Origin of the sequence: Rhizobium hidalgonense, assembly GCF_005862185.2 — a bacterium.
Lineage (GTDB): Bacteria > Pseudomonadota > Alphaproteobacteria > Rhizobiales > Rhizobiaceae > Rhizobium > Rhizobium hidalgonense.
In genome coordinates this window covers 2,584,495-2,639,002 of sequence record NZ_CP054027.1, presented here as the reverse complement: position 1 = coordinate 2,639,002, position 54,508 = coordinate 2,584,495, and the positions used below count along the sequence as shown (strand labels likewise).

Sequence of the window (54,508 nt, the reverse complement as noted above, 5' to 3'; positions counted from 1 at the left end):
CTTGGTGCACGGCTGCCATTTCGTCTAGAAGGATGAAATCAGGGCGTTAGGCCCGCAGATCAAGGCGATACGGCGAGTTTATTTCTTAACCGGCCTTGACGAGAGGGGTGGAAACCAGTAGTACCCCGGCCATCAGATCCCATGTGAGGCTTGGCTGTTCGGGGCGACGCGCCCTGAAGTTCACCTCAAACAAGGTTCTAAACGCACGTTGAAGTCATGATGCTGCACGCACGACGCATTTTTTATGCGTCCTCTGCTCCTTGTGGTCCATCTGCGGAAGCGGATCGGGCCATATTTTGCGCATTGACGGAAAGCATGCGTCACTGCCGGAGACGGCGCGAGTTCAAGCCCGCAAGGGTACTGAGATAAAACGTAAGGGATGGTTGAATGCCTACCGTAAACCAGCTGATCCGCAAGCCTCGCCAGGCGAACGTAAAGCGTAACAAGGTTCCCGCACTCCAGGAGAACCCGCAGAAGCGCGGCGTTTGCACGCGCGTCTATACGACGACGCCGAAGAAGCCGAACTCGGCTCTGCGTAAGGTCGCAAAGATCCGCCTGACCAACGGCTTCGAAGTCATTGGTTACATCCCCGGCGAAGGTCACAACCTTCAGGAACACTCTGTCGTCATGATCCGTGGCGGCCGCGTCAAGGACCTTCCGGGTGTCCGTTATCACATCATCCGCGGCGTTCTCGATACCCAGGGTGTCAAGAACCGCAAGCAGCGCCGCTCCAAGTACGGTGCGAAGCGTCCGAAGTAATTCGGTTTTGAATAATCCGGCGCTGCGCGAGGTCCTCCGCGTGATGAAGCGCCTTAACGGTTGAAGAGACGAAAAGTATGTCCAGACGTCATAAAGCAGAAAAGCGCGAGATCAATCCGGATCCGAAGTTCGGCGACCTCGTCGTCACCAAGTTCATGAATGCCATCATGCTCGACGGCAAGAAGTCCGTTGCTGAAAACATCGTCTATGGCGCCTTCGACGTCGTCCAGGGCAAGTCCAAGCAGGAGCCGCTCACGGTATTCCATTCTGCGCTCGACAACATTGCCCCGCACGTTGAAGTTCGCTCGCGCCGCGTCGGTGGTGCGACCTATCAGGTCCCGGTTGATGTTCGTCCGGAGCGCCGCCAGGCTCTCGCCATTCGCTGGCTGATTGCTGCTGCCCGTAAGCGTAATGAAACCACCATGATCGATCGCCTGTCCGGCGAACTGCTCGATGCGTCCAACAACCGCGGCTCCGCCGTCAAGAAGCGCGAAGACACGCACAAGATGGCTGACGCCAACCGTGCGTTCTCGCACTATCGCTGGTAATTCCGAACGGTATCGAAAGGCAGTCCACAATGGCTCGCGAATATAAGATCGAAGACTACCGTAATTTCGGTATCATGGCGCATATCGACGCCGGCAAGACCACGACCACCGAGCGTATTCTTTATTACACCGGCAAGTCGCACAAGATCGGCGAAGTCCACGACGGCGCAGCCACCATGGACTGGATGGAGCAGGAGCAGGAGCGTGGCATCACGATCACCTCCGCTGCCACCACGACCTTCTGGAAGGGCCGTGACGGCAAGATGCGCCGCTTCAACATCATCGACACCCCCGGCCACGTCGACTTCACCATCGAAGTCGAGCGTTCGCTGCGCGTTCTCGACGGCGCCATCGCGCTGCTCGATGCCAACGCCGGTGTTGAGCCGCAGACGGAGACCGTCTGGCGTCAGGCCGAGAAGTACAATGTCCCGCGGATGATCTTCTGCAACAAGATGGACAAGACCGGCGCTGACTTCTACCGCTCCGTCGAGATGATCAAGACCCGTCTCGGCGCAACGGCTGTCGTCATGCAGCTGCCGATCGGTGCGGAAACCGAATTCAAGGGCGTCATCGACCTGATCGAGATGAACGCTCTCATCTGGCGCGACGAGTCGCTCGGCGCCCAGTGGGATGTCGTCGAGATCCCCGAGGACATGAAGGCCAAGGCTGAAGAATACCGCGAAAAGCTGATCGAAACGGTTGTCGACATCGACGAAGCCGCGATGGAAGCCTATCTCGAAGGCATTCTGCCCGACAACGATCAGATCCGTGCGCTGGTTCGCCGCGGCACGATCGACGTCAAGTTCCATCCGATGTTCTGTGGCACCGCCTTCAAGAACAAGGGCGTACAGCCGCTGCTCGACGCCGTTGTCGACTACCTGCCGTCGCCGATGGACATCCCGGCGATCAAGGGCATCGACTTCAAGACGGAAGCTGACATCGAGCGTCATGCCGACGACAGCGAGCCGCTTTCCATGCTCGCCTTCAAGATCATGAACGACCCCTTCGTCGGTTCGCTGACCTTCGCCCGCATCTACTCCGGCAAGCTCGAAAAGGGCGCGTCGGTCATGAACACGGTCAAGGACAAGCGCGAGCGCGTCGGCCGCATGCTGCAGATGCACTCCAACTCGCGTGAAGACATCGAAGAAGCCTTCGCAGGCGACATCGTCGCTCTCGCTGGCCTCAAGGAAACCACGACCGGCGACACGCTCTGCGATCCGCTGAAGCCGGTTATCCTCGAGCGTATGGAATTCCCCGAGCCGGTCATCCAGATCGCCATCGAGCCGAAGACCAAGGGCGACCAGGAAAAGATGGGCCTCGCGCTCAACCGCCTGGCTGCTGAGGATCCGTCCTTCCGCGTCAAGACCGACCAGGAATCCGGCCAGACCATCATCGCCGGCATGGGCGAACTGCATCTCGACATCATCGTCGACCGCATGCGTCGTGAATTCAAGGTCGAAGCAACCGTCGGTGCGCCGCAGGTTGCCTACCGCGAAACCATCACGCGCCAGCACGAAGAAGACTACACGCACAAGAAGCAGTCTGGCGGTACCGGCCAGTTCGCGCGTGTCAAGATCGTCTTCGAACCGAACCCGGAAGGCGACGAATTCAAGTTCGAATCGAAGATCGTCGGTGGTTCCGTTCCGAAGGAATACATCCCCGGCGTCCAGAAGGGCATCGAAAGCGTCCTGTCTTCGGGTCCGCTTGCTGGCTTCCCGATGCTCGGCGTCAAGGCGACCCTCATCGACGGCGCCTTCCACGACGTCGACTCCTCGGTTCTCGCCTTCGAAATCGCATCGCGTGCCTGCTTCCGTGAAGCAGCCAAGAAGGCCGGCGCTCAGCTGCTCGAGCCGATGATGAAGGTCGAAGTCGTTACCCCGGAAGATTATGTCGGCGACGTCATCGGCGACCTGAACTCCCGTCGCGGTCAGATCCAGGGCCAGGAAAGCCGTGGTATCGCTGTCGTCATCAACGCGAACGTGCCGCTCGCGAACATGTTCAAGTACGTCGACAACCTGCGCTCCATGTCTCAGGGCCGCGCCCAGTACACGATGACCTTCGATCACTATTCGCCGGTCCCGTCGAACGTCGCAACAGAAATCCAGGCAAAGTATTCCGGTCAGAAGTGACCGGAATACCAATTGACCGATAACAAGAATTAGATCCCCTCGGGGACTAGCAAAATGGAGAGCCGAAAATGGCAAAGAGTAAGTTTGAGCGCAACAAGCCGCACGTCAACATCGGCACGATCGGCCACGTTGACCACGGCAAGACGTCTCTGACGGCAGCGATCACGAAGTACTTCGGTGAGTTCAAGGCGTACGACCAGATCGACGCTGCTCCGGAAGAAAAGGCCCGTGGCATCACCATTTCGACGGCCCACGTCGAATATGAGACGCCGGCCCGCCACTACGCGCACGTCGACTGCCCCGGCCACGCCGACTACGTCAAGAACATGATCACCGGTGCTGCCCAGATGGACGGCGCGATCCTGGTGTGCTCGGCCGCTGACGGCCCGATGCCGCAGACGCGCGAACACATCCTGCTGGCCCGCCAGGTCGGCGTTCCGGCGATCGTGGTGTTCCTGAACAAGGTCGACCAGGTTGACGACGCCGAGCTTCTCGAACTGGTCGAGCTCGAAGTTCGCGAACTGCTGTCGTCCTACGACTTCCCGGGCGACGATATCCCGGTCGTCAAGGGTTCGGCACTGGCCGCTCTCGAAGACAGCGACAAGAAGATCGGCGAAGACGCGATCCGCGAGCTGATGGCTGCGGTCGACGCCTACATCCCGACGCCTGAGCGCCCGATCGACCAGCCGTTCCTGATGCCGATCGAAGACGTGTTCTCGATCTCGGGCCGTGGTACGGTTGTGACCGGCCGCGTCGAGCGTGGCATTGTCAAGGTTGGCGAAGAAGTCGAGATCGTCGGCATCCGCGCGACCTCGAAGACGACGGTGACCGGCGTTGAAATGTTCCGCAAGCTGCTCGATCAGGGCCAGGCCGGCGACAACATCGGCGCACTGGTTCGCGGTGTGAACCGTGACGGCGTCGAGCGTGGCCAGATCCTGTGCAAGCCGGGCTCTGTCAAGCCGCACAAGAAGTTCATGGCCGAAGCCTACATCCTGACGAAGGAAGAGGGTGGCCGTCATACGCCGTTCTTCACCAACTACCGTCCGCAGTTCTACTTCCGCACGACGGACGTCACGGGCATCGTGACGCTGCCGGAAGGCACGGAAATGGTTATGCCGGGCGACAACGTCACCGTTGCTGTCGAGCTGATCGTTCCGATCGCGATGGAAGAAAAGCTGCGCTTCGCCATCCGCGAAGGCGGCCGCACCGTCGGCGCCGGTATCGTTGCTTCGATCGTCGAGTAATTAGCGGCTGGGCCACCAGGCCCAAGGAAAGGATGGGGACGCCGATCTCGGTGTCCCTCTCGATCTTTGAAACCGGTGGCCCGCTAACGTAACTGAAGGTAAGTCGTGTCCCTGAATGGTGACACGCGGATAACAGACACAAGGATAAAGTCGAATGAACGGCCAGAATATCCGCATCCGCCTGAAGGCGTTCGATCACCGGATTCTCGATGCCTCCACGCGCGAGATCGTATCGACGGCTAAGCGCACCGGTGCAAGCGTCCGGGGCCCCGTTCCGCTTCCGACCCGCATCGAGAAGTTTACGGTCAATCGGTCCCCGCACATCGACAAGAAGAGCCGTGAACAGTTCGAGATGCGCACGCACAAGCGCCTTCTCGATATCGTTGACCCGACCCCGCAGACGGTAGACGCGCTGATGAAGCTCGATCTCGCCGCCGGTGTCGATGTTGAGATCAAGCTCTGAGACCTCGGGTCTTCGGGCTGAGTGAGAAGGATTGAACCGATGCGTTCAGGTGTGATTGCACAGAAGGTGGGAATGACCCGCGTCTATAACGACGCCGGTGAGCATGTCCCGGTAACGGTACTGCGCATGGAGGCCGTCCAGGTCGTTGCCACGCGTACTGTCGAAAAGAATGGCTATACCGCAGTTCAGCTCGGTGCCGGCCAGGCGAAGGTGAAGAACACGTCGAAGGCGATGCGCGGCAACTTTGCTGTCGCCAACGTCGAGCCGAAGGCGAAGCTTCAGGAATTCCGCGTCTCGGAAGATAATCTTCTGGAGATCGGTACTGAGCTTAAGGCCGGTCACTTTGCGGCCGGTCAGCTCGTCGACGTGACGGGCACGACGATCGGTAAGGGTTTTGCCGGCGCCATGAAGCGCCATGGTTTCGGCGGTCTGCGCGCCACGCACGGTGTGTCGGTGTCGCACCGCTCGCACGGTTCGACCGGCTCGCGCCAGGATCCGGGCAAGGTATTCAAGAACAAGAAGATGGCTGGTCACATGGGCCAGACGCGCGTTACGACTCAGAACCTGGAAGTGGTTTCGACCGATGAAGATCGCGGTCTGATCCTGATCAAGGGTGCAGTGCCCGGTTCCAAGGGTGCCTGGATCATCGTGCGCGATGCCGTCAAGTCGGCAGCGAAGTAAGGAGCCGGACCAATGGAATTCAACGTCAAGACCCTCGAGGGAAAAGACGCAGGGAAGGTTTCTCTTTCTGATGCGATTTTCGGCCTCGAGCCCCGCGAAGACATTCTCGCCCGCGTCATCCGCTGGCAGCTTGCCAAGAAGCAGCAGGGCACCCACAAGGCAAAGGGCCGCGCTGAAGTTTCGCGCACCGGCGCCAAGATGTACAAGCAGAAGGGTACGGGCCGCGCCCGCCACCATTCAGCTCGCGCTCCGCAGTTCCGCGGCGGCGGCAAGGCTCACGGCCCGGTCGTCCGCAGCCACGAGCATGACCTTCCGAAGAAGGTTCGTGCACTCGGCCTGCGCCACGCTCTTTCGGCCAAGATCAAGGCCGATGACGTCATCGTCATCGACAACCTGGTTGCAACTGAAGCCAAGACCAAGGCTCTTGCGTCTGTATTCGAGACGCTCGGCCTGACCAACGCCCTCTTCATCGGTGGCGCAGAACTTGACGGCAACTTCAAGCTCGCAGCCCAGAACATCCCGAACATCGATGTTCTGCCGATCCAGGGCATCAACGTTTACGACATCGTGCGCCGCGGCAAGCTCGTGCTTTCCAAGGCTGCGGTTGAAGCGCTAGAGGAGCGATTCAAGTGACCGATCTTCGCCACTACGATGTGATCGTCTCTCCGGCGATCACCGAAAAGTCCACGCTGGTCTCCGAAAACAACCAGGTTGTTTTCAATGTCGCCAAGCAGGCGACGAAGCCGGAAATCAAGGCTGCTGTCGAGGCGCTGTTCGGCGTCAAGGTTACGGCCGTCAACACTCTGCTGCGCAAGGGCAAGACCAAGCGGTTCCGCGGTTTCGTCGGCAAGCAGAAGGACGTGAAGAAGGCTGTTGTGACCCTGGCTGAAGGCCAGACGATCGACGTCTCCACCGGTCTCTGAGGTATAAGAAAATGGCATTGAAAACATTCAATCCGATCACCCCGAGCCAGCGCCAGCTGGTCATCGTCGACCGTTCGGCCCTCTACAAGGGCAAGCCGGTCAAGGCGCTGACGGAAGGCCTGACCAAGAGCGGCGGTCGTAACAACCTCGGTCGCATCACCGCCCGTTTCATCGGCGGCGGTCACAAGCGCACCTATCGTCTGATCGACTTCAAGCGTCGCAAGTTCGACGTCGAAGGCACGGTCGAGCGTATCGAATACGATCCGAACCGCACGGCTTTCATCGCGCTGGTAACCTATGCCGACGGCGAGAAGGCTTATATCCTCGCTCCTCAGCGCCTCGCTGCCGGTGACAAGGTCATCGCTTCCGAGAAGGCTGTCGACGTCAAGCCCGGCAACACCATGCCGCTGCAGTTCATCCCGGTCGGCTCCATCATCCACAACGTGGAAATGAAGCCGGGCAAGGGCGGTCAGATCGCTCGCTCCGCCGGTGGCTACGCACAGCTCGTCGGCCGTGACCAGGGCATGGCGATCCTTCGCCTGAACTCTGGTGAACAGCGTCTCGTTCATGGCTCCTGCCTTGCTTCGATCGGCGCCGTCTCCAACCCGGACCACGCCAATATCAACGACGGCAAGGCCGGTCGTACCGTTTGGCGCGGCAAGCGTCCGCATAACCGCGGTGTCGTCATGAACCCGGTCGACCATCCGCACGGCGGTGGTGAAGGCCGCACTTCCGGTGGTCGCCATCCGGTGACACCGTGGGGCAAGCCGACCAAGGGCAAGCGCACCCGGTCGAACAAGTCGACCGACAAGATGATCATGCGCTCGCGTCATCAGCGTAAGAAGTAAGAGAGGAAGTCTCCAATGGCTCGTTCAGTATGGAAAGGTCCGTTCGTTGACGGCTATCTTCTCAAGAAGGCTGAGAAGGTTCGTGAAGGCGGACGTGCAGAAGTGATCAAGATCTGGAGCCGTCGCTCCACGATCCTGCCGCAGTTCGTCGGTCTTACCTTCGGCGTCTACAACGGCAGCAAGCATATCCCGGTCAGCGTCAATGAAGACATGGTCGGCCACAAATTCGGTGAATTCTCTCCGACCCGCACCTACTACGGTCACGGCGCGGACAAGAAGGCGAAGAGGAAGTAACAATGGGCAAGGCAAAAGCCGAACGCCGGCTGAAGGACAACGAGGCGCAAGCAGTCGCCCGCACGCTCCGCGTCAGCCCCCAGAAGCTCAATCTGGTTGCTGCGGCTATCCGCGGCAAGAAGGTCGAGCGCGCACTCGCTGAGCTGGAGTTCTCCCGCAAGCGCATCGCAGGAGCCGTCAAGAAGACGCTCGAATCCGCGATCGCCAACGCCGAGAACAACCACGATCTCGACGTCGACGCTCTCGTCGTCGCCGAGGCCTATGTCGGCAAGTCGATCGTCATGAAGCGTTTCCACGCTCGTGGCCGCGGTCGCGCGTCGCGCATCGAGAAGCCTTTCGCGCACCTGACGATCGTCGTTCGTGAAGTGCAGGCAGTAGAGGAGGCCGCATAATGGGTCAGAAAATCAATCCAATCGGTTTCCGTCTTGGCATCAACCGTACCTGGGATAGCCGCTGGTTCGCGGACAATGCCGAGTACGGCCAGCTGCTGCACGAAGACCTGAAGATGCGCAAGTTCGTCATGAGCGAACTGAAGCAGGCCGGGATATCCAAGGTGGTCATCGAGCGTCCGCACAAGAAGTGCCGCGTCACGATCCACTCGGCACGCCCGGGCCTGATCATTGGCCGCAAGGGCGCAGACATCGACAAGCTCCGCAAGAAGCTGTCGGACATGACCAATTCGGAAACGCACCTCAACATCGTTGAAGTGCGCAAGCCCGAAGTCGACGCAACGCTGGTCGCTCAGTCGATCGCCCAGCAGCTCGAGCGCCGCGTGGCTTTCCGCCGCGCCATGAAGCGCGCTGTTCAGTCCGCGATGCGTCTTGGCGCCGAAGGCATCAAGATCACCTGCGCTGGTCGTCTCGGCGGCGCTGAAATCGCCCGTACGGAATGGTACCGCGAAGGTCGTGTGCCGCTGCACACGCTGCGCGCCGACATCGACTACGGCACGGCCGAAGCAGAAACCGCATTCGGTATCTGCGGCATCAAGGTCTGGATCTTCAAGGGCGAAATCCTTGAGCACGATCCGATGGCTTCCGAACGTCGCGCGCTGGAAGGCGACGCACAGGGTCCGGCAAGCCGCGAACGCGACCGTGGCGATCGTCGCCGCGAACGCGACAACGCGTAATTAGCGCTGGCGAAAGATAAGCTCGGAGAAGTAAGAAAATGTTGCAGCCAAAGCGTACTAAGTACCGCAAGCAATTCAAGGGCCGCATCAAGGGTGTCGCCAAGGGTGGTTCTGACCTGGCATTCGGCGAATTCGGCCTGAAGGCTCAGGAACCCAACCGCGTCAATGCACGCGAGATCGAAGCGGCTCGCCGTGCGATCACGCGTTACATGAAGCGCGCCGGCCGTGTGTGGATCCGCGTGTTCCCGGACGTTCCGGTAACCGCTAAGCCGACCGAAGTCCGCATGGGTAAGGGTAAGGGCTCCGTTGAATACTGGGCATGCAAGGTCAAGCCCGGCCGTATGATGTTCGAGATCGACGGTGTCAGCGAAGAAATCGCCCGTGAGGCGCTTCGTCTCGGCTCTGCCAAACTCTCGGTCAAGACGCGCTTCGTTCAGCGCATTGCAGAGTAAGGGATTGAGCTCATGAAAGCCTCAGATGTTCGCGGTTTCACCGCCGACCAACTCAAGGACGAGCTTGCCAAGCTGAAGAAGGAGCAGTTCAACCTGCGCTTCCAGAAGGCGACCGGCCAGCTCGAAAAGTCCTCGCGCATCAACGAAGTCCGCAAGGACATCGCCCGCGTGAAAACCATTGCCCGCCAGAAGGCGGCAGAAGTTAAGGCCTAAAGGAAGAAAAATATGCCGAAGCGCATCCTGCAGGGCGTCGTCGTTGGCGACAAGAACGAGAAGACGGTAGTGGTTCGCGTCGAGCGTCGTTTCGCTCACCCGCTGCTCCAGAAGACCGTTCGTCGTTCCAAGAAGTACAAGGCCCACGACGAGAACAACCAGTACAAGATTGGCGATACCGTATCCATCGAGGAATGCGCGCCGATCTCCAAGGACAAGCGCTGGACGGTCATTTCCGCCCAGGGTCAGTAAACAGAATTTTGTGCGAGGCCTTGCGTCTCGCCGAAATATCTGTATGAAGCAGCGTCAGAACGCTCGAATGCCGGGCGTTCTTTTGCTTTGAGCGCACGGAAGGTCCTTCGGGAAACCACCCTGGCACGATCGATCCCGCGCTATTCAGCATTGCCGTGTCTGTGCTGCCGTCATGGCAGCTCGGCCGGCGAAAATTTTCATAAGCCGGAGTAGGGGGCTAGCCCAACCATTCCGGTAAACCAAGAAGGCGACCTGATATGATTCAGATGCAAACAAACCTCGACGTCGCGGATAATTCCGGCGCACGTCGTGTCATGTGCATCAAGGTGCTGGGCGGCTCGAAGCGCAAGTATGCCTCGATCGGCGACGTCATCGTCGTTTCGATCAAGGAAGCGATCCCGCGCGGCCGTGTGAAGAAGGGTGACGTGATGAAGGCGGTTGTCGTTCGCACCGCCAAGGACATCCGTCGTCCGGATGGCTCTGTGATCCGCTTCGACACCAACGCAGCAGTCCTCATCGACAACAAAAAAGAGCCGATCGGCACCCGTATCTTCGGACCGGTTCCGCGCGAACTTCGCGCCAAGAACCACATGAAGATCATCTCGCTGGCTCCCGAAGTACTGTAAGGAGCAAAGCGATGCAGAAGATTCGTAAGGGCGACAAGGTCGTCATGCTCGCTGGCAAGGACAAGGGCCGTACCGGCGAAGTTGTCCAGGTCATGCCGAAGGAAGATCGTGCCGTTGTTCGTGGCGTCAACGTCGTCAAGCGCCATCAGCGCCAGACGCAGACCCAGGAAGCCGGCATCATCAACAAGGAAGCCCCGGTTCACCTGTCCAACGTTGCAATCATCGACAAGGACGGCAAGCCGACCCGCGTCGGTTTCAAGGTTGTTGACGGCAAGAAGGTCCGTGTGGCCAAGCGTTCTGGAGAAGTGATCGATGGCTGAGGCAAAATACGAGCCGCGGCTCAAGAAGGAATATGTCGAGCGCATCCGCAAGGCGATGCAGGAGCAGTTCTCCTACGCCAACGAGATGATGATCCCGAAGCTCGACAAGATCGTGATCAACATGGGTGTCGGCGAAGCAACCGCTGACTCGAAGAAGCCGACGGTAGCTGCCGCCGACCTCGCAGCGATCGCCGGCCAGAAGCCGGTCATCACCCGCGCCCGCAACTCCATCGCAGGCTTCAAGGTCCGCGAACAGATGCCGATCGGCGCGAAGGTCACCCTGCGCGGCGCCCGCATGTATGAGTTCCTGGACCGTCTCGTGAACATCGCGCTGCCGCGCGTTCGCGACTTTCGCGGCCTGAACCCGAAAAGCTTTGACGGCCGTGGCAACTTCGCCATGGGCATCAAGGAGCACATTGTGTTCCCTGAGATCAACTACGACAAGGTTGATCAGATGTGGGGCATGGACATTATCGTTTGCACGACGGCGACGACCGACGACGAAGCGCGGGCTCTTTTGAAAGAGTTCAGCTTCCCGTTCCGTCAATAACCGTAACGACGAGCGTAGAAAAGGAACCTGACATGGCGAAGACAAGCGCAGTTGAAAAGAACAAGCGCCGCCGTACTACGGTCGCCAACCAGGCCGCTAAGCGGGCTGCGTTGAAGGCGATCATCATGAACCAGGCTCTTCCGATCGAAGAGCGGTTCAAGGCCTCGATCAAGCTGGCATCCCTGCCGCGTGATGGATCGAAGACCCGTATTCGCAACCGTTGCGAAGTCTCGGGGCGTCCGCGCGCATATTACCGCAAACTGCGCATGTCGCGTATTGCGCTGCGTGAACTGGGCAATCTCGGCAAGGTGCCGGGTATCGTCAAGTCGAGCTGGTAAGGAGCAGGTTACATGACAATGACTGATCCGTTGGGCGATATGCTCACCCGTATCCGTAACGGCGCTTCCCGCCGCAAGTCGTCGGTCTCGACGCCTGCGTCCAAGCTCCGTGCACGTGTTCTCGATGTTCTGCAGTCCGAAGGCTACATCCGTGGCTATTCCGTTGTCGATTTCGGCAATGGCAAGTCGGAGCTCAGCATCGAGCTGAAATATTATGAAGGCGCATCGGTGATCCGTGAGATCGGCCGTGTGTCCAAGCCGGGCCGCCGGGTTTATGTCTCGGTCAAGTCCATTCCGCAGGTCGCGAACGGCCTCGGCATCACCATCCTTTCGACTCCGAAGGGTGTGATGGCCGATCACCAGGCTCGCGAACAGAACGTTGGCGGCGAGGTTCTTTGCTCGGTCTTCTAAGATCGGGCAGAGATCTCCATAGCGAACAGACAGGATTGAAACATGTCTCGTATCGGTAAAAAGCCCGTTCAGGTGCCTGCTGGGATCACGGCTACGGTCGATGGCCAGAAGGTCACTGCAAAGGGCCCGAAGGGCGAGCTGTTTTTCGTTGCTAACGACGAAATCAGCCTCAAGCTCGAAAACAACGCGGTCGTCGTGACGCCCGTAAACCAGACCAAGGATGCACGTTCGAAGTGGGGCATGTCCCGCACGATGATCGAAGGCATCTTCAAGGGCGTCAAGGACGGCTTTGAGCGCAAGCTCGAAATCAACGGCGTCGGTTACCGCGCCTCGCTGCAGGGCAAGAACCTGCAGCTGGCCCTCGGTTTCAGCCATGACGTGATCTATGAACCGCCGGTCGGCATCACGATCGTCGTTCCGAAGCCGACTGAAATTGTTGTCTCCGGCATCAATAAGCAGCAGGTCGGTCAGGTCGCCGCCGAAATCCGCGAATATCGCGGTCCTGAGCCCTACAAGGGCAAGGGCGTCAAGTACGCTGACGAGCGGATCGTCCGCAAAGAAGGCAAGAAGAAGTAAGGATCACGCGAAATGGCTAGCAGGAAAGAAGCACTTGCACGTCGTGCCAACCGCGTGCGCCGTCATCTCAAGTCGGTGGCCAACGGCCGTCCGCGCCTGTCGGTTCATCGCTCCTCGAAGAACATCTACGCTCAGGTTATCGACGATGTTGCCGGCAAGACGCTTGCCGCTGCATCGACCCTCGATAAGGATCTGCGCGGTTCTCTGAAGACCGGTGCTGACACCGCAGCAGCTGCCCTCGTCGGCAAGCTCGTTGCAGAGCGCGCTTCGAAGGCGGGCGTCACCGAGGTCGTATTCGACCGTGGCGCCTTCATCTATCACGGCCGCATCAAGGCTCTCGCCGATGCGGCCCGCGAAGGCGGTCTCACCTTCTGATCAGTTTCCGGCCGGACGCTTTCAGCGCCGGCCGGATTTTCGCCGGACCGCAGGCACTCTCCGGAAGGGGAGGCTGATGCGGTCCACATTCGTTTGCCGATTGCACCCGGAAAAGAAAAAGGAAGAGGACAATGGCACAGGAAAGAAGGCCGCAGCGGGAAGACCGCCAGAGCCGTGAAGAGCGCGATAGCGAATTCGTCGACAAGCTGGTCGCGATCAACCGCGTCGCCAAGGTCGTCAAGGGCGGCCGTCGTTTTGGTTTCGCCGCACTCGTCGTCGTTGGCGACCAGAAGGGCCGCGTTGGCTTCGGCCATGGCAAGGCACGCGAGGTGCCGGAAGCCATCCGCAAGGCAACCGAAGCCGCCAAGCGCGAACTGATCTTCGTACCGCTGCGTGACGGCCGTACGCTGCATCACGACGTTCATGGCCGCCACGGCGCCGGCAAGGTTCTGCTGCGCTCGGCCAAGGTCGGTACCGGCATCATCGCCGGCGGTCCGATGCGCGCCGTGTTCGAAACGCTCGGCATGCACGACGTCGTCGCCAAGTCGACTGGCTCGTCGAACCCCTACAACATGGTTCGCGCCACTTTCGACGCTCTGAAGCACCAGGTTCACCCGAAGGACATCGCAGCTCAGCGCGGCATCAAGTATGCAACGCTGCAGGCTCGTCGTAGCGCCTCCGGCAACGCCTCTGAAGAATAAGAGGAGTTTGACAGATGGCCAAGGCTACCAAGAAGGCTGAAGCGAAGACTGTCACGATCGAACAGGTCGGCAGCCCGATTCGCCGTCCGGACGTTCAGCAGCGCACGCTGATCGGTCTCGGACTGAACAAGATGCATCGTCGCCGCACGCTGGAGGATACTCCTTCCGTTCGTGGCATGATCCGTGCTGTCCAGCATCTCGTTCGCGTCGTCGACGAGAAGTGAGACGGAGGAAACGCTCATGAAACTCAATGAAATTAAAGACAACGAAGGCTCGACTCACAGCCGCAAGCGCCTCGGCCGCGGTATCGGCTCGGGCTCGGGCAAGACCGGTGGTCGCGGTGTGAAGGGTCAGAAGTCCCGTTCGGGCGTCGCCATCAACGGCTTCGAAGGCGGCCAGATGCCGATCTATCGTCGCCTGCCGAAGCGCGGCTTCAACAACATTTTCGCTTCCGATTTTGTTGTTGTATCGCTGGCTCGCATTCAGGCGGCGATCGACGCCGGCAAGCTCGATGCCAAGGCGACCGTCGACGCAGCTGCTCTCAAGGCAGCCGGCGTGATTCGTCGCGCCAAGGACGGCGTTCGCGTTCTCGGCGACGGCGAGCTCAAGGCAAAGATCACCATCGTCGTTGCAGGCGCTTCCAAGCCTGCCGTCGAGAAGATCGAAAAGGCCGGCGGCGCCGTGACGCTGCTTTCGGCTCCGGCTGCAGCCGAATAATAATCTGATGATATATCGCCCGGGGTGCTTCACACCGGGCGATTTTGCTCCCATATGTGGGCCTCACAAAAACTTGGCTGGCGCGCCCGCGTCATGCCGGTAAGACTAAAACAAGGGTGAGGCATGGGGTTGCGCTGCAATCCGTACTGAACCCGGTTTTGAATAATTTTCATACTGATTCCGGGCCGGCCTATCCCTAGAGACGCCGGAATTGGTAGCGCGGAGAATCGCATGGCTTCTGCAGCGGAACAATTGGCATCCAACCTCAATTTTTCGACCTTTGCCAAAGCCGAGGATTTGAAGAAGCGCCTGTGGTTCACACTGGCAGCTCTCCTCGTCTACAGGCTCGGCACCCATATTCCGCTTCCGGGCCTCAATCCCGAAGCCTATGCCCAGGCTTTCCGCGGCCAGTCAGGCGGCATTCTCGGCCTTTTCAACATGTTTTCGGGCGGCGCCGTGCAGCGCATGGCGATCTTCGCGCTCGGCATCATGCCCTATATCTCTGCTTCGATCATCGTGCAGCTGATGACATCGGTCGTGCCGGCGCTCGAAAACCTTAAGAAGGAGGGCGAGCAGGGCCGCAAGATCATCAACCAGTATACCCGCTATGGCACGGTCATCCTCGGTGCGCTCCAGGCCTACGGCATTGCCGCCGGTCTTGAGAGCGGCCAGGGCCTCGTCGTCGATCCGGGCTGGTTCTTCCGGGTTTCCACCGTTCTGACGCTGCTTGGCGGCACGATGTTCCTGATGTGGCTCGGCGAGCAGATCACCTCGCGCGGCATCGGCAACGGCATCTCGCTGATCATCTTCGCCGGCATCGCCGCCGGTCTTCCGACAGCTCTTGCCGGCACGCTCGAGCTCGGCCGCACCGGCGCGCTGTCGACCTTCCTCATCCTGCTTGTCATCATCGTCGCGATCGGCGTCATCGGCGTCATCGTCTTCGTCGAGCGGGCGCAGCGCCGGCTGTTGATCCAGTATCCGAAGCGCCAGGTCGGCAATCGCATGTTCCAGGGCGATACCTCGCACCTGCCGCTGAAGCTCAACACTTCGGGCGTCATTCCGGCGATCTTCGCCTCGTCGCTGCTGCTGCTGCCGGCAACGCTTGCGGGCTTTGCCAACAACACGGCAATGCCCTCCTGGGCGACGTCGATCGTTGCGGCGCTCGGCCATGGCCAGCCGCTCTACATGGTGCTCTATGCGGCGCTGATCGCCTTCTTCGCCTTCTTTTATACGGCCATCGTCTTCAATCCGAAGGACACGGCCGACAATCTGAAGAAGCATGGCGGCTTCATTCCCGGCATCCGCCCTGGCGAGCGCACCGCCGAATATATCGACTATGTGCTGACCCGAATCACGGTGATCGGCGCGATCTATCTCGTCTTCGTCTGCATCCTTCCGGAGATCTTGGTGTCGCAAACCGGCATTCCATTATCCCTTGGTGGGACTTCGCTTTTGATCGTGGTTAGCGTAACTCTTGATACGGTTGCACAGATCCAGGGTCACCTGATCGCGCAGCAATACGAAGGCCTGATCAAGAAATCGAAGTTGCGTGGAGGAAAGAGGGGGCGATGAGACTTATCCTTTTAGGGCCGCCGGGCGCGGGTAAGGGAACCCAGGCCCAGCGGATCGTGGAAAAGCACGGCATTCCGCAGCTTTCCACGGGGGACATGCTGCGCGCAGCGGTCAATGCCGGCACGGATGTCGGCAAGCGCGCCAAGGCGGTGATGGATGCCGGCAAACTTGTCTCGGATGAGATCGTCATCGCCATCGTCTCCGAGCGAATCGATCAGCCCGATTGCGCCAACGGCTTCATTCTCGACGGTTTCCCGAGGACGCTCGTCCAGGCGGATGCCACCGAAGCGATGCTGAGGGCAAAGGGTCTCAGCCTCTCCGTCGTCGTCGAATTCCGTGTCGACGATGAGGAACTGGTCCGTCGTGTTGCAGGTCGCTACTCCTGCGCACAGTGCGGCAGCGTCTATCACGATACCGATAAGGTCCCGGCTGCCGAAGGCGTGTGCGACAAGTGCGGTTCCACGCACTTCAAGCGCCGTCCTGACGACAACCCGGAGACCATGACGGCTCGGCTGCAGGTCTACTACAAGGAAACTTCACCGCTGATCGGCTATTACCATGCCAAGGGCAAACTCAGGTCCGTAGACGGCATGGCGGAGATCGATCAGGTGACGGCCGAGGTGGAAAGCATTCTTTCCAAGCTTTAAGGCTTTGAAAATAAACTTGGCGGAACGGTTGCTTTTCAGCACTGATTCCGCTAAACACCGCGCCAACTCGCGACATTCCATGCGATCGGCGCGGATTTCCCAGGGAAGTCCGGGTGCGGTCGTTTTGACATGTTGCGGACGTAAATCTGAACGAGCGGTTCCAAAGACCGCATAACGAAGCCCACTTGCCGGATGGCAACTGGAATGCAAGGAGAACAGGCGTGGCACGTATCGCTGGCGTCAACATCCCGACTGCGAAGCGCGTTGTTATCGCGCTGACCTACATTCACGGGATCGGTCCGAAATTCGCACAGGAAATCGTCGAGAAGGTCGGTATCCCGGCTGAACGTCGTGTGCACCAGCTGACGGACGCTGAAGTCCTTCAGATCCGCGAAGCCATCGACCGCGACTATCAGGTCGAAGGTGATCTTCGTCGCGATACCGCGATGAACATCAAGCGTCTGATGGATCTCGGCTGCTACCGTGGCCTGCGTCATCGCCGCGGCCTTCCGGTCCGCGGTCAGCGCACGCACACCAATGCCCGCACCCGCAAGGGTCCGGCAAAGGCAATCGCCGGCAAGAAGAAGTAATTTCCGGGAAACCGGGGTGGGGAGGCTGGCGGTTAGCGCCGGCCTCTTTTGAGTTTGGAGCGGGACCATATAGGCGCCGTTCCGGTGTAGCCGCTGGCATTACGGCGGTGAAGAGATCAACGAAAGGAATACCATGGCTAAGGAAGCCGTCCGCGTTCGCCGTCGCGAGCGCAAGAATATCTCGTCGGGTGTCGCTCACGTCAACTCGACCTTCAACAACACGATGATCACCATCACCGACGCGCAGGGCAATGCGATCGCTTGGTCGTCGGCTGGCGCCAAGGGCTTCAAGGGCTCGCGCAAGTCGACCCCGTTCGCGGCCCAGATTGCTGCCGAAGACTGCGCCAAGAAGGCTCAGGAACACGGCATGAAGTCGCTGGAAGTCGAAGTCTGCGGTCCGGGTTCGGGTCGTGAATCGGCTCTGCGCGCGCTCCAGGCTGCAGGTTTCATGATCACGTCCATCCGCGACGTGACCCCGATCCCGCACAATGGCTGCCGTCCGCGCAAGAAGCGCCGCGTCTGATCATCGCTCTCGTCACTGGTGAGCGCCTCGGCGCTCCCGGTGGTTTTCAAGCTCGGTTGCCACGATTGGATGGTGGCAACGAACGGAAGGCAAACTCATGATTCAGAAGAACTGGCAGGAACTGATCAAGCCGAACAAGGTGGAGTTCTCTTCAAGCTCGCGCACCAGGGCGACGCTTGTTGCCGAACCGCTGGAGCGCGGCTTCGGCCTGACCCTCGGCAATGCGCTTCGCCGCGTTCTGCTCTCCTCGCTGCGCGGCGCTGCCGTCACGGCGGTGCAGATCGATGGCGTGCTGCATGAATTCTCCTCGATTCCGGGCGTCCGCGAAGACGTCACGGATATCGTGCTCAACATCAAGGAAATCGCCATCAAGATGGATGGCGACGACGCAAAGCGCATGGTTGTGCGTAAGCAGGGCCCGGGTGTTGTGACGGCTGGCGACATCCAGACGGTCGGCGATATCGAAATCCTCAACCCCGAGCATGTCATCTGCACGCTCGACGAGGGCGCCGAAATCCGCATGGAATTCACCGTCAACAACGGCAAGGGCTACGTTCCGGCCGAGCGCAATCGTGCGGAAGATGCTCCGATCGGTCTCATCCCGGTCGACAGCCTTTATTCGCCGGTCAAGAAGGTGTCCTACAAGGTCGAAAATACCCGCGAAGGACAGGTTCTCGACTACGACAAGCTGAACATGACCATCGAAACCGATGGCTCGATCACCGGCGAAGACGCCGTCGCTTTTGCGGCGCGCATCCTCCAGGATCAGCTTGGCGTCTTCGTCAACTTCGACGAGCCGCAGAAGGAAACCGAAGAGGAAGCAGTCACCGAACTCGCTTTCAACCCGGCTCTCCTGAAGAAGGTGGACGAACTCGAACTGTCGGTCCGTTCGGCAAACTGCCTGAAGAACGACAACATCGTCTACATCGGCGACCTCATTCAGAAGACCGAAGCAGAAATGCTCCGCACACCGAATTTTGGTCGCAAGTCGCTGAACGAAATCAAGGAAGTTCTCGCTTCCATGGGCCTGCACCTCGGCATGGAAGTGCCGGCATGGCCGCCCGAGAACATCGAAGATCTCGCCAAGCGTTACGAAGACCAGTACTGAGAAAACAAAAGGCAGGCTCTTTCGGCTGCCTTTCCCCGTCAAACAGCAGGCCGATCGCCTGCATGTGCCAGGAAACGGCAGGCCCAGTTAACGTAAGGGCACCTGCATTAAAGGAGAATAGCAATGCGCCATGGTAAAGCCGGCCGCAAGCTGAATAGAACTGCAAGCCACCGCAAGGCGATGTTCGCCAACATGGCGGCTTCGCTGATTACCCACGAGCAGATCGTCACGACCCTGCCGAAGGCCAAGGAAATCCGTCCGATCGTCGAGAAGCTCGTCACGCTCGGCAAGCGCGGCGACCTGCATGCTCGCCGTCAGGCGATCTCGCAGATCCGCGATGCTGCCGTCGTTTCGAAGCTGTTCGACACGATCGCAACGCGTTACGCCACCCGCAACGGCGGCTACCTGCGCATCATGAAGGCCGGCTTCCGCCAGGGCGACAATGCCGCCATGGCCGTTGTCGAATTCGTTGATCGCGACACCTTCGCCAAGGGCGCAGCCGACAAGGCCCGCGTCGCTGCCGAAGAGCAGGCCGTCGCCGCTTAAGGTTTCCGCTCCGTCGGATAGAAACAGCCGGGCTCACAAAGCCCGGCTGTTTTCGTTTGTGCGGCGGTCACGGATGAAAGCGACGCCAGCCTGAGATGGCAGGCAGCACCTCTCGAAAATTCGATATCTCCACCTCAACCGTCCGATGATACAGGTCAGGTTCAAGTGCGCGAAATCATCCAAACTCGCTCTCAAGCGCAGTTCCTTCGCCTTGCAGCTCTGCTTGTGGTGATCGTGCTTGGGCTGGCACTCAGACGGTTCGGCTATGCGGTCGATCTGCCCTTCGTCGTCGTCAAATATGGTGGATCGGCACTCTGGGGGGCGATGGTCTATCTGCTGGTGGCGCTGATCGTTGCACGGTCCCGGCCGGCAGTCCTTGCCATCGTCGCGCTGTTCATCGCGATCTCAGTGGAATTGTTCCGGCTCTATCACACGCCATGGCTCGACGCGTTTCGGCTGACCACGGCAGGCGCGCTGCTGCTTGGCCGGATATTCTCACTGTGAATATCTGGGCCTATGCAATCGGCATCGCCGCGGCCTGGGCCTTCGATCCCGCCCGTCACCCGGCCATTTCTCCTCGCCGATAAGGCGGCCGTCTCACGAAGCTGACGCCATCGCGCGATTGCGCGTCCGCCCCTGACCCTTTTTCCGGCTGCGTGCGATCGGGCGCCAGGAGCGGTAGAGAATGAGCGCGATGATCAGCCCGACATAGATATATTGCTCGAGATCGAGGATCTTGGTCGAGAGCGCAAAGTGCAGCGCCCCGCAGGCGGCGATGAGGTAGACGAGGCGATGCAGCCAGATCCAGCTCTTGCCAAGCCTGCGGATCGAAAGATTGTTGGACGTCACCGCCAGCGGAATAAGCATCGCAAGTCCGGCCATGCCGAACATGATGAAGGGCCGCTTCAGCACGTCGTTGATGACGGCATGAATATCCATCGCCTGGTCGAGCACCATGTAGACGGTGAAATGCATCAGCGCGTAATAGAAGGTCAGCAGGCCGAGCGCCCGGCGGTAGCGCAGGTAATTCCAGCCGAGGAGCTCGCGGGCAGGGGAAACGGCAAGTGTTGCGATCAGGAAGCGGATCGTCCAGATGCCGAGGAAAAGCTCGAAGGTCTTGACCGGATCGGCGCCGAGCTGATCGGTCGCGCCGAGATAGAAGGTCCAGGCAGCAGGCACGAGGCCAACGACATAAAGCAGCCAGACGGAGGCGGGCTGCCAGCGCTTCGGGATGGCGAACGACAATTCCGCCATCAGAAATTCGCCTTCAGATCCATGCCGGCATAGAGGCTCGCCACCTCGTCGGCATAGCCGTTGAAGGGCAGGGTGGGGTGGCGGCTTGCGCCAAAGAAGCCGCTTTCGCCGATGCGCCGCTCGCTCGCCTGGCTCCAGCGCGGATGGTCGACGGTAGGGTTGACGTTGGCGTAGAAGCCGTATTCCTGCGGGTTGGTCACCTGCCAGGTATTCTTCGGCTGCTGGTCGGTGAGGGTGATCCTGACGATCGACTTGATGCCCTTGAAGCCGTATTTCCACGGCACCACCAGACGGATCGGCGCACCATTCTGGTTCGGCAGCGTTTCGCCGTAGAGCCCGACGGCAAGCAGCGTCAGCGGATGGCGCGCCTCGTCCAGCCGCAGGCCCTCGACATAGGGCCAGTCGAGCGATTGGAAGAAGCCCTTCTGCCCCGGCATCTCGTCGGGCCGCACCACGGTTTCGAAGGCGACATATTTGGCGCTGCCGAGCGGCTCCACCTTGTCGAGCAGCGCTGCCAGCGGAAAGCCGTCCCAGGGAATGACCATCGACCAGGCCTCGACGCAGCGCATGCGGTAAGTGCGCTCCTCGATCGGGAATTCCTTGATCAGCGCCTCGAGGTCGAAGGTGCCGGGTTTGTTGACCATGCCGTCGACCTTGATCGTCCAGGGCAGGGGCTTGAAATCGCCGGAATTGGCTGCGGGATCGCCCTTGTCGAGGCCGAACTCATAGAAGTTGTTGTAGGTCGTGACGTCCTTGATCGGCGTCGGCTTCTCGTCGACCTTGTACTTGCTCTCGACGGCGGAAAGCGCAGCCGCACTCGCCTGGCCGGCGCTGTAGAGCGCCATGGCGCCAAGTGCTGCCGCGCCCAGGAATTCACGACGGCGCAGGTAGATCTGGCGCGGCGTGATCTCCGACGGCGCGATCTTGGGGGGGCGATAGCTGGGCATCTCGAAAACCTCCAGGGCGGATTTCCTGAATATAGTCTCTAAACGAACCGCCCGCATATTCGGATTAGTGTCTATGCCTTGAATAACACCGCCGGGAAGCCAATTTTTTGTGTTCGGCTGTGATGGAATAGGCTGTAACCAAACCGCTCGCCGAACCGTAAATCAGCAATGGCGCTCAAGGCATCTCCAGGCAGCGTACCGGATTTGGCCTTGCCGGTAGTGACAGCCCCCGTCGATTGGATTAGGACAATTCCAAAAGCACCGTTGCCCGGCCGCAGGCTCAATGCCGCCCCGTTTCGCCTGATGATTTCCGACATGTCGAGGAAGATACCGATGCCAGCCTACCGTTCCAGAACCACGACCCACGGCCGCAACATGGCAGGCGCGCGCGGCCTTTGGCGCGCCACGGGCATGAAGGATTCGGATTTCGGCAAGCCGATCATCGCGGTGGTGAATTCCTTCACCCAGTTCGTACCCGGCCACGTCCACCTGAAGGACCTCGGCCAGCTCGTAGCCCGCGAGATCGAGGCGGCCGGCGGTGTCGCCAAGGAATTCAACACGATCGCCGTCGATGACGGCATCGCCATGGGCCATGACGGCATGCTCTATTCGCTGCCCTCGCGCGAACTCATCGCCGACAGCGTCGAATACATGGTCAATGCCCATTGCGCCGACGCCATGGTCTGCATCTCCAACTGCGACAAGATCACCCCCGGCATGCTGATGGCGTCGCTGCGCCTCAACATCCCGACGGTCTTCGTCTCCGGTGGTCCGATGGAAGCCGGGAAGGTCGTGCTGCACGGCAAGACGCACGCGCTCGACCTCGTCGACGCGATGGTCGCCGCAGCCGATGACAAGATCAGCGATGAGGACGTCCAGACCATCGAACGCTCGGCCTGTCCGACCTGCGGTTCCTGCTCCGGCATGTTCACCGCCAATTCGATGAACTGCCTGACGGAAGCGCTCGGCCTGTCGCTGCCCGGCAACGGCTCGACGCTCGCCACCCACGCCGACCGCAAGCGCCTCTTCGTCGAGGCTGGCCATCTGATCGTCGATCTCGCCCGCCGTTACTACGAGCAGGACGACGTCAAGGCCCTGCCGCGCACCATCGCCTCGAAGCAGGCCTTCGAGAATGCCATGGCGCTCGATATCGCCATGGGCGGCTCGACCAATACGGTCCTGCACATCCTGGCTGCCGCCCATGAGGGCGAGATCGATTTCACCATGGCCGATATCGACGCGCTGTCGCGCCGGGTGCCGTGCCTTTCGAAGGTCGCGCCGGCCAAGAGCGATGTTCATATGGAAGACGTCCACCGCGCCGGCGGCATCATGTCGATCCTCGGCGAACTCGAAAAGGGCGGTCTGCTCAACCGTGATTGCCCGACCGTGCATGCCGAGACGCTGGGCGATGCGATCGACCGCTGGGATATCACCCGCACCAACAGCGACACCGTCCGCAACTTTTATCGGGCCGCCCCCGGCGGCGTCCCGACCCAGGTCGCCTTCAGCCAGGAGGCCCGCTGGGACGAACTCGATACCGACCGCCAGAACGGCGTCATCCGCTCGGTCGAGCATCCCTTTTCCAAGGATGGTGGTCTTGCCGTGCTCAAGGGCAACCTCGCGGTCGACGGCTGCATCGTCAAGACGGCCGGCGTCGATGAATCGATCCTGAAATTCTCCGGCCCGGCCCGCGTCTTCGAAAGCCAGGATGCCTCGGTCAAGGCGATCCTCGCAAATGAGGTGAAGGCCGGCGACGTCGTCGTCATCCGCTATGAAGGCCCGAAGGGCGGCCCCGGCATGCAGGAAATGCTCTATCCGACGAGCTATCTGAAGTCGAAGGGCCTCGGCAAAGCCTGTGCGCTGATCACCGACGGCCGCTTCTCCGGCGGCACCTCCGGCCTGTCGATCGGCCACGCCTCGCCGGAGGCGGCCAATGGCGGCACGATCGGCCTGGTGCGCGAAGGTGACATGATCGATATCGACATCCCGAACCGCACGATCAGCCTGCGCGTCAGCGAGACCGAACTTGCCGCCCGCCGCGCCGATCAGGACGCCAAGGGCTGGCATCCGACAGAAGTGCGCAAGCGCAACGTCACGACGGCGCTGAAGGCCTATGCGGCCTTCGCCACGAGTGCCGACCGCGGTGCCGTGCGTGATCTGAACGCGCGCTGAGCGGTTTCGAACCTACGATCCGCTGATTAAGAGTCAGCTGCTCTCGCAACCGGTCGCTTTCAAAGCGGCCGGTTGATGTTTTTGTAGGTCTCGCCGAGCTGCTTCAGCCGCTCATCATAGGCAGACTTGATACAGACGGCATCCGTCGCGCATTCCTGTCGTTTCTTCAGCCATGCGGTCTGCTCGTCCTGCAATGTCCCGCGCGAGCCCATCGCCAGCAGACCGGAGAGCAGTTCGAAGGTCGTCACCATTTTCACGTCGGCATCGTTGAGCGCGCGGTTGTCGCAGATCGTCTTTTCGTCCGGCTTCAATTCCTTTGCATCGCAGTCGAAGCTTGCCGCCATAGCCATATCCGACGCGAAGATCGAAATCGCAAAACCAAAACCCATCATCACCGCTTTTGCCGTCATCATTCCTATCCCTGTTGCTTCCGGTCAAACCAGTTTGCGCAATGCCAGAGCCAGGAAGATGATGCAGGTAAGCCAGACGGCAAGGATGAAGATCAGCCCGGCCCGGCCGGAAGGGCGCTCGATGCGTCTTGCCGCCTCGGCACGAAGCTCGCTCATCACCTCAGCCGGGACAAGCCGCGTCGCCAGCAGGATGCCAAGCGGCACGATCAGCAGATCGTCGAGATAGCCGAGCACGGGAATGAAATCGGGGATGAGATCGACGGGTGACAGCGCATAGGCGGCAACGGCGCCGGCCACCGCTTTCGCATACCAGGGCACGCGCCGGTCTCTGGCTGCAAGCCACAGGGCGACGATGTCACGCTTCAGTGACTTCGCCCAGATTTTGGCCTGTGATATCAGTTGCATGGACAATCTTCCTGAATCAAGTTCGCAGCGACTTCAAGACATTCCTTTGCCTTATTCTTCCATGCTTCCGCCCTCTTTCCTTTCTAGCGTCTGACGCTACAACGTTGCTCAAGAGGATTCAAAAAGGATACCCATGCAAGGCCTGTTCAAACGCGCCTCCGTTTCGCTGTTGGCTCTGACACTGCTTCTGCCGGCTGCGGCTGAAGCGCAAACGGCAAAGACCGTGCCCGAGAGCCAGATGCAAATGCAGCTCTCCTTCGCGCCGCTCGTCAAGCAGACGTCGGGCGCCGTCGTCAATGTCTATGCGGAGAAAACCGTCCAGCGGCAGTCACCCTTTGCCGGCGACCCCTTCTTCGAGCAGTTTTTCGGCCAGCAGATGCCGAACCGTTCGGAGAAGCAGTCATCGCTCGGCTCTGGCGTCATCGTCGAGGCGAACGGCACTGTCGTGACGAACAATCACGTCATCGAAGGCGCCGACGACATCAAGGTGGCGCTGACGGATGGCCGCGAATTCCCCTGCAAGGTGGTGCTGCGCGATGACCGCGTCGACCTCGCGGTGCTGAAGATCGATACCAAGGAGAGTTTTCCGACATTGCCGATCGGCAATTCCGATGCGGTCGAGGTCGGCGATCTTGTCCTGGCGATCGGCAATCCCTTCGGCGTCGGACAGACGGTGACGAGTGGCATCGTCTCGGCACTTGCCCGCAACCAGGTGGTGAGGAACGAGTTCGGCTTCTTCATCCAGACCGATGCCTCGATCAACCCTGGCAATTCCGGCGGCGCCTTGATGAACATGAAGGGCGAACTGATCGGCATCAACACGGCGATCTTCTCGCGCGGCGGCGGTTCGAACGGCATCGGCTTTGCCATTCCCGCCAATCTCGTCAAGGTCTTCCTCGCCTCGGCCGATGCCGGCGTCAAATCCTTCGAACGACCCTATGTCGGCGCGAGCTTCGATGCCGTGACTTCGGAAGTCGCCGAAGCGCTTGGGCTCAACAAGGCGCGCGGCGCGCTGGTCGTCAAGGTTTCGGAAGGCGGACCGGCGGCCAAGGCCGGATTGAAGGCCGGCGAAATCGTCACCGCCGTCGACGGCATCTCCGTCGAGCATCCCGACGCCTTGCTGTATCGCCTGACGACGGCGGGTCTCGGCAAATCGGTCAAGCTCACCGTCATCGAGAATGGCCGCGTGGAGCAACTGCCGCTGACGCTCGACCGCGCCCCGGAAACCTCGCCGCGCGACCAGCGCACCATCGGCGGACGCACCCCCTTTAGCGGCGCAGTCGTCGAGAACCTGTCGCCGCGGGTCGCCGACGAGCTGCGCATGCCGCCGGAATCGGCAGGCGTCGTCGTATCCGAGGTGAAAGAGGATTCGCCGGCCGCCCGTCTCGGTTTTGAGCCGAAGGATATCATCGTCTCGATCAACGGCACGGAGGTGAAGTCGACCAGCGAACTGTCCCAAATCGCTGACAGCGACCCCGGCCTCTGGCGGGTCGAGATCGAGCGCGATGGTCAGCGCATCCGGCAGTTCTTCCGATGAGCAACGATCTCTTCGCGCCGCGTGTTCCGGAGGAGGTGGCCGCCAGGCGGCCGCTTGCCGACCGGTTGCGGCCGAAGACGCTTGCTGATGTCACCGGCCAGGAACATCTGACCGGTGAAGACGGCGTCCTGAAAAGGATGATCGAAAGCGGCTCGCTCGGCTCGATGATCTTCTGGGGCCCGCCCGGCACCGGCAAGACGACGGTGGCGCGGCTGCTGTCCGGCGAGGCGGGGCTGGCCTTCGAGCAGATATCGGCGATCTTTTCCGGCGTCGCCGATTTGAAGAAGGTGTTCGAGACGGCCCGCCTGCGGCGAATGGATGGCCGCCAGACGCTGCTCTTCGTCGACGAGATCCATCGTTTCAACCGCGCCCAGCAGGATAGTTTCCTGCCTGTTATGGAGGACGGCACCGTCATCCTCGTCGGCGCTACCACCGAAAACCCGTCCTTCGAGCTCAACGCCGCTCTCTTGTCGCGGGCCCGCGTGCTGACCTTCAAGTCGCATGACGAGGAGAGCCTGGAGGAATTGCTGAAGCGCGCCGAGGCGATCGAGCAGAAGCCGTTGCCGCTGACCGAAGAGGCGCGCATCAGCCTGATCCGCATGGCCGATGGCGACGGCCGCGCGGTGCTGACGCTGGCCGAAGAGGTTTGGCGCGCCGCGCGCGAGGGCGAGAGCTTCGATACCGAGGGCCTGACGCGCATCGTCCAGCGTCGCGCCCCCGTCTACGACAAGGCGCAGGACGGCCATTACAATCTGATCTCGGCGCTGCATAAGTCCGTGCGGGGTTCGGATCCCGATGCCGCGCTCTATTATCTCGCCCGCATGTTCGATGCCGGTGAGGATCCGCTTTATCTCGGCCGGCGGCTGGTGCGCATGGCGGTGGAAGATATCGGCCTTGCCGATCCGCAGGCGCTGGTGATCTGCAACGCCGCCAAGGATGCCTATGAGTATCTCGGCTCCCCCGAAGGGGAACTGGCGCTCGCCCAGGCCTGCGTCTATCTCGCCACCGCGCCGAAATCGAATGCCGTCTACACCGCATTCAAGGCGGCAAGCCAGGCCGCCAAGCAGAACGGCTCGCTGCTGCCGCCCAAGCACATCCTCAATGCGCCGACCAAGCTGATGAAGGGCGAAGGCTACGGCGAGGGTTACCGCTACGACCATGATGAACCCGACGCCTTTTCCGGCCAGGATTATTTCCCAGAGAAGATGGGCCGCCAGACCTTCTACGATCCGCCGGAGCGCGGCTTCGAGCGCGATATCCGCAAGCGGCTGGAATGGTGGGACAAACTTCGCAAGGAGCGTAAGCCGCGCTGACGCGCCTGGGCGCCTGTTCTTGGCAAATGGGGCTTAGCCGCCAAGCGCGATCGCTATTGCCACCAGCAGCAATCCGAGACACGTCATCGTCATCCCTGCATAAAAAGGCCTGCCGCCTGAGAACTTCGCCCACGCATAGCCCGTCACAAACAGCAGCAAGATCAGAAACAGGTTGCTGATTCTCAGCGCAAGGTGCGCACTGTCAATGAGAAGGAATGGGATAACGGCGGGAATTGATGTGGCCGAGACCAGAGCGAAGACCGCGATAGCGGCAAACAGATCACCTTTCGGTAGGGACGCCTTCACAGGATCGGCCCGGCATGCAAGCGTCAGGAGTGATCGATAGAGCGCGTCCGCGTCGGCGCCCTTTGCAGAGAACGGTGCTTCTTCGATCGGGAATTCTTTCGCGAGCAGCTTGAGCGCCGCAGACTCGCTTCTGGCTGCTTTGATTTGCCGAAAAAGGCGAAGCCGCCTGCTTTTGTTAAACGTCGTCCCCAGGAAGAACAAGACGGCGTCGATGATCCCCCAAGCGACGTTGCAGCCGATCGTCGCGACGATCAGATCGTGGATATCTAACCCTTCTTTTGCAAAAACCAGCCTCGAACCGACCGTCCAGGTCAGCGCCATAATCAATCCGAAGAGGACTTCACCGAGCGCATCGCCGGGATCGATGATCTTGGTGATGCGGCCGATCAGGTTCGAAGTCATGGACTACTTCCCAGTGACGAAGATCATAGCCTGCTATTGCTGTCGGGGCATGAATGGCGATCCCACTTGCCGCTGGCGGCGCCGCGGCGTGGGTAGGCTTACCACCGTAACTGTGATCGGCCCGGCAGCCGGATTCATTGATCGTGATCAAAGATCGGCACTATTGGACGTGTCTTGATCGCGGTTTTCTGCGGAGCGCGTGGAGACGCGGTGCTGTAAAGCTCAGGAAGCCCGCGGCGTCTTCTGATTTGGCGGCCCGGCGATCACCTTGACGGAAGAGTCCGCCAGCCCGTGATGGCCTTCCATATCGACGACGATATGCCAATGGCCGCTTTCCGGAACGGCGATCTTGATCGGCGATTTGCGTGCCACGCCGCCGATATACTTGAAATCGAGAACCTCGGTGAAGCGCTGGAAATTCGGCGCCGTCATCAGCCGAACATTGTTCACCGCATTCAACGACACCTCGACGATCGTTCCGGCGCGTTGTTCCTTGAGATCGTAATGGGTGAAGCGGAAGTTCGGTTTCGGCATCGGTCTCGTTGTGTCTGAAGTCCTGTGACGAGATTTTACCAGTATGCCGGTTAAGGAAAAGTTGGAAATCGATCTGAAGGCCCGATCGGAGAAATTTCGAGGCACAGTGTCGGAAACGCCGGGCCGCCGCCGTCCTTGCGATATCCAAGCAAAAACGGAGCAAGGACATGTCGAAGATGAGGCTGATTTCGATGATCGCAACCGCTGCCGCATTCCTGGCGGCGCCCGATATGGCAGGCGCCGGTGGCGCGGCTGGTATCGAGGAAAAGGCGGTCGCACCGATCGTCAGGAAGGGAAGTCTGCCGGTCAACGGCATCGACTATTATTACGAGATCCGCGGCGAGGGCGAACCGCTGCTGCTGCTTCACGGCGGTCTCGGACAGATCGAGATGTTCGCGCCTGTCATGCCTGTTTTCACCGACCACCGGCAGGTGATCGCCGTCGATCTGCAGGGCGATGGCCGCACGCCGCTCGGCAAGCGGCCGATCGACCTTGCGGCAATCGGCGCCGATCTTGCGATCCTGGCGAAGCAGCTCGGTTACGACAAGCTCGACGTCTTCGGCTATTCCTTTGGCGGCGGGGTGGCGCTAAACATGGCGGCGAACGCGCCCGACCAGGTGCGCCGCCTGGTGATCCTCTCGGCGCCCTATGCGCAGAACGGCTTCTTCCCGGAGATGTTGCCGCAGCAGGCGGCCGTCGGCGCCGGCATGGCCGAGATGATGAAGGACACGCCGATGTTCCTCTCTTACAAGGCGGTGGCGCCCGACGTTTCCGAATTTCCGAAGCTGCTCGACGCCATGGGTGCGCTGATGCGCGAACCCAAGGATTATAGCGATGCCGTCGCCAGGCTCACCGTGCCTGTCATGCTGATCTACGGCGATGCCGACATGATCCGCCCCGAACACATGATCGATTTCTACCACAAGCTCGGCGGCGGCCTGCGCGATGCCGGCTGGATGCGCGAGAACATGTCGAAGAATCGGCTGGCGATTCTGCCCGATCTCACCCATTACGAGACCTTCGCTTCGCCGCTGATGGCGAATGTAGCGATGAATTTCCTCGACGGCGGCGGCAAGGCGCCGAACTGGGCCGAGCAGGTTGGGAAATAAGCGAGAGCGGCCGGATTTATCCCGGCCGCACTATCCCGCATCAGCTGCCGCGCCGGTTTTCCCGGTCCAGCTGCGTCACCAGCGCCAGGATGGTTTCCGATACCGGGGTCGGCACGGCAGTCAGGCGTCCGAGCGCCACCAGCATGCCCACCAGCGGCGTGATTTCGAGCGGCTTGCCGCCCATCAGATCCTGCAGCATTGATGTCCGAACGCCGCCGATGTGGCGCGATTGTTCCAGCCGCTGCTCGACTGTCATGGAAAAGTGCGCGCCGAGCGCATCGCCGACCGCGCGCACTTCCTTCATGACTTTGCTCACCATGTCCATCAGCGCCGGGTCCGCCAGGATGTCTGTCATCAGCGCCCGGGTCAGAGCGCTGATCGGGTTGAAGGCGGCGTTGCCCATCAACTTGCTCCAGATTTCGCTGCGGATTTCCGGCGTGGTCGTAATGTTGAGATCGGCGCCGGTCAGCACCGCTGCTATGGCCTCCAGATCGGCAGACATTTCGCCGGAGGGCTCGCCGAGCACGAAGCGGCCTTTGTGGGAAAGCTGGATCTCACCCGGGTTGACCACCTCAGCGCCTTGATAGGCGACGCAGCCAATCACCCGCTCCGGCCCGATCAGCCGCCAAATCCTGCCGCCTGGATCGAGTTCGTCGAACTGCAGTTCCGCATGCCTGCTATTGGTATCGCGATGGAAATACCACCACGGAATGCCGTTGAGGATCATGACGACACGGGTGCCCTGCTTCAGGAGACCGGCGATACCCTCGGCGGCGGCCGCCAACTGATGCCCCTTGAGACCGGTGATGACGAGATCCTGCGGCGGCAATGTCGTTGGATCGTCGGTCGCCGTCAGGCGAACGTTGAGCGGCGTTTCCGCATCGGCTTCGCGCAGGCTGAGACCATGCCTGCGGATGGCGTCGAGATGCGCCCCGCGCGCGACGACAGAGATGGTGGCGTCGTTTCCGGCTCTGCGGGCGAGCTTGGCGGCAATAGCGCCGCCGAGGGCGCCGGCGCCATAGATAGAGATGGTTTTTATCGGCATGCATCGCCTCTTCATGGTCGTGGTCGAACCTAGACTTAGGTCATCCCCAGCATAAGGGGAATGTTGATTTTGCCGCTTCAGACCGAGACCGTTGCCTCGCTCGGAAAATCCGTCGACAAAGCAAGCTCACGCCAGGCGGCTAGTTCCTTTTCGACGCTGGCATGCTGCGCCTCGATCATTGCCACCGTATCGCTGCCGAAGGGCATGCGTAGCGGCGGGTTGGCCGAATTGACCATCGTCACGATGCCGGCAGCGAGTCTGGCGGGATTGCCGGGCTGGGCATGATTGGCGTCGGCGGCGAAATTGCGCATGTTGCCGGCCGGCGTGCCTTCGTAATCGGCGATGGAGGCCGGGCTGATCGCCAGCGACGTGTCGGCGAGGAAGTCCGTGCGGAAGAACCCGGGCTCGATGATCGTCACCTTGATGCCGAAAGGTTCGAGTTCGGCCGCCATCGATTCCGACAGGCCCTCGACGGCGAATTTCGTCGAGCCGTAGATGCCCCAGCCGGGATAGCCGAAGTAACCGCCGATCGAGGAGAAGTTCAGCACGTGGCCGGAACGCTGGCGGCGCATATAGGGGAGCACCGCGCGCGTCACCTTCAGCAGGCCGAAGACATTCGTAGCATAGAGCTTTTCGATCTCTTCGGCGGTGGCTTCCTCGACGGCGCCGAGCAAGCCGTAGCCGGCATTGTTGGCAAGAACGTCGATGCGTCCGAAGCGAGCGATGCCGGCAGCCGCGGCCTCTTTTGCCTGTGCCTCGTTGGTGACGTCAAGGGCGACGGCAAGCAGGTTCGGATGATCGCCGAACTGCTCGGTCACGGTCTTCGGGTTGCGGGCGGTGGCGATGACGGCATCGCCGGCGGCGAGGGCTTCCTTGGTCATCAGCGCGCCGAAGCCGCGGGATGCACCGGTGATGAACCAGACTTTCATGACGAATTCCTTTCGGGCTGCTTTGTTTCGTTTGCGTCGCATCTCTGTGCCGACGGGGTGAATTTGACCGAAAATCCGCTGATGTATAAGATTTGTTATTCTCGAAACTATGATGAGTGTAATTCAGCAATGCGCGCCACCGAACTTTCCGAGCTCGCAGCCTTTTCAGCCGTCGCGCGGCATAAGAGCTTTCGCAAGGCGGGCGAGGAGCGGGGTGTCACCGCCTCTGCGATCAGTCATGCCGTGCTCAACCTCGAAGATCGAATCGGTATCCGCCTGCTCAACCGCACGACACGCAGCGTCTCGCTGACCGAGGCCGGCGAACTTCTGATGTCGCATCTTGATCCGGCCTTCGGGGAGATGGCCGCCGCGCTCGACGCGCTGAACCGCTACCGAGACACACCCTTCGGCAAGGTGAGGATCAACGTGCCGAACTCGATCGGTCCTTTCGTCATCGGCCGCGTCATTGGCCCGCTACTGAAAAAGAACCCCAATCTGCAGCTGGAAATCAACGCGACGGATCGGCTTGTCGATATCGTCGAGGAAGGCTTCGATGCCGGCATCCGTTTCGGCGAACGCGTCACCGACGGCATGATCGCACTGCGCATCAAGCCGCGCATCCGCTTGGTTGTTGTCGGCTCGCCCGCCTATTTCGAGACCCGGCCGAAACCGGCAACACCTCACGAACTCAAGCGCCATCTCTGCATCCAGAACATGTTTCCATCAGGCGCGCGATATGCCTGGGAGTTCGAAAAGAACGGCCAGACGGTGAGCTTTCAGCCGACCGGACCGCTGTCGCTCGACGATCACGAACTGATGATGCAGGCAGCGCTCGGCGGCGTCGGTCTTGCCTATATCTGGGAACCGCGCGTGGAAAGGGCGATCGCCAGCGGCGAACTCGTTCAGGTGCTGGATGACTGGTGCCAGCCGGAGGAACCGCTCTATCTCTATTATCCGAGCCGCCGCCACATGTCGGCAGGCTTCAGGGCGGTTATCGAAGCGATGCGGGCGGAGTAAAAGCTCAAGTTTTCTGTCCGTCGCCGGCGTCGCTCAACCCGGAACCGGACCCGCGTGGTGAAGTCGGCGGCCATCGGCATGCATGCCTGCGATCGTCTGCAGCGCCGCAAAATAAACCGCCAGATCGCGGGCAGGGTCCGCCGGCAGCGCGGCCGCACGGAATACTCTGCCTCCCGTCGCCTCGACCCCGCCGTCGATCATCAGGTTGTCGGCCATGCCGTGATTTTCGATGGCGATGCCATCCGGTCCGCGTGGGCGCCCGCTCGTCTCATCGATCTCGAGCCCCGCATACCAGACCGAGCGAACACGCAGCCCATAATCGTCGGGGTGATTGGTATAGGCAAAGACCGCTTTTCCGAGCGCAATCATGAAGCCGATCTCGTAGACCGTCCCCGGATCGGCGCTGACGCCGCGAAACGGCGTGATATTGGCGAGGCAGATCTCGGCTCGACGCATGGCGTCGTCGTTGCGTGCGTAGATCTCGGCGGCGGTCCGCTTCACCGGCGTCTGGTTTTCGTCGCTGCCGGGACCGGTCGGTTCGAAGCCGAACTGGCGCGCCAATCGGCGTTTTTCGGCCATGATCGGCATGGCATCCGGAAGAAAAACTTCCGGGCCGGCAAGGTAAATGGTGGTCATCGGTATCCTTCACTTGCACACGAGACGAAGCGCCGGGGTCGGGGCAGCCAGGCACGGAGCCCATTTCCGACGGATGCGCGGCAAATAGCAAGCCGTGCCGGCAGGCATTGTCCGTTTTTTGAGGAGCAGCCCAAGGTTCCGGCCTCACCCTTTTGACTCCGGTGGACGAACCGGCCAATTATGCCGCATGGCCAGCATCGTCGGGAGAAGTTGATGAGCGGTGGGATTTTGCCAGCGGGTATTCGAAAAGCCCCAAAGCGGCTTGTTTGTCTGTTTCCCGTCTGGGCCGCGCTGATGCTCGCGGCATCGGCAGCGATCGGCAAGGACATTGGACCGCAAAGCCAGGCCTCGCGCGACCAGGTCGAAAAACTCGTCGGACTCTGGAAGGATCATTTTGCCGGCGCCGATGGCCTGCAGCAGCGCCGCACCGCTTTCAGGACGCTGATGGAGACAATGCCGGGGCCGACGCGCGTCCAGGTCCGGCAGGTCGATGCCGACGGCGTCGATGCCGAGCTGATGTGGCCCGCCCGTCTTCATCACCCGATCGGCCAACGGGTGATCCTCTATATACATGGCGGCGGCTTTTCCGGCGGCTCCATCCGCACGCACAGTCTGCTTGCCGGCTCGCTCGCCAAGGCCGCATCCAGCGACGTGCTTCTGATCGAATATCGGCTGATGCCCGAATATACCTATCCCGCTCAGATCAACGACGCGCTGACGGCCTTTCGCTGGCTGCTCGACAACGGCTATCGCAGTGAAAACGTTATCGTCGCCGGAGACGGCGCCGGCGGCAATATCGCTATCGAGACGGTGCTGCGGCAGATGAAGGCGGCAAAACCGTTGCCGGCGGCCGTGGTGGCGCTCAGCCCCATCACTGATCTTGCCGCGACCGGCGGATCGATGACAGCGAATGCCGATAGCGATCCATTCGTCGGCAAGGCCTCGATCGAGACCTTGCGGAAGGTCTATCTCGGCAGCCGGTCTCCGACCGATCCCCAGGCATCGCCGCTTTATGCCGACGTGACGGGCTTTCCGCCGCTGCTGCTGCAGGTCGGCTCCGGTGAAGTTCTGCTCGACGATACGCTGCGGCTCGCCGACAAGGCACGCCAGGCAGGTGTCGATGTCACGACCGAGGTCTGGCCGGGCATGCCGCATCAGTGGCAGCTGTTTCCATCCCTGCTCGACGATGCCGATCGGTCGAGCCAGAAAATCGCCGAATTTGCGATCCGGAATTTTGCGGACAAACCGGAGTAGGGGGCGGGAGGAGCAGGATCGCAACGGCCGCCGCCCAAGCATCCTCTCTTTACCCCATCATCATTGCGATGTGCCGCGTGCCGGTGACGGCGCCAGAGGCCGTTCGACTTCCCGGCCGACGCTGAGCGCTTTGCGCACATTCGGCTCCAGCCGCTCCATATAGGCATGGTCGGGCGCAGCCCCCAGCGCATCCAGCATTTTCGAGAAGAAGCAGCGGGCGGCCGCCGCAGCCGTGACGTCGAAGACCTCGGCATCGCTCAACCCGTGTTTCTTCAGTCCGTCTATATCCTGCTGGGTCACCGACGTCGCATCGCGCGCCACTTTGGCGGCAAAGGCCATGATGGCCCGTTCACCGGCATCGATCGGCGCTTTCTCCGTCTCGTTGACGACAGCCGTCAGGCCGTCGCCGGTAAAACCCTCGCGCAGCAGCACGGAGCCGTGCGCCAGCATGCAATAAGAGGATTTCAGCTCCTTGGCGGCAGCAAGCGTCACCAGTTCATAGCGCCTCAGGCTCATATGGCCGCGAATGCTCGAAAGCAGCGCTGCCCAGTTCTCCATCACCTCCGGCCGGTGTCCGAAGGCCCGGTACATGTTCGGCAGATAACCATAATTCGCCTCGGCCGATGCATACATCGACGTCGTCTTCTCGCTGGCGGATGCATTGGGGGTGTGAATGAAAGCCATGGCATGGTCCTCCTCTATAGGAGAAGGATAGGGTAGATAATGAGGACAGCAATCCTGAAATGTCAGGCGGCGTCACTGTTCTCGGAAGCGTTACCGGTTCGCTTGATCGGAAGAGTGACGGTGAAGGTCGATCCGCGTCCTCTTGCGCTTCGAACTTCTATCGAGCCGTCATGGAGTTCGACGATCTGCTTGACCAGGTTAAGGCCGATGCCGGTTCCGGCAATTCCGGTCGAGCTCCCGGCACGGAAATAGCGCTGGAACAGCCGGGGCACGTCTTCGGGATCGATCCCCACGCCGTCATCGCTGATCGAGACTTTGACGTTTCCCGACTCCTCCCATGCGGTGACGCGAATCTCCGAGGTTCCGGGCGCGTATTTGACGGCATTGGACAGCAGGTTGGTAAAGACTTGCGCCAAAGCGCGGCGGTCGGCATCGATGAACTCCGGCAACCGGTCGATGTCCAACGCAAAGCTGTGCGTCTTGGCGATCGTCGACTGACGCTCGCAACAGGTTCTTATCAATGATCGCAAGGCGCAGGCGTCATAGCTGATATCGATCTTGCCGGTATCAAGGCGCCCGGCCGAAAGGATGCTCTCCATCAGATCGACGATCCGGTTCACTGATGCGCGGATCTGGTCGACTTTGTCGCTGAGAAATTCGGGCTCGACTGCCCCTCTTTTACGCAGCAGCCGTTGGGCGGCAGCGTCGATGATGGCGAGCGGGGTTCGGAATTCATGGGACGCCATTGCCACGAACTGCCGCTGCAATTCGTTGATGTTGCGCTCCTGCGCAAGCATTCGCTCGAGTTCCCGCGCCTGGCGCTCAACTTCCGCCGTGCGGCTCTGCACCGTCGTTTCGAGCTGATCGTGATGCCGGCGCAGCTCTTCCGCAAGCCGCACTGTCTTGGTGACGTCTTCGTGGGTGGCCACGTAACCACCGTTTTGCATCGGATTGTGGGTGATCTTGATAACGCGACCATCGACCAGCACGATGTTCTGGCTGGCCACCGCACCGCGCGCCGTCGCTTCGAACACCACATCGAAATAGGTCGCGGTGTCGACCGGGCCATTTCCCACGCTGCTCCGATAGGCCAGGATATCGACAAGCGGCGTGCCTGGTTGGGTCAGTGACTCCGGCAGATTGTACATCCGTGCGTAAGAAGGGTTGCACAGGATCAACTTCTTTGTCGAATCGAACATGCACAGCCCATGCGGCATGTTCCTAAGGGCCGCGTCGAACCGGTGATGTTGTTCGGTGAGGCTGTCTTCGACGCGGATGAGAGTAGAGATGTCTTCATAGCTCAGGATCCAGCCTCCATCCTTCGACGGGGCTGAGGTCAACGAGATCATCCGTCCGTCGGAAAGCGCAAACTGCGATATCTGTGGTTTCCCGGTGGTCGACCGCCTCGATGCCACGGCGCGGCAGTCCCTGGTACCCGGCAATTCGTCGATCGTCATTCCCTTGCGGATCGCGCCTGCCGCCAGACCGAGAATATCGAGCGTGCGGGAATTGAATGCCGTTACCGCGCTGGCAGGATCGAGGAGAACGATGCCCTGCGGCAGGTTTTCCAGAATGGATTCAAACGAGTGTGGCATCATCCGGCCCTGCTTCAAATCTGGCGCGTTGCACGCATGCGTAGCATTGGTCAGAAACGATAAAGTTTCGCTAAAGGTCTGCAGAAGCTCCTCGGGGGAGACTTGGAAAGAGGAGATCGGCCGCCTCGCTCGAGGCGACCCCGATGGGCAAAAACATGCCTCGTCCGCTCCCTTTTCTGCCGGACGAAAATATCGAACGATGGTGCTTATTGGTCTCTGTTTTTAGAACGTTCCAATCTCGAGCGAAGGATCTTGCGTCAAGGAAGGAAAAATAAGTGAACAAAATCGAGATCGATAATATCTCGTTTTAGATTCCGCTTGACAGAATTGGAACGTTCCAAATAATTGTCGTTAAGTCAACGCGTGGTCGGGAGGAAAAATGACAAAGGCGCGGGTCACTGTCATTGACATTGCGAAAGCCGCCGGCGTCTCCAAGTCGACGGTGTCGCTGGTGCTTCAGGGCTCCTCCCTGGTCAATGAGGGGACGCGCTCCAGGGTCAATGCCGTGATGCGCGAACTCGGCTATGTCTATAATCGCGGCGCCGCCAATCTTCGGCAGGCCGGCGCAAAGTCGCGGATCGTCGGGGTCGTCGTCAACGACCTGACGAACAGCTTTTTTGCGGAGCTGGCGGTCGGCGTCGATATGGTCGTCCAGTCGGCCGGCTTCGTGCAGTTCCTGTCGAACACCGGCGAGAGCATCGACCGGCAGCGTGAGGTTGTCGCATCGATGCGGGAGCACGGCATTTCCGGCCTCATCGTCTCGCCGGCGCGCGCCACCGATGCCGCAGATTTCAAGCCGCTCGTGGCGGCCGGGATTCCGGTCGTCGTCGTCGTTCGAAACCTGCCCGGCGCCAAGGTCTCGTCGATCGTCTCCGATAACCGGGCCGGCATGGTGTCGGCGGTCAGGCATCTGGCCGGGCTCGGCCACAAACGCATCGCTTTCCTCGGTGGTTTTCCCGACACCGCTGTCTTCGACGACAGGCTTGCCGGTTACCGAAGCGGCGTGGAGGCAGCCGGGCTCGACTTTCACGAGGAACTCGTCATCTCGTCGGCGCCGTCGCGGGCCGGCGGGGTGGAGGCGATCGGAAAAGCGATCGCGCTCGGCCGTCGGCCGACCGCGGCCGTCTGTTTCAACGATGCCGTCGCTTTCGGCGTTTGTGACGGATTGCGCGCCCGCCGCCTGGAGCCCGGCGCCGACTTCGCCGTGGTGGGGTTCGACGACGTCATCGAGGCGCAGGCGGCGGTTCCGGCGCTGACGACGGTTTCAGTCGATCCGCAGGGCATCGGGCGACGCGGCGCACAGATGCTGCTCAAGCAGATCAATGCAGGTAAGGCCGAGGCGGAGACGGTGACCACAGCCGTTCGGCTCGTTGTCCGCGAAAGTTGCGGGGCCGGCAAGGCCGCGCCGCCAAGGACCGGCAAGAGCGTAAAATCGAAACAGGACGCTGAGTAACGCACATGCAGAAGCATCTCACCCCAGCCGAGGCGGCCGCGCTCATCCCGGATGGCGCCGTTGTCACGGTCTCGTCGTCGAGCGGTCTCGGTTGCCCGGACCTGATGCTGAAGGCGATTGGCGAGCGCTTCGATGCGACCGGTCATCCGAGCGATCTCACCACCCTGCATCCGATCGCTGCCGGCGACATGAGCGGCATCAAGGGCGTCGATCACATCGCCCGGAAGGGGCTGCTCAAGCGCATCATCGGCGGCTCCTATCCCTCGGGTCCGTCATCGTCCGAGCCGCCGCTGATCTGGCAGATGATCACCAGTAACGAGATCCCGGCCTACAACATTCCCTCCGGCATCCTGTTCGACATCCATCGCGAAGCTGCCGCCAAGCGGCCGGGCGTCCTGACCAAGGTCGGTATCGACACATTCGTCGATCCCCGGCGGCAGGGCTGTGCGATGAACGAACGGGCTTCGGAACAACAGGTGGTCAAGCGCGTCAGCTTCGAGGGCGACGACTGGCTGTTCTTCCCCTCGATCGTGCCTCAGGTCGCCATCATCCGCGCCACTACCGCTGATGAGCGCGGCAACCTCACATACGAGCATGAAGGCGCCTATCTCGGCGGCCTCGATCAGGCGCTTGCAGCCCGCAACAATGGCGGCATCGTCATCGCGCAGGTCAAGCGGATCACCAAGGAAGGTTCGTTGAAACCGCATGACGTCCGGGTGCCGGGCATGCTGGTCGACTATATCGTCGTCGATCCCGAACAGAAGCAGACGACCCAGACAGGCTACGATCCCGCGATCTCAGGAGAGATATTCCGTCCGCTCGATAGCTTCAGCGTCCCGGAATTCAATGTTCAGAAGGTCATCGCGCGCCGCGTCGCGCAGGAATTGCAGGCGGGCAGCTGTGTCAATCTCGGCTTCGGCATCTCGGCCAACGTGCCGCGCATTTTGCTGGAGGAGGGGCTTCACGGCGCGGTCACTTGGGTCATCGAGCAAGGGGCGGTCGGCGGGGTGCCGCTGCTCGACTTCGCCTTCGGCTGCGCCTCCAACGCCGACGCCTATATGCCGTCTCCCTATCAGTTCACCTATTTCCAGGGTGCCGGTTTCGATGCGTCGCTGCTGTCCTTCCTCGAGATCGGCAGGGACGGTTCGGTCAACGTCTCCAAGCTCTCCTTCCGGCCGCATGTGACGGCCGGCGCCGGCGGCTTCGTCGACATCACGGCGCGGGCAAAGAAGATCGTCTTCTCCGGCATGTTCAACGCCGGAGCGAAGCTTTCGATCGCCGATGGCGCGCTTCTCATCGAAAGGGAAGGCAAGCTGAAGAAGCTCGTCAACGAGGTCGAACACGTCACCTTCAGCGGCAGGCGGGCGATCGAGCAAGGGCAGGACATCATCTATGTCACCGAGCGGTGCGTGATGAAGCTGACGCCTGAAGGTATCGTTCTGACCGAAATCGCGCCCGGCGTCGATCTCCAGTCCCAGATTCTCGATCAGTCCGAGTTTCCGCTGATTGTCGCGCCCGATCTCAAGGTCATGGATGCAGCGCTTTTCGGCGAAGCGGCGATCGGCCTGTCGCTTCCGGCCAAAAGGGCACGGACGCTGAAGGGAAGCTTCCATGGCTAGCGGAACAGTCAGAGTAGACGTCGACGGACATGTTGCGACCTTGACGATGTCTCGTCCGGAGAAGCTGAACGCGCTCGATCTCGATATGCTGAAAGCCTTGGCGGAGGCGGCCGATGCGGTCGAGGCGAACCCGAATGTGCGCGCCGCTGTTTTGACGGGTGAGGGGAAGGGTTTTTCCGCCGGAGGCGATATCAGGGCCTGGGGCGGAATGTTGCCTCAAGAGTTCGGCCATGCCTGGGTGCGGCACGGCCATCGTATCTTCGAAAGACTGGCAACGCTCCGGGTGCCGCTGGTCGCGGCCCTGAACGGCCATGCCCTCGGAGGCGGGCTCGAACTGGCCGGCGTTGCCGACATTCGCCTCGCAGAGGAACACATCAAGATCGGCCTGCCGGAGACCGGCCTCGGAATGGTCCCGGGCTGGTCCGGCACCCAGCGTCTCGTGCGCCGCTTCGGGGCGCAGGCCGTGCGGCGCATGGCCTTGGGCGGCGAGATTTTTACCGCTGAGGAGGCACGCCTGCTCGGGATCGTCGACGCGGTAGTTCCAACCGGAAACGCGCTGTCCGCCGCCAAGGACTATGCTGAACGGATTGCCGCAAAGGGTCCGGCGGCCATCGAGATCGCCAAGTTGATGATCGCATCGGCGAACGGCGAAGACAACGGGACCGCCGTCGAAGCCCTGGGCTCGATCCTGGCGGCCAAGACCGGCGATCTGAAGGAGGGCGTCGCGTCGTTCAGCGAGAAGCGCCCGGCAACATTCAAGGGAGAATGGTAATGACGGTCCTCGTCAACCCCACCGCATTGAGCAACCACAAAGCGCGCGATTTCAGGATGCTCATCGGCGGCAAATGGGAGGCCGGCGCCGCCGATCCGGTCGAGCGTGTCGCGCCGAGCCACGGGGTCGTGGTCAGCCGCTTCCCGACCGGCAGCAGGAGGGATGCCGAACGCGCCATTGCTGCCGCGCGCAGGGCCTTCGACCTCGGGCCATGGCCGCGGATGACGGCTTCCGAACGGTCCGCCATCCTTCTCAAGGCCGCCGATCTGATCGCGGCACGCGCGGAGGAGCTGGCATTTCTCGACGCGATCGAGGCAGGCAAACCCATCACGCAGGTACGGGGTGAAATTGCCGGTTCGGTCGACATCTGGCGCTATGCCGCGGCACTCGCACGCGATCTTCACGGCGAAAGCTACAATACGCTCGGCGATGGCACGCTTGGTGTCGTGCTGCGCGAAGCGATCGGCGTGGTGTCGATCATCACACCCTGGAACTTTCCGTTCCTGATCGTCGGCCAGAAGCTGCCCTTCGCTTTGGCCGCAGGCTGCACGACCGTCGTCAAACCCTCGGAACTGACATCGGGATCGACGCTTGTGCTCGGCGAAATCCTGCAGGAAGCAGGCATTCCGGAGGGCGTCGTCAACATTGTCACCGGCAGGGGACCCGAAGTCGGCGCGGTCATGACGTCTCATCCCGACGTTGACATGGTGTCCTTCACCGGCTCGACCGGCGTCGGAAAACTGACGATGTCGAATGCCGCGCAGACGCTGAAGAAAGTCTCGCTGGAACTGGGGGGCAAGAACCCGCAGATCGTCTTCCCGGATGCCGATCTCGACGCCTTCATCGATGCCGCTGTCTTCGGCGCCTATTTCAATGCCGGCGAGTGCTGCAATGCCGGCTCGCGGCTGATCCTTCACAAGTCGATCGCTTCCGATGTCGTCAAGCGGATTGCCGAATTGTCGAAGGCGGTCAAGGTCGGCGATCCCCTCGATCCCTCGACGCAGGTCGGCGCGATCATCACGCCGCAGCATCTCGAAAAGATCTCGGGCTATGTCGCCGGCGCCAGGAGCAGCGGCGCCCGGGTCGCGCATGGCGGCGAGACGCTCGACCTCGGCATGGGGCAATTCATGGCGCCGACCATCCTCGAAGCAGTGACACCCGATATGGCGGTGGCGCGTGAGGAAGTATTCGGCCCGGTCCTGTCGGTCCTGACGTTTGAGACGACGGCCGAAGCGATCGGGATCGCCAATTCCATCGACTACGGCCTGTCGGCCGGTGTCTGGAGCCGCGATTTCGATACCTGCCTGACGGTCGGCCGGTCGGTGCGGGCAGGCACGGTCTGGATGAACACCTTCATGGACGGTGCCTCGGAACTTCCCTTCGGCGGCTACAAGCAAAGCGGCCTCGGCCGCGAGCTCGGTCGCCATGCGGTCGAGGACTATACCGAGACCAAGACGCTGAACATGCATATCGGCAAGCGCACCAGTTGGTGGATGCCGCAGACAGAAAGCCGGCTTGGCCGGTCATGAAACTACGCCTGAGGAGGGCGGGTGATCGGTGCGGGAATGGGTCCCGCATCTTGCAAGATGGAACTGGGAGGTTCTTCGATGAATAGGTTTCTCACCACGACTGCCGTGATCGCATTGGCTCTGGCCGGCGCGCATGTGTCCGCCCGCGCCGCCGACGTGAAGGAAGTGCAGATGCTGCACTGGTGGACGTCTGGCGGCGAGGCAGCGGCGCTGAACGTCCTGAAGCAGGATCTGTCGAAGGAAGGCTTTGCCTGGAAGGACGTGCCGGTGGCCGGCGGCGGCGGTGACGCGGCGATGACGGCGCTGAAGGCGATGGTGGCGGCCGGCACCTATCCGACGGCCTCGCAGATGCTGGGCTATACCGTGCTCGATTACGCCCAGGCCGGCGTCATGGGCGACCTGACGGAAACGGCGAAGAAGGAAGGCTGGGACAAGTCGGTGCCGGCCGCACTTCAGAAGTTCTCGGTCTATGACGGCAAATGGGTCGCCGCCCCGGTCAACGTCCATTCGGTCAACTGGCTGTGGATCAACAAGGCCGTGATGGACAAGATCGGCGGCACTCAGCCGAAGAGCTTCGACGATCTGATCGCCCTGCTCGACAAGGCCAAGGCTGCAGGTGTCATCCCCTTGGCGCTCGGCGGCCAGAACTGGCAGGAAGCGACGATGTTCGATTCGATCGTGCTGTCGACCGGCGGACCGGAATTCTACAAGAAGGCCTTCAACGATCTCGACGAGGCGTCGCTGAAGTCGGACACGATGAAGAAGTCGTTCGACAACCTCGCCAAGATCGTCAAATACGTCGATCCGAACTTCTCCGGCCGCGACTGGAACCTGGCGACCGCCATGGTGATCAAGGGTGACGCGCTGGTGCAGGTGATGGGCGACTGGGCCAAGGGCGAATTCGTCGCCGCCAAGAAGACGCCGGATACCGACTTCCTCTGCTACCGCTTCCCCGGCACCGAAGGCAGCGTGGTCTACAACTCCGACATGTTCGGCATGTTCAACGTTCCCGACGACCGCAAGGCGGCGCAGGTGGCATTGGCGACGGCAACGCTGTCGAAGAGCTTCCAGTCGGCCTTCAACGTCGTCAAGGGTTCGGTGCCGGCCCGTACCGACGTTCCCGATACCGACTTCGACGCCTGCGGCAAGAAGGGCATTGCCGATCTGAAGGCGGCCAACGAAGGCGGCACGCTGTTCGGTTCGCTGGCTCAGGGTTATGGCGCGCCTCCGGCGATTGCCAACGCCTATAAGGACGTCGTCTCGAAGTTCGTCCACGGCCAGATCAAGAGCTCCGACGAGGCCGTCACCCAGCTCGTCCAGGCGATCGACGACGCCCGCTGAGATCACGGTCGATGAACACGCTTCCCCGCCTCTTGCGGGGAAGCTTCAGGCCCTGCGACCATTCATGCGGGGCCGATGATGCAGGGGAGGAGATGATATCCATGAGCACAGTTGCCACCACCGATCCGGTTCTGACGCCGCGGCAAGCGACGAGCGTCTCGATCAGAGGCCGGCTGCAGGATGCGTTGCCGAAGATCGTGCTGGCGCCGAGCTTCGTCATCACGCTTGTCTTCGTCTACGGCTTCATCGTCTGGACGGCCTATCTCTCCTTTACCAATTCCAAGACCTTTCCCTCCTATGCGCTGACCGGCGCACGCGCCTATCAGCGGCTGTGGCGCTGGACCTTCGAGAGCGATCCGCCATCCTCCTGGTATACCTCGATCACCAACATGGCGATCTTCGGCTTCCTCTATGTCGGTATCTGCTTGGCCCTCGGCCTGTTCCTCGCCATCCTGCTCGACCAGAAGATCCGCGGCGAGGGGTTGCTCAGGCCGATCTTCCTCTATCCGATGGCGCTCTCCTTCATCGTCACCGGCGTTGCCTGGAAGTGGTTCCTCGATCCCGGCCTCGGACTGGAGCAGACGCTGCACCACTTCGGCTGGACGAGCTTCCACTTCGACTGGATCAAGAACAAGGACTTCGTCATCTACACCGTCGTCATCGCCGGTGTCTGGCAGGCCTCCGGCTTCGTCATGGCGATGTTTTTGGCCGGGCTTCGCGGCATCGACGGCGAGATCATGAAGGCGGCACAGATCGACGGCGCTTCGCCCTTGCAGCTTTACCGGCGCATCGTCATTCCGCTGTTGCGGCCGATCTTCCTGTCGGCCTTCATCGTGCTCGCCCATATGGCGATCAAGTCCTACGACCTGGTGGTGGCGCTGACCTCGGGCGGGCCGGGCGGCTCGGCCTGGCTGCCGTCCAACTTCATGTATGAATACACCTTCAAGCGCAACGAGATGGCCGTCGGCTCGGCCAGCGCCATCATCATGCTGATGACCATCTCGGCAATCATCGTGCCCTATCTCTATTCCGAACTGAAGGAGAAGGCCCGATGAGCAGTCTCACCTCTTCCATCGGCACGTCCTCATCGGCATCGGCAGCCGAAGGAGCGGAGCGCGGCAACAGCGCCCGCTGGATTGGCCGCCTGGTCATCTACGGCCTGCTGGTCATCTTCGCCATCCTCTACCTGATGCCGCTCTTCGTCATGCTGACGACCTCGTTCAAGACGATGGACGAGATCCAGGGCGGCAACATGCTGGCGCTGCCGCAGGCGCCGACGCTCGATCCCTGGGTGAAGGCCTGGGGCGAGACCTGCGTCGGGCTGACCTGCGCCGGCATCAAGGGTTACTTCTGGAACTCGATCAAGATGGTGGTGCCGGCAGTGGCGATCTCCACCATCATGGGAGCGCTCAACGGTTATATCCTGACCAAATGGCGCTTTCCCGGCCACACACTGGTGTTCGGGCTGATGCTGTTTGCCTGCTTCATCCCGTTCCAGTCGGTGCTGCTGCCGATGGCGACGATCCTCGGCTCGCTCGGCCGCTTCGGCATGACGCTGCAGAACGCCACCGGCTTTAACTTCGGCTTCGGCAATCCGACGGTCAATCTGGTCTTCGTCCATGTCGTCTACGGCTTGGGCTTCACCACGCTGTTCTTCCGCAACTTCTACGAGGCCTTTCCGACCGAACTGGTGCGCGCCGCCCAGGTCGACGGCGCGAGCTTCTTCCAGATCTTCCGCCGCATCATGCTGCCGAACTCGCTGCCGATCATCGTCGTCACCGTCATCTACCAGTTCACCAACATCTGGAACGACTTCCTGTTTGCCTCCGCCTATGCCGGCACCGGTGACTCCATGCCGATGACGGTGGCGCTGAACAATGTCGTCAACACCTCGACCGGGGTGGTCGAATACAATGTCAACATGGCGGCGGCGATGATCGCCGCCGTTCCGACGCTCATCGTCTATATCCTCGCCGGCCGCTACTTCGTGCGTGGCCTGATGGCGGGCGCAGTCAAAGGGTAAGTCATGGCCTTCCTGGAAATCTCCGGTCTCAGAAAGCGCTTCGGCGCCGTCGATATCCTCAAGGGCATCGACCTCGAACTCGAAAAGGGCGGCTTCCTGGTGCTGGTCGGCCCATCCGGCTGCGGCAAGTCGACCCTGCTCAACACCATTGCCGGGCTGGAGACGATCACCTCGGGCGATATCAGGATCGACGGCCGCGACATCAGCGGATTGCATCCGTCCAAGCGCGACATCGCCATGGTGTTCCAGTCCTACGCGCTCTATCCGAACATGACGGTGGCGGGCAATATCGCCTTCGGCATGGAGATCCGCGGCGTTCCGAAGGAGGAACGGGCCAAGGCGATCAAGCAGGTCTCCGACATGCTGCAGATCGGCCATCTGCTCGACCGCAAGCCGAGCCAGCTCTCCGGCGGCCAGCGCCAGCGCGTCGCCATGGGTAGGGCGCTGGTGCGCAATCCGCAGGTCTTCCTGTTCGACGAGCCGCTCTCCAATCTCGATGCCAAGCTGCGTGTCGACATGCGCACCGAGATCAAGCGGCTGCATCAGCGGATGGGCACCACCTTCGTCTATGTCACCCACGACCAGATCGAGGCGATGACGCTGGCGACCAAGATCGCCGTGCTGAAGGACGGGGTGCTGCAGCAGTTCGGCACGCCGGCCGAGATCTATAACAGCCCATCCAATCTCTTCGTCGCCGACTTCATGGGATCGCCGGCGATGAACCTGCTCAACGCCACCGTCGAGAACGGCGCGGGCGGACTCGAGGTCTCGCTGGAGCGGGCCAATGGCGCACCGCTGAGATTGCCTGTTATCGCAGGCAATGACGGCCTGACCCGCTATACCGGCAAGCCGGTGATCTTCGGCATCCGCCCGGAAGCCTTGACCGATCCCGACGGCGCCGACCGCAAGGCGCGGTCGCTGACAGAAGGCGACTGCCTGATCGAGGTGGTCGAACCGGCCGGCTCCGACACTTTCGCCGTCACCAAGCTTGGCGGCAAATCCGTCGTCGCCCGCCTGCGCGCCGATGCCGGCATCGCTCCCGGTCAAAGCACACGCCTTGCCTTCAATCTCGACAAGGCCGTGTTCTTCGATCCCGACAGCCAGATGCGGATTGCGTGACGGCCCGGTGCTGATATGAGCAATTCCCCAGACATCGTCATCATCGGTTCGGGCGTCGGCGGCTCCACGGTCGCCGCCGGCCTGGCAGCGACGGGCGCTGAGATCTTGATCCTCGAAGCCGGCGATCATATCGCCGATCTTCCCGTCAATCGTGATCAGCGCGCGATCTTCCAGCGGGGGCATTTTCGCCCGAGGGAAACCTGGTACGAGGCAGACGGCAAGGGCTTTAATCCCGGCAATTATTACAATGTCGGCGGCAATTCGAAATTCTACGGCGCCGTCTTGTCGCGCTACCGCAAAGAGGATTTCGGCGTCATCCGGCATCGCGAAGGCGTGTCACCGGCCTGGCCGTTTCCCTATGAGGAACTGGAGCCGTGGTACTCGAAGGCGGAGCAGATGTATCAGGTTCGCGGCAGCCTGGGCGAAGATCCGACCGAACCATACCACTCGACTGATTACGCCTACCCGCCCGTGCCCGACGAGGCGCCGATCGCCGATATCAGGGCGCGTCTCAAGCAGAAAGGCCTGCATCCGTCTTCGTTGCCGCTTGGGCTCGACCTTGACGCCTGGCTCTCCAAGGCACGCACACCATGGGATGCGCATCCGAACGCACGGGACGGCAAGATGGACGCCGAGACCGCGGCGCTTATGCTGGCGCTGAAGCACGTAAACGTGCGGCTCGAAACCAATGCGCGTGTGACGAGGCTCGACACGGGGGCGGGGAACCGGATCGACCGGGTCACCTATGTCAAGAACGGGCAGACGCTGACGGTTTCGCCTGAGATTGTCATCCTTTCGGCAGGCGCCGTACAGTCGTCGGTGCTTCTGCTGCGCTCGAAAAACGACCGCTTTCCAAAGGGCCTGGCGAATTCCTCCGATCAGGTGGGCCGCAATTTCATGAACCACAATGCCTCCGCCGTCATCGGCGTCTCTCCACGGTTCAGGAACACCGCCGTCTATCAGAAGACCTTTGCCTTCAACGACTTCTATCTCTCGGACGGGGAGGGTGGACCGCCGCTCGGCAACGTGCAGCTCCTTGGCCGTATTTCCGAAAAGGTTCTCAAGGGTTCCCTGCCGCAGGCTCCGGAATGGTTGCTGCGTTTCATCACCAATCATGCCATCGACTTCTATGCGATGAGCGAGGACGTGCCCAATCCCGAGAGCCGCGTCATGGTCGATGGAGACCGGATCGTTCTGCAATGGCAGCGAACCAACTGGGATCCGCATCTGGCGCTCGTCGCCAGGCTGAAGGCGATTCTGAAGTCGATCGGATTTCCGATCGTGCTGTCGCGGCCTTTCGACAAGCGCACGCCCTCCCATCAGTGCGGAACGGTCCGCATCGGAAACGACCCCGCGACGGCGCCGCTCGATCCCTACTGCCGTTCCTATGATCACGAGAACCTCTTCGTCGTCGACGCCGGTTTCCTGCCGACGTCGGCCGCGGTCAATCCCGCACTCACCGTCGCCAGCCAGGCGCTGAGGGTCGCGGACCACATCGCATCGAAAGACCTGCAGGCATCAACGGATCCATTGGCGTGCGCCGGACCCAAATAGGACAGTAAGATGACATTCGACTATATCATCACCGGTGCGGGTCCCGCGGGATGCGTCTTGGCAAGCCGGCTGAGTGAGGATCCCGATATCAGCGTCCTCCTGCTTGAAGCGGGCGGTGGCGACTGGAACCCTCTTTTTCACATGCCCGCCGGCTTTGCCAAGATGACCAAGGGCGTGGCCAGCTGGGGATGGCAAACCGTTCCCCAGAAGCACATGAACGGCCGGGTGCTCCGTTATACCCAGGCGAAGGTCATCGGTGGCGGCTCGTCGATCAACGCTCAGCTCTATACGCGCGGAAATGCTGCAGATTATGACCTCTGGGCCAGTGAAGATGGCTGCGAAGGCTGGGACTACCGTTCGATCCTGCCGTATTTTAAGCGCGCCGAGGACAACCAGCGCTTCGCCGACGACTATCACGCTTATGGCGGTCCGCTGGGGGTCTCGATGCCGGCGGCAGCGCTGCCGATCTGCGATGCCTATATCCGCGCAGGGCAGGAGCTCGGCATTCCCTATAATCACGATTTTAATGGCCGCCGGCAGGCGGGCGTCGGATTTTATCAGCTGACGCAGCGCAATCGCCGCCGCTCCTCGGCATCGCTCGCCTATCTCTCGCCGATCAGGGACCGGAAGAACCTGACGGTCCGGACGGGCGCGCGTGTCGCCCGCATCGTGCTGGAAGGAAGCCGTGCCGTCGGCGTCGAGATCGCCACTGCGCATGGCGCGGAGATTGTGCGCGCCGAACGTGAAGTCCTGGTGTCGTCAGGCGCAATCGGATCGCCGAAGCTTCTTCTGCAGTCCGGCATCGGGCCGGCCGATCATCTCAAATCGGTGGGCGTCAAGGTGCTCCACGATCTGCCTGGTGTCGGCGGTAACCTCCAGGATCACCTGGATCTTTTCGTCATCGCCGAATGCACCGGCGATCACACCTATGATGGCGTCGCCAAGCTTCACCGCACGCTTTGGGCCGGCATTCAATATGTCCTGTTCCGCACCGGTCCGGTGGCGTCGTCGCTCTTTGAGACCGGCGGCTTCTGGTATGCCGATCCCGATGCACGCTCTCCCGATATCCAATTCCACCTTGGGCTCGGGTCGGGCATCGAAGCCGGTGTCGAGCGGCTCAAGAATGCGGGCGTGACGCTCAACTCCGCCTATCTGCATCCGCGCTCGCGGGGAACAGTGCGTCTGTCATCGTCCGACCCGGGTGCTGCGCCCATGATCGACCCCAATTACTGGTCGGATCCGCACGACCGAAAAATGTCCATAGAGGGGCTAAAGATCGCCCGCGAGATCATGCAGCAGGCGGCGCTGAAGCCCTATGTGATGGCCGAAAGGCTCCCTGGGCCGAAGGTCATGACCGACGAGCAGCTGTTCGACTACGGCTGCGCCAATGCCAAGACCGACCATCATCCTGTGGGCACCTGCAAGATGGGAACGGGGGCCGATGCGGTTGTCGGGCTGGATCTCAAGGTCCATGGCCTCGAAGGCCTGAGGGTCTGCGATTCCTCCGTCATGCCGCGCGTGCCATCCTGCAATACCAACGCGCCGACGATCATGGTCGGCGAAAAGGGATCGGATCTTATCAGGGGCCTGCCGGCGCTGCCGTCGGCAATCTTCGCCTATGAACGCAACGATACCAGGCCTCGGGCCCGCGCCAAAATCCGCTAGGGAGTAACGACAATGTCTGAAGTGAGAGTTGCAGTGCTTGGTGCCTCGGGGTGGATGGGGAAGATCCACACCATGGCCTATCAGACTTTTCCGCATTTCTTCGGCGTTTCGGACGGAACGGCGCGGATCGTGGCGCTTGTCGATAGCAACCCTGACCAAGCCGAGGATATCAGCAACAGGGCGCCGGGCGCCAGGATCTATCAGGATTGGAAGCTGGCGGTCGCCGATCCCGAGGTAGATCTGATCGATATCTGCCTGCCTGACCATCTGCACTATCCTGTGGCCAAGGCGGCCCTGCTGGCGGGCAAACATGTCTATTGCGAAAAGCCCCTGGCCAACACTGCCGACGAAGCGCGCGAACTGGCCGAGATCGCCAGAGAAAGGGGCGTGATTACCCGTGTCGGACATGCTTTTCCCCGCAATCCGGTCCATGATCTGGCGAAAGACATCATAGAATCCGGCGAAATCGGCGAGACCAAGCTGTTTCGCGGCTGCCAGCATGTCGACATGTATGGTGATCCCACAGCGCCCTTCATGTGGCGCGCCGATGGCAAGCTGGCGCCGACCGGGATCGTCGGCGATACCGGCTCGCACATTTTCAGCTTCATGGATTTCCTGGTCGGTCGCGTCAGTTCCCTGATCGCCGACAATCTCATCGTGACGCCGCGCCGACCCGTCGTCGAGGGCCTTGCCTATGGCGAAGAGGTGAAACTGACAGGCAGCGAGGAATGGGCCGACATTACCAACCCCGACGCCACGAACCTGCTTTGCCGTTTTGCCAACGGCGCCGGCGGCATCGTCGATTTCAGCCGTGTCGCGACCGGCCGCAAGTTCATGCAGACCTACGAAGTCTATGGAACGAAAGGCAGCATCGCCTATACCTATGACGAGATAAACCGGCTGCGCTTCTATTCCAACGACGACCGCACCGGGCGGCGCGGCTTCCGGGAGATCGACGTCGGGCCGGAAAACGCCACCTTCCGGGCGTTCCTTCCCCTGCCGAATTTCGGCATAGGCTACAACGAAAGCAAGATCATCGAGGCGGCCGAGGTGATCCGCTCGATCGTGGCAAACAGGCCGATGTGGCCGACCTTCGATACGGGCCATCACATCTGCCAGATCGTCGATGCATGCATGGAGTCCTCCCGGCTGAAGCGCTGGGTCGACATCCCGCTGGGCTGAACGTCGATGAGCACAGCTGTTCCGCAGGAAATTCTCGACGCACTGACCGATGTCGATATGCCCAAGCTTCCCCCCGAAGCTGGCCCTTCGGAAGCGGTTCGGCTCGCCGGCGTCGAGGTGCCGGTCTATCGCGCCGGTTGCGTCGTCGTCGGATCGGGTGCCGCGGGTCTGCGTGCGGCGGTGGAAATGAAGCGGCGCGGCGACGACGTCGTCATCATGAGCCAAAGCGCCTGGGGTGGAACCTCGGCCTGCTCGGGATCCGATAAGCAGACCCTGCATACCGCCAACACCGCCGACCAGGGCGATAATTACAAGGCGATGGCCCGCGCCATCCGCAGCGGCGGCGCGATGGATGAGGACACCGCCTATGTCGAGGCCGTGGGCTCGTCGCGGATGATGGCGTCGCTGCAGTTCTTAGGGCTGCCGCTGCCACAGGATCCGCTCGGGGGAACGCTGCGATACCAGACCGACCATGACGAGGTCGGCCGCGCCACCAGCTGCGGTCCGCGCACCTCGCGCCTGATGGTCAAGGTACTGGCCGAAGAGGCGATCCGGCTCGCCGTGCCGTTCTACAACCAGGCCACCGCGGTCAAGATCCTGACTGAAGGCGAGGGAGCGGACCGTCACGTCGTCGGGATACTCGCCATGCGCGCCGCCGACCGTACGGAAGAGAATCCGCTGGGCATTGCCTTGTTCGTCAGTGACGTCATCGTGCTTGCAGCCGGCGGACCAGGCGAGCTCTATCGCGACAGCGTCTATCCAAACGGCTGCTTCGGCTCTCTCGGCCTGGCGCTCGAGGCAGGCGTCGAACTCGTCAACCTCACAGAAAGCCAGTTCGGCATCGGAACGCGCAGGGAAGGCTTCCCGTGGAATCTGTCGGGCACCTACGTCCAAGCGATCCCGCATATCTACTCGGTCGATGCCGATGGCGTAGAACACTACTTCCTGGCGCAATATTACCGCAGCACGCAGGAATTGGCCTCGAACGTCTTTCGCAAGGGTTATCAATGGCCATTTCATGCGACCCGCACGCTCGATTTCGGTTCAAGCCTGGTGGATCTCGCCATATCGAGCGAGACAGCCGCCGGGCGGTGTGTCTTCATGGATTTCAATCGCAATCCGCTGCCGGTGCCGGGCGACCTGCCGTTCAGCCTGGAGAGGCTTGATGAAGACGTTCGCCTCTATCTCGGCAAGGCCGGAGCCAGCCAGGACATGCCGATCGATCGGCTGAAGCACATGAACCCGCTCGCGATCGAGCTTTACCGCCGCTACAAGATCGACATTGCCGCCGAGCCGCTGGAATTCGCCGTTAACAACCAGCACATGAATGGCGGCGTCATGGTCGATACCTGGGGCCGCAGCAATCTTGCGGGCTGTTACGCGGTCGGAGAAGCGGCCGGCACACATGGCGTGACGAGGCCCGGTGGCGCGGCGCTCAATGCCGGGCAAGTCTTCGGCACCCGGGTGGCCGAGCATATCAGCGCTAGCGGCAGGGCGAAACAGGCCGCCACGGGCGAGATCTCAGGCGTCGCAGAGACCGGCATCACGGAACTCCTCGCGGTTCTTCGCACCGAGAGCCCGCTGACCGTCAAATCGATCCGCTCAGACGTGCAGGCGCGAATGAGCGAGAAGGCCGGCATCATCTGCGATCAGCAGAGCGTCGGCCAGGCCTTGTTCGACGCGCAAAAGCTTAACGCCGACATTCGCGCCCATGGCGTCGCCTACGGGCGTGCGGCCGAGGCGGTCCGAGGCGTGCAATGGCGGCACATGGCGCTCGCCTCGGAGGCGGTGCTCGGCGCTCTCGATTTCTTCATTCGCAACGGGGGCGGCAGCCGTGGAGCACGGGCGATATGTGACGCCGAAGGCCAATCCCTTCCGCTGGCGAGCGCAGGCCCGTTAGAGGAATATCGCTTCCGCACAGAACGGCAAGCCGATCGGGACGAGCAGATCGTCGTCCGGCTCGAGGGCGATGAGATCAGGCTGGCGACCCGTGCAAACCGCACTTTTGATGAAAGCGCCAGGTCCTTCTTCGAGCGGGATTGGCCGGCCTGGTTGACCGGCCGCATCTATGATCTCGACGCGAATAACTGAGACCTCCACGCGATGGGCAGTCAATCGGGATTGGCAACCGGGGGCGGAACCCGAACGCGCTCGGTGTCGTCGGAGCCTTCGGCGATGGCTTCCTCGCTTCTGCGCACCCGTCTTGGCGGATCTTTTCCTTCGACAGGCTTCGGCGACAACTGGTCGTCGGCCTGGATTTCATCGGTGTTCAGGTAATTCTTGCTCTCGTTCATAGTGGCCATTTCCCTTTGCAAGGAAACGCCCGGCGATATCGCGAGGTTCCCTCGCTCCTATGGGCGTAGCGCCCGGGCCGCGCGGCTCAACCGTCGGTCTGTTCGGGAATGTCGAGTTCGATCATGACAGGCGCGTGGTCGCTCGTATGCTCCCAGCCTCGCGGCTTTCTCCGGACCGTCGCCGATCGTAGCCATGGCGCGACGGCCGGGCTGAGCAGGAAGTGGTCGATCCGCAGCCCCGCGTCACGTTCGAAGCTGTTGCGCCAGTACTTCCAGAACGTATAGATGCGCTCTTCCGGATGGAGGTGCCTGACGGCGTCGGTCCAGCCCTGGCTGACGAGATGGGCATAGGCCTTGCGGACCTCCGGCCTGAAAAGCGCGTCGTCCAGCCAGCGCTCCGGCTTGTAGACGTCGATCTCCGTCGGCATGACGTTGAAGTCGCCGGCCAGGATGGCCGGCACTTCGAGGTCGAGGAGTTCGGCGGCGTAGTCGTGCAGGCGGCGGAACCAGCGAAGCTTGTAGTCGAACTTGACACTGGGGAACGGATTGCCGTTCGGCAGATACAGGCATCCGATCACCATGCCATCGATGACAGCTTCGATATATCGGCTGTGACTGTCATCGGGATCGCCGGGAAGACCGCGCCGTGTCAGGATCGGTGTCTTGCCCTTCGCCAGGATGGCGACGCCGTTCCAGGACTTCTGTCCGTGCCAGATGGCGCCGTAGCCGGATCGTTCGATCTCCTTTCGCGGAAACTTGGCGTCGTCGGTCTTCAGTTCCTGGAGGCAAACCACATCGGGGGCGTCCTCCTTCAGCCAGCGCAGCAGGATGGCCAGCCGTCCATTGATCCCGTTGACGTTATAGGTCGCGATTTTC

General features: G+C 61.3%; 63 protein-coding genes and 1 pseudogene (1 of these 64 cut by a window edge). 50 read left to right on the top strand and 14 right to left on the bottom strand.

Going from position 1 to position 54,508, the window contains the following annotated elements:
• The first annotated feature begins 387 nt into the window (after positions 1–387).
• From rpsL to FFM81_RS12590, 32 genes and pseudogenes are all read left to right on the top strand, one after another.
• Positions 388–759: a 30S ribosomal protein S12 gene (gene rpsL / locus FFM81_RS12745; RefSeq protein ID WP_003547537.1), complete on the top strand. Its 372-nt coding sequence runs from the start codon at positions 388–390 to the stop codon at positions 757–759.
• A gap of 77 nt (positions 760–836) precedes the next feature.
• Positions 837–1,307 carry a 30S ribosomal protein S7 gene (rpsG, locus tag FFM81_RS12740; protein WP_003573807.1) on the top strand — a complete coding sequence of 157 codons (471 nt, stop codon included), beginning with the start codon at positions 837–839 and terminating at the stop codon, positions 1,305–1,307.
• Positions 1,308–1,336: 29 nt separating this feature from the next.
• The gene (fusA, locus tag FFM81_RS12735; RefSeq protein ID WP_003573805.1) at positions 1,337–3,436 is read left to right on the top strand and encodes an elongation factor G; all 2,100 of its coding nucleotides are present in this window, start codon (positions 1,337–1,339) and stop codon (positions 3,434–3,436) included.
• Positions 3,437–3,504: 68 nt separating this feature from the next.
• Complete coding sequence (gene tuf, locus FFM81_RS12730; RefSeq protein WP_003573803.1) at positions 3,505–4,680, top strand: elongation factor Tu; 1,176 nt, start codon at positions 3,505–3,507, stop codon at positions 4,678–4,680.
• A gap of 154 nt (positions 4,681–4,834) precedes the next feature.
• Positions 4,835–5,143: a 30S ribosomal protein S10 gene (rpsJ, locus tag FFM81_RS12725; protein ID WP_003547547.1), complete on the top strand. Its 309-nt coding sequence runs from the start codon at positions 4,835–4,837 to the stop codon at positions 5,141–5,143.
• Between the two features lie 39 nt (positions 5,144–5,182).
• Positions 5,183–5,824, top strand: a complete 642-nt coding sequence (gene rplC / locus FFM81_RS12720) for a 50S ribosomal protein L3 (protein WP_003573801.1) — start codon at positions 5,183–5,185, stop codon at positions 5,822–5,824.
• A gap of 12 nt (positions 5,825–5,836) precedes the next feature.
• Entirely contained in the window at positions 5,837–6,457 is a 621-nt protein-coding gene (gene rplD / locus FFM81_RS12715; RefSeq protein WP_003573800.1) for a 50S ribosomal protein L4, read from the top strand.
• Positions 6,454–6,747 carry a 50S ribosomal protein L23 gene (locus FFM81_RS12710; protein WP_003547550.1) on the top strand — a complete coding sequence of 98 codons (294 nt, stop codon included), beginning with the start codon at positions 6,454–6,456 and terminating at the stop codon, positions 6,745–6,747. Before rplD ends, FFM81_RS12710 begins: the two co-directional genes overlap by 4 nt.
• 11 nt (positions 6,748–6,758) lie before the next feature.
• Positions 6,759–7,595, top strand: coding sequence for a 50S ribosomal protein L2 (rplB, locus tag FFM81_RS12705; RefSeq protein WP_003573799.1), 837 nt, complete (start codon positions 6,759–6,761; stop codon positions 7,593–7,595).
• A 15-nt stretch (positions 7,596–7,610) separates the two neighbouring features.
• On the top strand, positions 7,611–7,889 hold the full coding sequence (gene rpsS, locus FFM81_RS12700; RefSeq protein ID WP_003573797.1) for a 30S ribosomal protein S19: 279 nt from the start codon (positions 7,611–7,613) through the stop codon (positions 7,887–7,889).
• Positions 7,890–7,891: 2 nt separating this feature from the next.
• Positions 7,892–8,281, top strand: coding sequence for a 50S ribosomal protein L22 (gene rplV / locus FFM81_RS12695; protein WP_003573794.1), 390 nt, complete (start codon positions 7,892–7,894; stop codon positions 8,279–8,281).
• Positions 8,281–9,015: a 30S ribosomal protein S3 gene (gene rpsC / locus FFM81_RS12690; protein WP_003573793.1), complete on the top strand. Its 735-nt coding sequence runs from the start codon at positions 8,281–8,283 to the stop codon at positions 9,013–9,015. The genes rplV and rpsC overlap by 1 nt, the downstream gene beginning before the upstream one ends.
• A 38-nt stretch (positions 9,016–9,053) precedes the next feature.
• Positions 9,054–9,467 carry a 50S ribosomal protein L16 gene (rplP, locus tag FFM81_RS12685; protein WP_003573792.1) on the top strand — a complete coding sequence of 138 codons (414 nt, stop codon included), beginning with the start codon at positions 9,054–9,056 and terminating at the stop codon, positions 9,465–9,467.
• Between the two features lie 12 nt (positions 9,468–9,479).
• Positions 9,480–9,680 carry a 50S ribosomal protein L29 gene (gene rpmC, locus FFM81_RS12680; protein ID WP_003547556.1) on the top strand — a complete coding sequence of 67 codons (201 nt, stop codon included), beginning with the start codon at positions 9,480–9,482 and terminating at the stop codon, positions 9,678–9,680.
• 12 nt (positions 9,681–9,692) lie between these two features.
• A complete protein-coding gene (rpsQ, locus tag FFM81_RS12675; RefSeq protein WP_003573791.1) occupies positions 9,693–9,932 on the top strand; it encodes a 30S ribosomal protein S17 in 240 nt (79 codons plus the stop codon).
• 257 nt (positions 9,933–10,189) lie between these two features.
• Positions 10,190–10,558, top strand: a complete 369-nt coding sequence (rplN, locus tag FFM81_RS12670) for a 50S ribosomal protein L14 (RefSeq protein WP_003573790.1) — start codon at positions 10,190–10,192, stop codon at positions 10,556–10,558.
• A gap of 11 nt (positions 10,559–10,569) precedes the next feature.
• Complete coding sequence (gene rplX / locus FFM81_RS12665; RefSeq protein WP_003547559.1) at positions 10,570–10,878, top strand: 50S ribosomal protein L24; 309 nt, start codon at positions 10,570–10,572, stop codon at positions 10,876–10,878.
• Positions 10,871–11,428, top strand: coding sequence for a 50S ribosomal protein L5 (rplE, locus tag FFM81_RS12660; RefSeq protein ID WP_003573788.1), 558 nt, complete (start codon positions 10,871–10,873; stop codon positions 11,426–11,428). The genes rplX and rplE overlap by 8 nt, the downstream gene beginning before the upstream one ends.
• A gap of 32 nt (positions 11,429–11,460) precedes the next feature.
• Complete coding sequence (rpsN, locus tag FFM81_RS12655; protein WP_003573787.1) at positions 11,461–11,766, top strand: 30S ribosomal protein S14; 306 nt, start codon at positions 11,461–11,463, stop codon at positions 11,764–11,766.
• Positions 11,767–11,778: 12 nt separating this feature from the next.
• Positions 11,779–12,177 carry a 30S ribosomal protein S8 gene (rpsH, locus tag FFM81_RS12650; protein ID WP_003547562.1) on the top strand — a complete coding sequence of 133 codons (399 nt, stop codon included), beginning with the start codon at positions 11,779–11,781 and terminating at the stop codon, positions 12,175–12,177.
• A gap of 42 nt (positions 12,178–12,219) precedes the next feature.
• The gene (rplF, locus tag FFM81_RS12645; protein ID WP_003573786.1) at positions 12,220–12,753 is read left to right on the top strand and encodes a 50S ribosomal protein L6; all 534 of its coding nucleotides are present in this window, start codon (positions 12,220–12,222) and stop codon (positions 12,751–12,753) included.
• Positions 12,754–12,765: 12 nt separating this feature from the next.
• Positions 12,766–13,128 (top strand): 50S ribosomal protein L18, encoded by a 363-nt coding sequence (gene rplR, locus FFM81_RS12640; protein WP_003573785.1) that lies wholly within the window; start codon positions 12,766–12,768, stop codon positions 13,126–13,128.
• Between the two features lie 131 nt (positions 13,129–13,259).
• The gene (rpsE, locus tag FFM81_RS12635; protein ID WP_003573784.1) at positions 13,260–13,829 is read left to right on the top strand and encodes a 30S ribosomal protein S5; all 570 of its coding nucleotides are present in this window, start codon (positions 13,260–13,262) and stop codon (positions 13,827–13,829) included.
• 14 nt (positions 13,830–13,843) lie between these two features.
• The gene (rpmD, locus tag FFM81_RS12630) at positions 13,844–14,053 is read left to right on the top strand and encodes a 50S ribosomal protein L30 (RefSeq protein WP_003573781.1); all 210 of its coding nucleotides are present in this window, start codon (positions 13,844–13,846) and stop codon (positions 14,051–14,053) included.
• A 16-nt stretch (positions 14,054–14,069) separates the two neighbouring features.
• Entirely contained in the window at positions 14,070–14,546 is a 477-nt protein-coding gene (gene rplO, locus FFM81_RS12625; RefSeq protein ID WP_003573778.1) for a 50S ribosomal protein L15, read from the top strand.
• 231 nt (positions 14,547–14,777) lie between these two features.
• Positions 14,778–16,118 carry a preprotein translocase subunit SecY gene (gene secY / locus FFM81_RS12620; RefSeq protein WP_097537345.1) on the top strand — a complete coding sequence of 447 codons (1,341 nt, stop codon included), beginning with the start codon at positions 14,778–14,780 and terminating at the stop codon, positions 16,116–16,118.
• Positions 16,115–16,765 carry an adenylate kinase gene (locus FFM81_RS12615; protein WP_003578673.1) on the top strand — a complete coding sequence of 217 codons (651 nt, stop codon included), beginning with the start codon at positions 16,115–16,117 and terminating at the stop codon, positions 16,763–16,765. The genes secY and FFM81_RS12615 overlap by 4 nt, the downstream gene beginning before the upstream one ends.
• Positions 16,766–16,986: 221 nt before the next feature.
• Positions 16,987–17,355: a 30S ribosomal protein S13 gene (gene rpsM / locus FFM81_RS12610; protein ID WP_003573772.1), complete on the top strand. Its 369-nt coding sequence runs from the start codon at positions 16,987–16,989 to the stop codon at positions 17,353–17,355.
• Between the two features lie 133 nt (positions 17,356–17,488).
• Positions 17,489–17,878 carry a 30S ribosomal protein S11 gene (rpsK, locus tag FFM81_RS12605; RefSeq protein WP_003547577.1) on the top strand — a complete coding sequence of 130 codons (390 nt, stop codon included), beginning with the start codon at positions 17,489–17,491 and terminating at the stop codon, positions 17,876–17,878.
• A gap of 97 nt (positions 17,879–17,975) precedes the next feature.
• Entirely contained in the window at positions 17,976–18,986 is a 1,011-nt protein-coding gene (locus tag FFM81_RS12600) for a DNA-directed RNA polymerase subunit alpha (RefSeq protein ID WP_003547579.1), read from the top strand.
• Between the two features lie 123 nt (positions 18,987–19,109).
• Positions 19,110–19,532, top strand: coding sequence for a 50S ribosomal protein L17 (rplQ, locus tag FFM81_RS12595; RefSeq protein ID WP_003573769.1), 423 nt, complete (start codon positions 19,110–19,112; stop codon positions 19,530–19,532).
• 165 nt (positions 19,533–19,697) lie between these two features.
• Positions 19,698–20,119, top strand: a pseudogene (locus tag FFM81_RS12590) (ribosomal maturation YjgA family protein).
• Between the two features lie 10 nt (positions 20,120–20,129).
• Here FFM81_RS12590 and msrQ read toward each other — a convergent pair.
• From msrQ to FFM81_RS12575, 3 genes are all read right to left on the bottom strand, one after another.
• Positions 20,130–20,786 (bottom strand): protein-methionine-sulfoxide reductase heme-binding subunit MsrQ, encoded by a 657-nt coding sequence (msrQ, locus tag FFM81_RS12585; protein WP_003573766.1) that lies wholly within the window; start codon positions 20,784–20,786, stop codon positions 20,130–20,132.
• Entirely contained in the window at positions 20,786–21,733 is a 948-nt protein-coding gene (gene msrP, locus FFM81_RS12580) for a protein-methionine-sulfoxide reductase catalytic subunit MsrP (RefSeq protein WP_138386473.1), read from the bottom strand. The genes msrQ and msrP overlap by 1 nt, the downstream gene beginning before the upstream one ends.
• A gap of 71 nt (positions 21,734–21,804) precedes the next feature.
• Entirely contained in the window at positions 21,805–22,050 is a 246-nt protein-coding gene (locus tag FFM81_RS12575; protein ID WP_138386474.1) for a hypothetical protein, read from the bottom strand.
• Between the two features lie 16 nt (positions 22,051–22,066).
• Between FFM81_RS12575 and ilvD the strand changes: the two genes are divergently transcribed.
• On the top strand, positions 22,067–23,905 hold the full coding sequence (ilvD, locus tag FFM81_RS12570; protein WP_138386475.1) for a dihydroxy-acid dehydratase: 1,839 nt from the start codon (positions 22,067–22,069) through the stop codon (positions 23,903–23,905).
• A 59-nt stretch (positions 23,906–23,964) separates the two neighbouring features.
• Here the strand turns inward: ilvD and FFM81_RS12565 are convergent, their stop codons facing one another.
• Together FFM81_RS12565 and FFM81_RS12560 are read right to left on the bottom strand one after the other, a co-directional pair.
• Positions 23,965–24,318: a lysozyme inhibitor LprI family protein gene (locus FFM81_RS12565; RefSeq protein WP_138386476.1), complete on the bottom strand. Its 354-nt coding sequence runs from the start codon at positions 24,316–24,318 to the stop codon at positions 23,965–23,967.
• A 21-nt stretch (positions 24,319–24,339) separates the two neighbouring features.
• Positions 24,340–24,720, bottom strand: a complete 381-nt coding sequence (locus tag FFM81_RS12560) for a YkvA family protein (protein WP_003573761.1) — start codon at positions 24,718–24,720, stop codon at positions 24,340–24,342.
• 133 nt (positions 24,721–24,853) lie between these two features.
• Between FFM81_RS12560 and FFM81_RS12555 the strand changes: the two genes are divergently transcribed.
• Together FFM81_RS12555 and FFM81_RS12550 are read left to right on the top strand one after the other, a co-directional pair.
• Complete coding sequence (locus FFM81_RS12555; protein ID WP_138386477.1) at positions 24,854–26,257, top strand: DegQ family serine endoprotease; 1,404 nt, start codon at positions 24,854–24,856, stop codon at positions 26,255–26,257.
• Positions 26,254–27,570: a replication-associated recombination protein A gene (locus FFM81_RS12550; RefSeq protein WP_025415918.1), complete on the top strand. Its 1,317-nt coding sequence runs from the start codon at positions 26,254–26,256 to the stop codon at positions 27,568–27,570. Before FFM81_RS12555 ends, FFM81_RS12550 begins: the two co-directional genes overlap by 4 nt.
• Positions 27,571–27,603: 33 nt before the next feature.
• Here FFM81_RS12550 and FFM81_RS12545 read toward each other — a convergent pair whose 3' ends face one another.
• A complete protein-coding gene (locus FFM81_RS12545; protein WP_138386478.1) occupies positions 27,604–28,278 on the bottom strand; it encodes a VIT1/CCC1 transporter family protein in 675 nt (224 codons plus the stop codon).
• Positions 28,279–28,500: 222 nt separating this feature from the next.
• Positions 28,501–28,812 (bottom strand): DUF1883 domain-containing protein, encoded by a 312-nt coding sequence (locus tag FFM81_RS12540; protein WP_003573753.1) that lies wholly within the window; start codon positions 28,810–28,812, stop codon positions 28,501–28,503.
• Between the two features lie 167 nt (positions 28,813–28,979).
• On the opposite strand from FFM81_RS12540, the gene FFM81_RS12535 reads away from it, so the two are divergent.
• On the top strand, positions 28,980–29,921 hold the full coding sequence (locus tag FFM81_RS12535) for an alpha/beta fold hydrolase (RefSeq protein ID WP_138386479.1): 942 nt from the start codon (positions 28,980–28,982) through the stop codon (positions 29,919–29,921).
• Between the two features lie 40 nt (positions 29,922–29,961).
• On the opposite strand, the gene FFM81_RS12530 is transcribed toward FFM81_RS12535, so the two are convergent.
• Both FFM81_RS12530 and FFM81_RS12525 read right to left on the bottom strand, forming a co-directional pair.
• Positions 29,962–30,966: a ketopantoate reductase family protein gene (locus tag FFM81_RS12530; RefSeq protein WP_025415921.1), complete on the bottom strand. Its 1,005-nt coding sequence runs from the start codon at positions 30,964–30,966 to the stop codon at positions 29,962–29,964.
• Between the two features lie 77 nt (positions 30,967–31,043).
• Positions 31,044–31,895, bottom strand: coding sequence for an oxidoreductase (locus tag FFM81_RS12525; RefSeq protein WP_003573746.1), 852 nt, complete (start codon positions 31,893–31,895; stop codon positions 31,044–31,046).
• Between the two features lie 129 nt (positions 31,896–32,024).
• On the opposite strand from FFM81_RS12525, the gene FFM81_RS12520 reads away from it, so the two are divergent.
• Complete coding sequence (locus FFM81_RS12520) at positions 32,025–32,912, top strand: LysR family transcriptional regulator (protein ID WP_025415922.1); 888 nt, start codon at positions 32,025–32,027, stop codon at positions 32,910–32,912.
• Positions 32,913–32,945: 33 nt separating this feature from the next.
• Here the strand turns inward: FFM81_RS12520 and FFM81_RS12515 are convergent, their stop codons facing one another.
• Positions 32,946–33,548 carry a nucleoside 2-deoxyribosyltransferase gene (locus FFM81_RS12515; RefSeq protein WP_003573742.1) on the bottom strand — a complete coding sequence of 201 codons (603 nt, stop codon included), beginning with the start codon at positions 33,546–33,548 and terminating at the stop codon, positions 32,946–32,948.
• A 213-nt stretch (positions 33,549–33,761) separates the two neighbouring features.
• On the opposite strand from FFM81_RS12515, the gene FFM81_RS12510 reads away from it, so the two are divergent.
• On the top strand, positions 33,762–34,802 hold the full coding sequence (locus tag FFM81_RS12510) for an alpha/beta hydrolase (RefSeq protein WP_138386480.1): 1,041 nt from the start codon (positions 33,762–33,764) through the stop codon (positions 34,800–34,802).
• 60 nt (positions 34,803–34,862) lie between these two features.
• Here the strand turns inward: FFM81_RS12510 and FFM81_RS12505 are convergent, their stop codons facing one another.
• Together FFM81_RS12505 and FFM81_RS12500 are read right to left on the bottom strand one after the other, a co-directional pair.
• Positions 34,863–35,486 (bottom strand): carboxymuconolactone decarboxylase family protein, encoded by a 624-nt coding sequence (locus tag FFM81_RS12505; protein WP_003573739.1) that lies wholly within the window; start codon positions 35,484–35,486, stop codon positions 34,863–34,865.
• Positions 35,487–35,548: 62 nt separating this feature from the next.
• Entirely contained in the window at positions 35,549–37,084 is a 1,536-nt protein-coding gene (locus FFM81_RS12500; RefSeq protein ID WP_025415925.1) for a sensor histidine kinase, read from the bottom strand.
• A gap of 376 nt (positions 37,085–37,460) precedes the next feature.
• On the opposite strand from FFM81_RS12500, the gene FFM81_RS12495 reads away from it, so the two are divergent.
• From FFM81_RS12495 to FFM81_RS12440, 12 genes are all read left to right on the top strand, one after another.
• Complete coding sequence (locus FFM81_RS12495) at positions 37,461–38,534, top strand: LacI family DNA-binding transcriptional regulator (protein WP_138386481.1); 1,074 nt, start codon at positions 37,461–37,463, stop codon at positions 38,532–38,534.
• A gap of 5 nt (positions 38,535–38,539) precedes the next feature.
• Complete coding sequence (locus FFM81_RS12490; RefSeq protein ID WP_138386482.1) at positions 38,540–40,153, top strand: acyl CoA:acetate/3-ketoacid CoA transferase; 1,614 nt, start codon at positions 38,540–38,542, stop codon at positions 40,151–40,153.
• A complete protein-coding gene (locus FFM81_RS12485; RefSeq protein WP_138386483.1) occupies positions 40,146–40,925 on the top strand; it encodes an enoyl-CoA hydratase/isomerase family protein in 780 nt (259 codons plus the stop codon). Before FFM81_RS12490 ends, FFM81_RS12485 begins: the two co-directional genes overlap by 8 nt.
• Positions 40,925–42,454, top strand: coding sequence for an aldehyde dehydrogenase family protein (locus FFM81_RS12480; RefSeq protein ID WP_138386484.1), 1,530 nt, complete (start codon positions 40,925–40,927; stop codon positions 42,452–42,454). Before FFM81_RS12485 ends, FFM81_RS12480 begins: the two co-directional genes overlap by 1 nt.
• A 78-nt stretch (positions 42,455–42,532) precedes the next feature.
• Complete coding sequence (locus FFM81_RS12475) at positions 42,533–43,795, top strand: ABC transporter substrate-binding protein (RefSeq protein WP_173883784.1); 1,263 nt, start codon at positions 42,533–42,535, stop codon at positions 43,793–43,795.
• A gap of 101 nt (positions 43,796–43,896) precedes the next feature.
• Positions 43,897–44,850, top strand: coding sequence for a carbohydrate ABC transporter permease (locus tag FFM81_RS12470; RefSeq protein ID WP_003566886.1), 954 nt, complete (start codon positions 43,897–43,899; stop codon positions 44,848–44,850).
• A complete protein-coding gene (locus FFM81_RS12465; RefSeq protein ID WP_128399994.1) occupies positions 44,847–45,818 on the top strand; it encodes a carbohydrate ABC transporter permease in 972 nt (323 codons plus the stop codon). The genes FFM81_RS12470 and FFM81_RS12465 overlap by 4 nt, the downstream gene beginning before the upstream one ends.
• 3 nt (positions 45,819–45,821) lie before the next feature.
• Positions 45,822–46,937: an ABC transporter ATP-binding protein gene (locus FFM81_RS12460; RefSeq protein WP_173883783.1), complete on the top strand. Its 1,116-nt coding sequence runs from the start codon at positions 45,822–45,824 to the stop codon at positions 46,935–46,937.
• A gap of 15 nt (positions 46,938–46,952) precedes the next feature.
• Complete coding sequence (locus FFM81_RS12455; RefSeq protein ID WP_138384378.1) at positions 46,953–48,491, top strand: GMC oxidoreductase; 1,539 nt, start codon at positions 46,953–46,955, stop codon at positions 48,489–48,491.
• Between the two features lie 9 nt (positions 48,492–48,500).
• Entirely contained in the window at positions 48,501–50,156 is a 1,656-nt protein-coding gene (locus tag FFM81_RS12450) for a GMC family oxidoreductase (protein ID WP_003573728.1), read from the top strand.
• Positions 50,157–50,168: 12 nt separating this feature from the next.
• Positions 50,169–51,338 carry a Gfo/Idh/MocA family protein gene (locus tag FFM81_RS12445; protein ID WP_138384377.1) on the top strand — a complete coding sequence of 390 codons (1,170 nt, stop codon included), beginning with the start codon at positions 50,169–50,171 and terminating at the stop codon, positions 51,336–51,338.
• 6 nt (positions 51,339–51,344) lie between these two features.
• On the top strand, positions 51,345–53,429 hold the full coding sequence (locus FFM81_RS12440; RefSeq protein ID WP_003573725.1) for an FAD-dependent oxidoreductase: 2,085 nt from the start codon (positions 51,345–51,347) through the stop codon (positions 53,427–53,429).
• A gap of 20 nt (positions 53,430–53,449) precedes the next feature.
• Here the strand turns inward: FFM81_RS12440 and FFM81_RS12435 are convergent, their stop codons facing one another.
• Positions 53,450–53,632: a hypothetical protein gene (locus FFM81_RS12435; protein WP_003573724.1), complete on the bottom strand. Its 183-nt coding sequence runs from the start codon at positions 53,630–53,632 to the stop codon at positions 53,450–53,452.
• Between the two features lie 86 nt (positions 53,633–53,718).
• A protein-coding gene (xth, locus tag FFM81_RS12430) for an exodeoxyribonuclease III (RefSeq protein ID WP_003573723.1) crosses the window boundary here: on the bottom strand, positions 53,719–54,508 show its 3' portion. Its footprint extends 2 nt past the window's final position; the window shows 790 of its 792 coding nt (coding positions 3–792); the start codon is cut by the window's right edge — 1 of its three bases falls inside, at position 54,508; its stop codon occupies positions 53,719–53,721.

Coding starts and splice junctions, on each gene's coding strand:
- rpsL (WP_003547537.1), top strand. CDS start 388: ATGCCTACCGTAAACCAGCTGATCCGCAAGCCTCGCCAGGCGAACGTA.
- rpsG (WP_003573807.1), top strand. CDS start 837: ATGTCCAGACGTCATAAAGCAGAAAAGCGCGAGATCAATCCGGATCCG.
- fusA (WP_003573805.1), top strand. CDS start 1,337: ATGGCTCGCGAATATAAGATCGAAGACTACCGTAATTTCGGTATCATG.
- tuf (WP_003573803.1), top strand. CDS start 3,505: ATGGCAAAGAGTAAGTTTGAGCGCAACAAGCCGCACGTCAACATCGGC.
- rpsJ (WP_003547547.1), top strand. CDS start 4,835: ATGAACGGCCAGAATATCCGCATCCGCCTGAAGGCGTTCGATCACCGG.
- rplC (WP_003573801.1), top strand. CDS start 5,183: ATGCGTTCAGGTGTGATTGCACAGAAGGTGGGAATGACCCGCGTCTAT.
- rplD (WP_003573800.1), top strand. CDS start 5,837: ATGGAATTCAACGTCAAGACCCTCGAGGGAAAAGACGCAGGGAAGGTT.
- rplB (WP_003573799.1), top strand. CDS start 6,759: ATGGCATTGAAAACATTCAATCCGATCACCCCGAGCCAGCGCCAGCTG.
- rpsS (WP_003573797.1), top strand. CDS start 7,611: ATGGCTCGTTCAGTATGGAAAGGTCCGTTCGTTGACGGCTATCTTCTC.
- rplV (WP_003573794.1), top strand. CDS start 7,892: ATGGGCAAGGCAAAAGCCGAACGCCGGCTGAAGGACAACGAGGCGCAA.
- rpsC (WP_003573793.1), top strand. CDS start 8,281: ATGGGTCAGAAAATCAATCCAATCGGTTTCCGTCTTGGCATCAACCGT.
- rplP (WP_003573792.1), top strand. CDS start 9,054: ATGTTGCAGCCAAAGCGTACTAAGTACCGCAAGCAATTCAAGGGCCGC.
- rpmC (WP_003547556.1), top strand. CDS start 9,480: ATGAAAGCCTCAGATGTTCGCGGTTTCACCGCCGACCAACTCAAGGAC.
- rpsQ (WP_003573791.1), top strand. CDS start 9,693: ATGCCGAAGCGCATCCTGCAGGGCGTCGTCGTTGGCGACAAGAACGAG.
- rplN (WP_003573790.1), top strand. CDS start 10,190: ATGATTCAGATGCAAACAAACCTCGACGTCGCGGATAATTCCGGCGCA.
- rplX (WP_003547559.1), top strand. CDS start 10,570: ATGCAGAAGATTCGTAAGGGCGACAAGGTCGTCATGCTCGCTGGCAAG.
- rplE (WP_003573788.1), top strand. CDS start 10,871: ATGGCTGAGGCAAAATACGAGCCGCGGCTCAAGAAGGAATATGTCGAG.
- rpsN (WP_003573787.1), top strand. CDS start 11,461: ATGGCGAAGACAAGCGCAGTTGAAAAGAACAAGCGCCGCCGTACTACG.
- rpsH (WP_003547562.1), top strand. CDS start 11,779: ATGACAATGACTGATCCGTTGGGCGATATGCTCACCCGTATCCGTAAC.
- rplF (WP_003573786.1), top strand. CDS start 12,220: ATGTCTCGTATCGGTAAAAAGCCCGTTCAGGTGCCTGCTGGGATCACG.
- rplR (WP_003573785.1), top strand. CDS start 12,766: ATGGCTAGCAGGAAAGAAGCACTTGCACGTCGTGCCAACCGCGTGCGC.
- rpsE (WP_003573784.1), top strand. CDS start 13,260: ATGGCACAGGAAAGAAGGCCGCAGCGGGAAGACCGCCAGAGCCGTGAA.
- rpmD (WP_003573781.1), top strand. CDS start 13,844: ATGGCCAAGGCTACCAAGAAGGCTGAAGCGAAGACTGTCACGATCGAA.
- rplO (WP_003573778.1), top strand. CDS start 14,070: ATGAAACTCAATGAAATTAAAGACAACGAAGGCTCGACTCACAGCCGC.
- secY (WP_097537345.1), top strand. CDS start 14,778: ATGGCTTCTGCAGCGGAACAATTGGCATCCAACCTCAATTTTTCGACC.
- FFM81_RS12615 (WP_003578673.1), top strand. CDS start 16,115: ATGAGACTTATCCTTTTAGGGCCGCCGGGCGCGGGTAAGGGAACCCAG.
- rpsK (WP_003547577.1), top strand. CDS start 17,489: ATGGCTAAGGAAGCCGTCCGCGTTCGCCGTCGCGAGCGCAAGAATATC.
- FFM81_RS12600 (WP_003547579.1), top strand. CDS start 17,976: ATGATTCAGAAGAACTGGCAGGAACTGATCAAGCCGAACAAGGTGGAG.
- rplQ (WP_003573769.1), top strand. CDS start 19,110: ATGCGCCATGGTAAAGCCGGCCGCAAGCTGAATAGAACTGCAAGCCAC.
- msrQ (WP_003573766.1), bottom strand. CDS start 20,786: ATGGCGGAATTGTCGTTCGCCATCCCGAAGCGCTGGCAGCCCGCCTCC.
- msrP (WP_138386473.1), bottom strand. CDS start 21,733: ATGCCCAGCTATCGCCCCCCCAAGATCGCGCCGTCGGAGATCACGCCG.
- FFM81_RS12575 (WP_138386474.1), bottom strand. CDS start 22,050: ATGTCGGAAATCATCAGGCGAAACGGGGCGGCATTGAGCCTGCGGCCG.
- ilvD (WP_138386475.1), top strand. CDS start 22,067: ATGCCAGCCTACCGTTCCAGAACCACGACCCACGGCCGCAACATGGCA.
- FFM81_RS12565 (WP_138386476.1), bottom strand. CDS start 24,318: ATGATGACGGCAAAAGCGGTGATGATGGGTTTTGGTTTTGCGATTTCG.
- FFM81_RS12560 (WP_003573761.1), bottom strand. CDS start 24,720: ATGCAACTGATATCACAGGCCAAAATCTGGGCGAAGTCACTGAAGCGT.
- FFM81_RS12555 (WP_138386477.1), top strand. CDS start 24,854: ATGCAAGGCCTGTTCAAACGCGCCTCCGTTTCGCTGTTGGCTCTGACA.
- FFM81_RS12550 (WP_025415918.1), top strand. CDS start 26,254: ATGAGCAACGATCTCTTCGCGCCGCGTGTTCCGGAGGAGGTGGCCGCC.
- FFM81_RS12545 (WP_138386478.1), bottom strand. CDS start 28,278: ATGACTTCGAACCTGATCGGCCGCATCACCAAGATCATCGATCCCGGC.
- FFM81_RS12540 (WP_003573753.1), bottom strand. CDS start 28,812: ATGCCGAAACCGAACTTCCGCTTCACCCATTACGATCTCAAGGAACAA.
- FFM81_RS12535 (WP_138386479.1), top strand. CDS start 28,980: ATGTCGAAGATGAGGCTGATTTCGATGATCGCAACCGCTGCCGCATTC.
- FFM81_RS12530 (WP_025415921.1), bottom strand. CDS start 30,966: ATGCCGATAAAAACCATCTCTATCTATGGCGCCGGCGCCCTCGGCGGC.
- FFM81_RS12525 (WP_003573746.1), bottom strand. CDS start 31,895: ATGAAAGTCTGGTTCATCACCGGTGCATCCCGCGGCTTCGGCGCGCTG.
- FFM81_RS12520 (WP_025415922.1), top strand. CDS start 32,025: ATGCGCGCCACCGAACTTTCCGAGCTCGCAGCCTTTTCAGCCGTCGCG.
- FFM81_RS12515 (WP_003573742.1), bottom strand. CDS start 33,548: ATGACCACCATTTACCTTGCCGGCCCGGAAGTTTTTCTTCCGGATGCC.
- FFM81_RS12510 (WP_138386480.1), top strand. CDS start 33,762: ATGAGCGGTGGGATTTTGCCAGCGGGTATTCGAAAAGCCCCAAAGCGG.
- FFM81_RS12505 (WP_003573739.1), bottom strand. CDS start 35,486: ATGGCTTTCATTCACACCCCCAATGCATCCGCCAGCGAGAAGACGACG.
- FFM81_RS12500 (WP_025415925.1), bottom strand. CDS start 37,084: ATGATGCCACACTCGTTTGAATCCATTCTGGAAAACCTGCCGCAGGGC.
- FFM81_RS12495 (WP_138386481.1), top strand. CDS start 37,461: ATGACAAAGGCGCGGGTCACTGTCATTGACATTGCGAAAGCCGCCGGC.
- FFM81_RS12490 (WP_138386482.1), top strand. CDS start 38,540: ATGCAGAAGCATCTCACCCCAGCCGAGGCGGCCGCGCTCATCCCGGAT.
- FFM81_RS12485 (WP_138386483.1), top strand. CDS start 40,146: ATGGCTAGCGGAACAGTCAGAGTAGACGTCGACGGACATGTTGCGACC.
- FFM81_RS12480 (WP_138386484.1), top strand. CDS start 40,925: ATGACGGTCCTCGTCAACCCCACCGCATTGAGCAACCACAAAGCGCGC.
- FFM81_RS12475 (WP_173883784.1), top strand. CDS start 42,533: ATGAATAGGTTTCTCACCACGACTGCCGTGATCGCATTGGCTCTGGCC.
- FFM81_RS12470 (WP_003566886.1), top strand. CDS start 43,897: ATGAGCACAGTTGCCACCACCGATCCGGTTCTGACGCCGCGGCAAGCG.
- FFM81_RS12465 (WP_128399994.1), top strand. CDS start 44,847: ATGAGCAGTCTCACCTCTTCCATCGGCACGTCCTCATCGGCATCGGCA.
- FFM81_RS12460 (WP_173883783.1), top strand. CDS start 45,822: ATGGCCTTCCTGGAAATCTCCGGTCTCAGAAAGCGCTTCGGCGCCGTC.
- FFM81_RS12455 (WP_138384378.1), top strand. CDS start 46,953: ATGAGCAATTCCCCAGACATCGTCATCATCGGTTCGGGCGTCGGCGGC.
- FFM81_RS12450 (WP_003573728.1), top strand. CDS start 48,501: ATGACATTCGACTATATCATCACCGGTGCGGGTCCCGCGGGATGCGTC.
- FFM81_RS12445 (WP_138384377.1), top strand. CDS start 50,169: ATGTCTGAAGTGAGAGTTGCAGTGCTTGGTGCCTCGGGGTGGATGGGG.
- FFM81_RS12440 (WP_003573725.1), top strand. CDS start 51,345: ATGAGCACAGCTGTTCCGCAGGAAATTCTCGACGCACTGACCGATGTC.
- FFM81_RS12435 (WP_003573724.1), bottom strand. CDS start 53,632: ATGAACGAGAGCAAGAATTACCTGAACACCGATGAAATCCAGGCCGAC.